43 protein-coding genes, 2 tRNA genes and 2 rRNA genes are annotated in these 43,818 nt (G+C 52.1%); 1 reads left to right on the forward strand and 46 read right to left on the reverse strand.

Annotated features, from left to right (window positions below):
• From EVJ20_RS14435 to metG, 36 genes are all read right to left on the reverse strand, one after another.
• Positions 1–64: ribosomal RNA gene (locus EVJ20_RS14435) — 16S ribosomal RNA — on the reverse strand; the annotation flags it as partial.
• A 321-nt stretch (positions 65–385) separates the two neighbouring features.
• Complete coding sequence (gene lysS, locus EVJ20_RS14440; protein WP_070329362.1) at positions 386–1,876, reverse strand: lysine--tRNA ligase; 1,491 nt, start codon at positions 1,874–1,876, stop codon at positions 386–388.
• 148 nt (positions 1,877–2,024) lie between these two features.
• Entirely contained in the window at positions 2,025–3,020 is a 996-nt protein-coding gene (dusB, locus tag EVJ20_RS14445) for a tRNA dihydrouridine synthase DusB (RefSeq protein ID WP_016509635.1), read from the reverse strand.
• Between the two features lie 22 nt (positions 3,021–3,042).
• Complete coding sequence (folK, locus tag EVJ20_RS14450; protein ID WP_131508721.1) at positions 3,043–3,546, reverse strand: 2-amino-4-hydroxy-6-hydroxymethyldihydropteridine diphosphokinase; 504 nt, start codon at positions 3,544–3,546, stop codon at positions 3,043–3,045.
• Positions 3,543–3,908: a dihydroneopterin aldolase gene (gene folB / locus EVJ20_RS14455; RefSeq protein WP_070329365.1), complete on the reverse strand. Its 366-nt coding sequence runs from the start codon at positions 3,906–3,908 to the stop codon at positions 3,543–3,545. The genes folK and folB overlap by 4 nt, the downstream gene beginning before the upstream one ends.
• Complete coding sequence (gene folP / locus EVJ20_RS14460; RefSeq protein ID WP_071398647.1) at positions 3,901–4,686, reverse strand: dihydropteroate synthase; 786 nt, start codon at positions 4,684–4,686, stop codon at positions 3,901–3,903. The genes folB and folP overlap by 8 nt, the downstream gene beginning before the upstream one ends.
• Positions 4,683–5,516, reverse strand: coding sequence for an aminotransferase class IV (locus EVJ20_RS14465; protein WP_131441706.1), 834 nt, complete (start codon positions 5,514–5,516; stop codon positions 4,683–4,685). Before EVJ20_RS14465 ends, folP begins: the two co-directional genes overlap by 4 nt.
• Entirely contained in the window at positions 5,500–6,084 is a 585-nt protein-coding gene (pabA, locus tag EVJ20_RS14470) for an aminodeoxychorismate/anthranilate synthase component II (RefSeq protein WP_131441707.1), read from the reverse strand. Before pabA ends, EVJ20_RS14465 begins: the two co-directional genes overlap by 17 nt.
• Positions 6,081–7,460 (reverse strand): anthranilate synthase component I family protein, encoded by a 1,380-nt coding sequence (locus EVJ20_RS14475; protein ID WP_236636494.1) that lies wholly within the window; start codon positions 7,458–7,460, stop codon positions 6,081–6,083. Before EVJ20_RS14475 ends, pabA begins: the two co-directional genes overlap by 4 nt.
• Before the next feature lie 94 nt (positions 7,461–7,554).
• Positions 7,555–8,508, reverse strand: coding sequence for a cysteine synthase A (gene cysK, locus EVJ20_RS14480; RefSeq protein WP_131508723.1), 954 nt, complete (start codon positions 8,506–8,508; stop codon positions 7,555–7,557).
• Positions 8,509–8,594: 86 nt separating this feature from the next.
• Positions 8,595–9,521, reverse strand: a complete 927-nt coding sequence (gene hslO / locus EVJ20_RS14485) for an Hsp33 family molecular chaperone HslO (protein ID WP_071398643.1) — start codon at positions 9,519–9,521, stop codon at positions 8,595–8,597.
• Positions 9,522–9,542: 21 nt separating this feature from the next.
• Positions 9,543–10,307: a type III pantothenate kinase gene (locus EVJ20_RS14490; RefSeq protein WP_070329371.1), complete on the reverse strand. Its 765-nt coding sequence runs from the start codon at positions 10,305–10,307 to the stop codon at positions 9,543–9,545.
• Positions 10,308–10,401: 94 nt separating this feature from the next.
• The gene (gene ftsH, locus EVJ20_RS14495) at positions 10,402–12,429 is read right to left on the reverse strand and encodes an ATP-dependent zinc metalloprotease FtsH (protein ID WP_071398642.1); all 2,028 of its coding nucleotides are present in this window, start codon (positions 12,427–12,429) and stop codon (positions 10,402–10,404) included.
• A gap of 106 nt (positions 12,430–12,535) precedes the next feature.
• Positions 12,536–13,081 carry a hypoxanthine phosphoribosyltransferase gene (gene hpt, locus EVJ20_RS14500; RefSeq protein ID WP_016509617.1) on the reverse strand — a complete coding sequence of 182 codons (546 nt, stop codon included), beginning with the start codon at positions 13,079–13,081 and terminating at the stop codon, positions 12,536–12,538.
• Between the two features lie 35 nt (positions 13,082–13,116).
• A complete protein-coding gene (tilS, locus tag EVJ20_RS14505) occupies positions 13,117–14,352 on the reverse strand; it encodes a tRNA lysidine(34) synthetase TilS (RefSeq protein ID WP_236636506.1) in 1,236 nt (411 codons plus the stop codon).
• A gap of 69 nt (positions 14,353–14,421) precedes the next feature.
• Positions 14,422–14,493 (reverse strand) — tRNA-Glu (locus tag EVJ20_RS14510).
• 9 nt (positions 14,494–14,502) lie between these two features.
• A tRNA-Met gene (locus EVJ20_RS14515) sits at positions 14,503–14,579 on the reverse strand.
• A 143-nt stretch (positions 14,580–14,722) separates the two neighbouring features.
• Entirely contained in the window at positions 14,723–17,125 is a 2,403-nt protein-coding gene (locus EVJ20_RS14520; protein ID WP_236636508.1) for a YhgE/Pip family protein, read from the reverse strand.
• A 199-nt stretch (positions 17,126–17,324) separates the two neighbouring features.
• Positions 17,325–17,879: a S1 domain-containing RNA-binding protein gene (locus EVJ20_RS14525; RefSeq protein ID WP_070329375.1), complete on the reverse strand. Its 555-nt coding sequence runs from the start codon at positions 17,877–17,879 to the stop codon at positions 17,325–17,327.
• 75 nt (positions 17,880–17,954) lie between these two features.
• Positions 17,955–18,329: an FtsB family cell division protein gene (locus tag EVJ20_RS14530; protein ID WP_071398636.1), complete on the reverse strand. Its 375-nt coding sequence runs from the start codon at positions 18,327–18,329 to the stop codon at positions 17,955–17,957.
• Between the two features lie 45 nt (positions 18,330–18,374).
• A complete protein-coding gene (locus tag EVJ20_RS14535; RefSeq protein ID WP_070329377.1) occupies positions 18,375–18,647 on the reverse strand; it encodes an RNA-binding S4 domain-containing protein in 273 nt (90 codons plus the stop codon).
• On the reverse strand, positions 18,644–20,059 hold the full coding sequence (gene mazG, locus EVJ20_RS14540; protein WP_131508729.1) for a nucleoside triphosphate pyrophosphohydrolase: 1,416 nt from the start codon (positions 20,057–20,059) through the stop codon (positions 18,644–18,646). Before mazG ends, EVJ20_RS14535 begins: the two co-directional genes overlap by 4 nt.
• Before the next feature lies 1 nt (position 20,060).
• The gene (locus tag EVJ20_RS14545) at positions 20,061–21,608 is read right to left on the reverse strand and encodes a polysaccharide biosynthesis protein (RefSeq protein WP_131508731.1); all 1,548 of its coding nucleotides are present in this window, start codon (positions 21,606–21,608) and stop codon (positions 20,061–20,063) included.
• Positions 21,592–25,119, reverse strand: coding sequence for a transcription-repair coupling factor (gene mfd / locus EVJ20_RS14550; protein ID WP_131466516.1), 3,528 nt, complete (start codon positions 25,117–25,119; stop codon positions 21,592–21,594). The genes EVJ20_RS14545 and mfd overlap by 17 nt, the downstream gene beginning before the upstream one ends.
• Positions 25,120–25,164: 45 nt before the next feature.
• Complete coding sequence (pth, locus tag EVJ20_RS14555; RefSeq protein WP_070329381.1) at positions 25,165–25,722, reverse strand: aminoacyl-tRNA hydrolase; 558 nt, start codon at positions 25,720–25,722, stop codon at positions 25,165–25,167.
• Positions 25,723–25,777: 55 nt separating this feature from the next.
• Positions 25,778–26,734 carry a ribose-phosphate diphosphokinase gene (locus tag EVJ20_RS14560; RefSeq protein WP_016509622.1) on the reverse strand — a complete coding sequence of 319 codons (957 nt, stop codon included), beginning with the start codon at positions 26,732–26,734 and terminating at the stop codon, positions 25,778–25,780.
• 45 nt (positions 26,735–26,779) lie between these two features.
• Positions 26,780–28,135, reverse strand: coding sequence for a bifunctional UDP-N-acetylglucosamine diphosphorylase/glucosamine-1-phosphate N-acetyltransferase GlmU (gene glmU / locus EVJ20_RS14565; RefSeq protein WP_131508733.1), 1,356 nt, complete (start codon positions 28,133–28,135; stop codon positions 26,780–26,782).
• Positions 28,136–28,318: 183 nt separating this feature from the next.
• The gene (spoVG, locus tag EVJ20_RS14570; RefSeq protein WP_070329383.1) at positions 28,319–28,618 is read right to left on the reverse strand and encodes a septation regulator SpoVG; all 300 of its coding nucleotides are present in this window, start codon (positions 28,616–28,618) and stop codon (positions 28,319–28,321) included.
• Between the two features lie 136 nt (positions 28,619–28,754).
• Positions 28,755–29,579 (reverse strand): pur operon repressor, encoded by an 825-nt coding sequence (gene purR / locus EVJ20_RS14575; protein ID WP_071398630.1) that lies wholly within the window; start codon positions 29,577–29,579, stop codon positions 28,755–28,757.
• Between the two features lie 73 nt (positions 29,580–29,652).
• On the reverse strand, positions 29,653–30,516 hold the full coding sequence (gene ispE, locus EVJ20_RS14580; RefSeq protein ID WP_131466514.1) for a 4-(cytidine 5'-diphospho)-2-C-methyl-D-erythritol kinase: 864 nt from the start codon (positions 30,514–30,516) through the stop codon (positions 29,653–29,655).
• Positions 30,517–30,617: 101 nt separating this feature from the next.
• On the reverse strand, positions 30,618–30,854 hold the full coding sequence (locus EVJ20_RS14585) for a Veg family protein (RefSeq protein WP_070329386.1): 237 nt from the start codon (positions 30,852–30,854) through the stop codon (positions 30,618–30,620).
• Positions 30,855–30,937: 83 nt separating this feature from the next.
• On the reverse strand, positions 30,938–31,816 hold the full coding sequence (gene rsmA / locus EVJ20_RS14590) for a 16S rRNA (adenine(1518)-N(6)/adenine(1519)-N(6))-dimethyltransferase RsmA (RefSeq protein WP_131508735.1): 879 nt from the start codon (positions 31,814–31,816) through the stop codon (positions 30,938–30,940).
• Positions 31,813–32,373 carry a ribonuclease M5 gene (rnmV, locus tag EVJ20_RS14595; protein ID WP_016510695.1) on the reverse strand — a complete coding sequence of 187 codons (561 nt, stop codon included), beginning with the start codon at positions 32,371–32,373 and terminating at the stop codon, positions 31,813–31,815. The genes rsmA and rnmV overlap by 4 nt, the downstream gene beginning before the upstream one ends.
• The gene (locus EVJ20_RS14600) at positions 32,366–33,655 is read right to left on the reverse strand and encodes a 3D domain-containing protein (protein ID WP_236633794.1); all 1,290 of its coding nucleotides are present in this window, start codon (positions 33,653–33,655) and stop codon (positions 32,366–32,368) included. The genes rnmV and EVJ20_RS14600 overlap by 8 nt, the downstream gene beginning before the upstream one ends.
• Positions 33,656–33,669: 14 nt before the next feature.
• Positions 33,670–34,437 (reverse strand): TatD family hydrolase, encoded by a 768-nt coding sequence (locus EVJ20_RS14605; protein ID WP_131466510.1) that lies wholly within the window; start codon positions 34,435–34,437, stop codon positions 33,670–33,672.
• Positions 34,438–34,490: 53 nt separating this feature from the next.
• Positions 34,491–36,449 (reverse strand): methionine--tRNA ligase, encoded by a 1,959-nt coding sequence (metG, locus tag EVJ20_RS14610; protein ID WP_131490786.1) that lies wholly within the window; start codon positions 36,447–36,449, stop codon positions 34,491–34,493.
• A 330-nt stretch (positions 36,450–36,779) separates the two neighbouring features.
• Here metG and EVJ20_RS14615 point away from each other — a divergent pair, with 330 nt between their 5' ends.
• Positions 36,780–37,073, forward strand: coding sequence for an AbrB/MazE/SpoVT family DNA-binding domain-containing protein (locus tag EVJ20_RS14615; protein ID WP_070329391.1), 294 nt, complete (start codon positions 36,780–36,782; stop codon positions 37,071–37,073).
• Between the two features lie 16 nt (positions 37,074–37,089).
• On the opposite strand, the gene rsmI is transcribed toward EVJ20_RS14615, so the two are convergent.
• The 10 genes from rsmI to rrf all read right to left on the reverse strand — a co-directional run bounded on the left by rsmI (position 37,090) and on the right by rrf (position 43,799).
• Positions 37,090–37,959 carry a 16S rRNA (cytidine(1402)-2'-O)-methyltransferase gene (gene rsmI, locus EVJ20_RS14620; RefSeq protein ID WP_070329392.1) on the reverse strand — a complete coding sequence of 290 codons (870 nt, stop codon included), beginning with the start codon at positions 37,957–37,959 and terminating at the stop codon, positions 37,090–37,092.
• Positions 37,931–38,209, reverse strand: coding sequence for a GIY-YIG nuclease family protein (locus tag EVJ20_RS14625; protein WP_131441718.1), 279 nt, complete (start codon positions 38,207–38,209; stop codon positions 37,931–37,933). Before EVJ20_RS14625 ends, rsmI begins: the two co-directional genes overlap by 29 nt.
• Complete coding sequence (locus EVJ20_RS14630; protein WP_070329393.1) at positions 38,202–38,936, reverse strand: tRNA1(Val) (adenine(37)-N6)-methyltransferase; 735 nt, start codon at positions 38,934–38,936, stop codon at positions 38,202–38,204. Before EVJ20_RS14630 ends, EVJ20_RS14625 begins: the two co-directional genes overlap by 8 nt.
• 65 nt (positions 38,937–39,001) lie before the next feature.
• Positions 39,002–39,337 (reverse strand): DNA replication initiation control protein YabA, encoded by a 336-nt coding sequence (yabA, locus tag EVJ20_RS14635; protein WP_016510808.1) that lies wholly within the window; start codon positions 39,335–39,337, stop codon positions 39,002–39,004.
• A gap of 23 nt (positions 39,338–39,360) precedes the next feature.
• Positions 39,361–40,191, reverse strand: coding sequence for a PSP1 domain-containing protein (locus EVJ20_RS14640; protein ID WP_070329394.1), 831 nt, complete (start codon positions 40,189–40,191; stop codon positions 39,361–39,363).
• Positions 40,192–40,197: 6 nt separating this feature from the next.
• Positions 40,198–41,208 (reverse strand): DNA polymerase III subunit delta', encoded by a 1,011-nt coding sequence (locus EVJ20_RS14645; protein ID WP_083274160.1) that lies wholly within the window; start codon positions 41,206–41,208, stop codon positions 40,198–40,200.
• Positions 41,208–41,537 (reverse strand): cyclic-di-AMP receptor, encoded by a 330-nt coding sequence (locus tag EVJ20_RS14650; protein ID WP_070329395.1) that lies wholly within the window; start codon positions 41,535–41,537, stop codon positions 41,208–41,210. The genes EVJ20_RS14645 and EVJ20_RS14650 overlap by 1 nt, the downstream gene beginning before the upstream one ends.
• Entirely contained in the window at positions 41,534–42,175 is a 642-nt protein-coding gene (tmk, locus tag EVJ20_RS14655; RefSeq protein ID WP_131466508.1) for a dTMP kinase, read from the reverse strand. Before tmk ends, EVJ20_RS14650 begins: the two co-directional genes overlap by 4 nt.
• Before the next feature lie 2 nt (positions 42,176–42,177).
• Positions 42,178–43,599 carry an aminotransferase class I/II-fold pyridoxal phosphate-dependent enzyme gene (locus EVJ20_RS14660; protein WP_236636516.1) on the reverse strand — a complete coding sequence of 474 codons (1,422 nt, stop codon included), beginning with the start codon at positions 43,597–43,599 and terminating at the stop codon, positions 42,178–42,180.
• An 84-nt stretch (positions 43,600–43,683) separates the two neighbouring features.
• Positions 43,684–43,799 (reverse strand): 5S ribosomal RNA (gene rrf / locus EVJ20_RS14665).
• Between the last annotated feature and the right edge of the window lie 19 nt (positions 43,800–43,818).

Here is a 43,818-nt window from a genome sequence, read left to right on the forward strand (position 1 = left end):
CGACTTGCATGTATTAGGCACGCCGCCAGCGTTCGTCCTGAGCCAGGATCAAACTCTCCAAAGAATTTGATATAGCTCTTGAAAATGACGAAGCTTGCGCTTCAATCAAAACTTGTAAAACTTTTTTTGCCTCATCGTTCAGTTTTCAAAGTTCGTCTGTCGCTCTTAACGACTCTTACAATATTACAAGTCATCGACACAGTTGTCAACCACTTTTTTAATTCTTTTCCGCTGCCATCAGCGGCAACGTTTATTACTTTAACCCATCCTCAAATAGAATGCAATAGTTTCGGCAAAAGTTTTTCCGAAAAAGTTTCCTGCCACGTTATAGCTTGGCTGTAGAAACCAAAAACCTCTCACCGCAATGGTGAGAGGTCGTAACTTGTTACTGTTGGTGACGCATTGTCGGGAAGAGCAATACGTCGCGAATCGATGGTGCGTCTGTGAGCAACATGACAAGACGGTCAATCCCGATTCCGAGACCACCTGTTGGCGGCATCCCGTACTCGAGCGCTTCTAGGAAGTCGTTATCAAGTTCATGGGCCTCATCGTTCCCAGCTTCTTTTTCAAGTAGTTGGGCTTCGAAGCGCTCACGTTGATCGATTGGATCGTTCAACTCTGTGAACGCGTTCGCGTGTTCACGACGAACGATGAACAGCTCGAAGCGATCTGTGAAGCGCGGGTCTTGATCGTTCTTCTTCGCAAGCGGCGACACTTCGACCGGATGTCCCGTGACGAACGTAGGTTGAAGCAACGTCTCTTCGATTTTTTGTTCGAAGAACTCGTTGACGATATGACCGAACGTCATATGGTCTTGGACTTCTACCCCGTGCTCTTTCGCAAGTTCACGTGCCTGTTCATCAGACATCTGCTGCCAGAAGTCGACACCCATCTCTTCTTTAACCAAGTCGACCATATGGGCCCGCTTCCAACCGACACCAAGATGGATCGTATCTTCTCCATACTTCACGTCTGTCGTACCAAGTACTTCTTTAGCAACGTGCGCAACGAGTTCTTCTGTCAAATCCATGATGTCGTTGTAATCAGCGTACGCTTCATAGAGCTCGATCATTGTGAACTCTGGGTTGTGTCGTGTCGAGATACCTTCGTTACGGAAGACACGACCAATCTCATAAACACGCTCAAGGCCACCGACGATGAGGCGCTTCAAGTGAAGCTCGATCGCGATGCGCATATAAAGTTCCATATCGAGGGCGTTATGGTGCGTCAAGAACGGACGGGCAGCTGCTCCGCCTGCAATCGTATGGAGCATCGGTGTCTCAACTTCTAAGTAACCGCGATGGTTCAAGAAGTTACGGATCTCTGAAATGATTCGGCTACGCAAAATGAATGTTTGGCGCGAATCATTGTTCGTGATCAAATCGAGATAACGTTGACGATAACGTTGTTCGACATCTTTTAAGCCATGATATTTGTCTGGAAGCGGACGGAGCGCTTTCGTCAAAAGTTCAAACGTCTCGACGTGAATCGATAACTCGCCAACATTCGTTTTGAACAGCTTACCTTTCACGCCGACAATATCACCGAGGTCAGACGATTTGAACAAATCAAACGCCTCATCCCCTACGTCATTTTTACGGACGTAAATTTGAACCTGTCCCGTGACGTCTTGGATGTGGGCGAAGAAGACCTTCCCTTTTCCACGTTTCGTCATAATCCGTCCCGCGAGCGTGACTTCTACGTCTTGCTCAGCGAGCGCCTCTTTCTCAATCGCTTCATATTGCTCATGTAATTCACCGGCATGGGCTGAGCGTTCGAACCGATGTCCGAACGGGTCGAGCCCTTGCGCGCGCATCTCAGTCATCTTTTCAAATCGAACCTGCATTTGGTCGTTCATTTCCAACTCGTGACTCACTACTCCATTCACTCCTCTATACATATTGGGTTTGGTCCTAACAAAAAGCTGTCGACCTCACGGCCAACAGCACAGCCTAAGCTGTTCGCTCTTTGCGTATCACTTTTTCGCCAAACAAGCTTACCATAAATCACTTTTTTACACTAGTTCACACTTCTTGTGGCGCGTTCTCGATCTGTCCGACGAAATCGTAGAGCACACTCCCGACGGCATCCCGTGATTCCAACTCGAAGACTTGCTTACGGACCGGCCCGTTCCCTTTGAGACCTTTCAAGTACCAGGCCACGTGTTGACGCATTTCACGAACCGCCGCCACCTCGCCTTTCAAGTCGATCAAACGATCGAGATGCAGCATGCAAATGTCAATTTTCTCGCGTGCCTCCGGCTCGGCCGGAAGTTCACCCGTCTCGAGGTACTGCACCGTCTGATAGAGCATCCATGGATTTCCGAGGGCAGCCCGCCCGATCATGACCGCATCGACACCGTAATGGTCGAGGGCATGCTTCGCTTGTTGCGGCGTGGTAATATCACCGTTCCCGATAATCGGGATGCCCGCAATTTTCTTCGCCTCACCAATAAGCTCCCAGTTGGCTGTTCCTTCATACAATTGGGACCGCGTCCGTCCGTGAATCGCGATCGCCGCCGCGCCACCGGATTCGGCCGCTCTGACGTTATCTAGAAGGTAGATGTGCTGACTGTCCCAGCCGGTGCGCATCTTGACGGTCACTGGTTTGTCCACCGCCTTCGATACGGCGTTCACCATCTCATAAACCTTATCCGGATCGAGGAGCCACTTGGCACCCGCTTCACATTTCGTGACTTTCGGGACCGGGCACCCCATGTTGATGTCGATGATATCGGCGTTCGTGTTTTGATCCACGTATTGCGCCGCTTTCACGAGCGTGTCTTTCGAACCGCCAAAAATTTGCAGGCTGAGCGGCTTTTCGCGCTCATCGACGTACAACATGCGCAGCGTTCTCGCGTTTTCAAATAAAATCCCTTTGTCGCTGACCATCTCCGCACAAACGAGTCCGGCACCGAATTCCTTCGCAATCAAACGAAATGCCGGGTTCGTCACTCCGGCCATCGGGGCGAGGACCGCCCGATTTTTTATATCAACGTTACCAATTTTGAACCCTGACATTGCTTCACTTCCTTCAATAGCGTTAAACAGAACCGACTAATGACGTTAACGACTGTAGACGTACGACGTCGCGCCGCTCCGATTCCGGCAAGGCGTCGCATAATTGTCGTACCGTCTTCCCATTCACCTCGAGCGTCGGAGCAATCTCCGCGAGCGGGGCGAGGACAAAAGCACGTTCATGCATTCGCGGATGCGGAACAGTTAAGTGCTTCGATTGTATATATTCGCCGTTATAGAGCAAGATGTCAAGGTCGATCGTACGCGGCCCGTTCTTAAACAGACGCTCTCTTCCAAGACCGCGCTCAACCTGTTGGAGACGAACGAGTGCGTCTTCCGCCCCGAGCGATGTCTCGACTTCGACGACCATGTTATAAAACGATGGTTGATCTATATAGCCGACCGGTGCCGTCTCGTATACGTTCGATTGCTTCGTCACATGAAGACCGGCCGCCTCCATCTCTTGAAGGGCACCGAACAAGTAACGCTCCCGTTCACCGATATTCGAACCAAGCGCCACATACATCATCCGTTACGCCTCCGCGTCATCTCAATCGCGACTGAATCATAATGACCCGGAATCGGCGGGTCCGGTTTGATGACCTTGACCGTCACACTTTGAATCTTGTCACTGTGGGCGAGCACGGCCGTCGTGATCCGTTCACCGAGTGCTTCGAGTAAGTTGACCGCCTCGCCTGTGACGATGTCTTCTGTCAGTTGATAGAGTCCGGCATAGCTGACACCGTCCTCCAAATTGTCGGACTGGCCGGCAGGGGCCAGGTCTAACTCACACATCAAATCAATATTAAATCGCTGACCGAGCCGGTTCTCTTCTTCAAAGACACCGTGGTAACCGTAAAAACGCATCCCGTTCACAAACATTTTATCCAACTTGTCCGCCTCCTAACATCGCATCCATCATCCGTGACGCCCGTTTGTTCTCTAACACATCATGCACCCTTACCCAGGCGCATCCTTTCGCGATTCCGAGACATGTCGTCGCGACCGTCCCTTCGACCCGCTCCTCGGTCGGTAAATCAAGTGTCTGGCCGATGAACGATTTTCGCGATGTCCCGAGCAGAACGGGGAACCCGAGATTCGTGATGACGTCGAGCCGATTCATGAGCTCTAAGTTTTGGTTGTAGTCCTTGGCGAAGCCGATGCCGGGGTCTAACCAAATCTGGTCATCACGAACACCGGCGGCACGGGCGATCGCGATTGATTCTTGTATGTCGCCGACGACTTCTTCGATGAAGTGTCCATAGTTTCGGTTGTCTCGATTATGCATCAAAATGATCGGGACGTTAAACTCTTTGGCCACTTCTGCCATCGATTGATCGTCCCACTTCGACCCCCACACATCATTGATCATGTCAGCGCCTGCTTCAAGTGCCGCTCGCGCAACGATAGGTTTGTACGTATCGATCGAGATCAGGACGTCAAGCTCCTCTTTCAGGCGGCGAATGACTGGGACGACGCGGGCGATCTCTTGATCCGCCGTGACGAACTGTGCGCCCGGCCTTGTCGACTCGCCTCCGACGTCGATCGCATCGGCCCCGTCCTGAACGAGCCGTTTAGCGTGTTCGAGCGCTTGCTCGACTGCGTTATAACGCCCACCGTCTGAAAACGAATCTGGCGTCACGTTTAAAATGCCCATAATTTTTGTCATGCTGTTCCCTCACTTTCAATTGCTCGTCGTAACTCGGACCAACACGCTGTAAATCGAGCCCCCTGCTTGCCTGGATACGTCCGGCCGGCATAAGCGGTGACCGGTGCGATTTGTTGCACCGAGTTCGTGAGCCAAATTTCGGACGCTTGCTCGAGTTCTTTAAACGTCACATCACGCTCGAGCACGTCAAACGTCTCCATCAGCCAGTGCCTGGTCACGCCGGCAAGCGCCCCGGTCTCAAGCGGCGTCGTCCATAGCCGCCCATCCTGTTCTACCCAAAAGATGTTTGAGACGAGTCCCTCGACGACACGTCCCGCCTCGTCCGCGAACAAACCTTCCGCTTCCCGGTCGACCAAGGCACGTTTTCCAAGGATGTTGTTCATATAGTGATGTGACTTCAAACGGAACGCCGCTTCCGGTCGACTTCTCGGAAACGGGAGTGCCTCAAGCCGTTTCTCGGTCGGTTCGAACGTGTCCGGTAACGGTTTGACGAGCAGCGTCACGTTCGGCCGTGAGTAACGCCCGTCGTGCAGACCGAGCGGAGCGACACCGGCGGAGACGTTCAGTCGGATATATACGTTCGGCGCCTCGTTTTGACGCACGACGTCTTGAATCGCCTGTCTGATTTCCTGCTTCGTATAAGGTAGATCGATCCAAAGTGCGTCCATACTTTTCTCAAGCCTGTCCCAATGGAGGTCGAACAAGAACGGGACCCCGTCAAACGTCCGGAACGTCTCGAACAACCCCATCCCGTACAAAAAACCGTGGTCGTGAACCGGCACCGTCACTTCTGAACTGCCGCGCAGTTCGCCGTTATGCCAAAGCCACATGACGATACGCCTCGATAAAATTTTTAATCATGTCTTTCCCATGTTCCGTCAAGATGGCTTCAGGATGAAATTGGACGCCCTCGATCGGCAATTCTTTATGGCGTAGCGCCATGATCTCGCCCGTGCTCGTCTCAGCCGTCACTTCTAAGCAGGACGGCAATGAAGCGCGCTCGACGGCGAGCGAATGGTAACGCGTCACAATCGTCTGCTGTGGGATGTCTTTAAATAACGTCTTACCGTCATGTTCGATCGGTGACGTCTTCCCGTGCATGAGGCGGTCCGCATGGACGACTTTCCCGCCGAACGCCTGACCGATAGCTTGATGACCGAGACACACACCGAAAATCGGGATCTTCCCAGCAAACGTCCGAATCGCGTCGACGCTGATTCCCGCTTCGTTCGGCGTCCGCGGACCTGGCGAGATGACGAGATAACTCGGACCCATCTGTTTAATCTCTTTGATCGTAACGTCGTCATTGCGACGCACGATCAAGTCCTCTCCGAGCTCACCAAAGTATTGAACCAAGTTGTACGTGAATGAGTCGTAGTTATCGATGAGTAAAATCATACCGTCGCCTCCGTCATTTCTTTCGCGGCCCATAGCGCCTTCGCTTTCGACAACGATTCTTCATATTCAGCGACCGGGTCGGAGTCGATGACAATACCTGCCCCGGCCTGGACGTGGGCCATCCCGTCTTTGACGACCATCGTCCGGATCGTGATGTTAAAGACGAGGTCGTCGTCCCAACTGATCCAGCCGAACGAACCCGTGTAAATCCCACGTCGAACCGGTTCAAGTTCCTCGATGATTTCCATCGTCCGAATTTTCGGGGCACCGGTAATCGTTCCGCCCGGGAACATCGCCCCGAGCGCCTCTGACCCGGACACACCGTCTCGCATCGTGCCGCGCACGTTCGAAACGATGTGCTGGACGTGTGAGTACTTCTCGATGACCATCAATTCGTCGACGTGCACCGTCCCATAAGCGGCCACTTTCCCGAGGTCGTTCCGCTCCAAATCAACGAGCATGACGTGCTCGGCCCGCTCTTTCTCGTTATCGAGCAACGTCCGCGCTAGTTCCATATCTTCTGCCTCGTCCCGTCCGCGCGGCCGTGTCCCGGCGATCGGGCGTGTCGAGATCGACGTCCCATGTTTCTCAATCAACAGTTCTGGCGAAGCCGACACCATCGTCAAAAAATCGTCGACGAAGTACCCCATGTACGGTGAAGGATTCATTTGGCGCAACGTGTCATAGACGTGGCGCGGGTCCGCGAGCAGCGCTTCCGATTGGCGGACGCTCAGGTTCACTTGGAACACGTCGCCTTCGACGATGTAGTCTTGAATTTTCTGCACAGCTTCGACGAATTCACCTTGCGATAGAGAACGCGCTCGCTCGAGCGGTGCTTGCGCGACCGGTCTGAACGCGTAATGCGTCTCTGTCTGCCATAAGGCAGCCCAGCGCTCGAGCTTCGCTTCTACTTCTTCATCGGCGGTGACTAGCAAATAGAGGAGCGACGTCGCTTCGTCGAATACCGCCACTTCGTCAAACAACAAGAACGAGACGTCGGGCGTCCCTAGATCATCTTCCGCTTGACGCGGCAAGCGTTCAAGTGTCCGGGCGACATCGTAACTGACATAACCAATCATTCCGCCGAAGAATGGCGGTGCCCCTTCTGGTCTTGCGGCAACGTAACGGGCCCGTACTTGCTCGACGATGTCGAGCGGTTGGCCATAAAACGTCTCGGTCTTATCTGAAATGACGAGCGTTCCAGTCCCGTCTTTCACGTGAAGCGCACCGAACGGCTCGATTCCGGCCATCGTGTAACGTCCAGCCCTCCCGCTCTCGAGCCACGCATAGCACTCGCCCGCTTCCGTCAACGTCATATACGTCTCATACATTCTCTCTTTTGTCGTTCGCATCGTTTTGAACGCTGTCGTTCTCACGTCAAATCCCCCCGTTCCACTCATTCATGCCTCTAATTGTACACAAGAAAAGGCAGTTACCGAAAGAAGATGTCTTCTGGTAACTGCCGTTTGTTTATGCGCGAACGCTGTCTGATTCTTCGTCGAACTGATAGAGCGGCGTGCTAAGGTAGCGTTCTCCGTTTGACGGGATGATCGCGAGCACGTTTTTGCCTTTTCCAAGGCGCTTCGCCGTATCGACCGCGGCCGCGATGGCTGCACCTGACGAGATGCCACCGAGCACACCGTTCGTCCGAGCCGCGAGACGCGCGTATTCGAACGCCTGCTCTGTCGTTATTTGAAGGACACCTTCGTAAATCTCAGTGTCTAAAATCGACGGGATAAAGCCGGCTCCGATGCCTTGAATTTTATGAGGTCCTGGCTTCCCTCCAGATAAGACTGGAGAGTCGACCGGTTCGACAGCTAAAATTTGCACGTCTGGATAGTGGGCTTTCAATACTTTACCCGCTCCTGTGATCGTTCCGCCTGTACCGACACCCGCGATGAACGCATCGACTTGAAGACCTGACGCGTCGAACGCATCAACGATCTCAGGGCCGGTCGTCATTTCATGGACGTTCGGGTTGGCCGCATTATTGAATTGTTGCGGGAGGAAGTAGCCGTTTTTCTCAGCTTCTTCTGTCGCCCGGCGAATCGCTCCGCCCATCCCCTCAGGACCCGGCGTCAAAATCAGCTCGGCACCGTATCCGCGAAGCAAGTTGCGACGTTCCATACTCATCGTTTCCGGCATGACGAGAATTGCCTTATAGCCTTTAGCAGAACTGACCATCGCGAGTCCGATGCCCGTGTTCCCACTCGTCGGCTCAATGATTGTGTCACCCGGCTTTAAGACGCCTTCTTTCTCAGCGGCCTCGATCATCGCTAAAGCGATCCGGTCTTTTACACTCGAACCAGGGTTCATATATTCCAACTTCATGTAAACCGTCGCGTCATCCGGGCCAGTCAGCCCGTTTAACTTCACGATTGGAGTCTTGCCAATTAAGTCTGTCACTGAATCTACGATACGCATTTCATTTCCTCCTTCATAATTCCGACTATTCCGATATTGTAATAATACCCTATCGGATTGAAAATATGCAATTTGGAACGACAGCCTCAGCGTGCTTGCTGTTTCATCACTTCGAGCTGTTCAGCCGAGAAGTGATACTTTTCGCCGCAGAAGTGACAAACTGCTTCAGCGCCGCCATCTTCTTCGATCATTTGACGGATCTCTTCGGTACCGAGTCCGATGATCGCACTCTCCATCCGATCTCGGCTGCACGTACAGTTGAACTGTACCGGTTTGTGATCGAGCACTTCTAAGCTATCTCCGAGGAGCATATGCAGCATCTCTTCCGGTGTCTTCTCTTCTCCGATGAGAACCGACACTGGCGGGAACGTCTTCAATGCGTCTTCTAACGCTTGAATCGTTTGCTCTGAAGCGTCTGGCATCAACTGGACGATAATCCCGCCGGCAGCTAAAATCGATTCATCTTCCGGAAGCACGAGCACGCCTGCTCCGACGACTGAAGGCACTTGTTCCGACGTCGCGAAGTAGTACGTGAAGTCTTCGCTGATCTCACCTGTTTGAATTTCGGACGAACCGCCAACGAAGTCTTTTAGACCGAGGTCTTTGATGACCGAGACCGTTCCTCGGCCAACGACTTCGCCAACTTTCAACTTCGTCAATCCGTGGTCGTTGACGAACGTGCCGCCTTCGACACGAGGGTGTGACACGTATCCGCGAACGTCTCCTGCCGTGTCCGCATCGACGATGATTTTCCCGATTGGTCCATCGCCTTCGACTTTAAGGGTGACGCGCGCGGCTCCTTTTTGCATCGAACCGATCATCGTCCCGATCGTCATCGTCCGACCGAGTGCAGCTGAGGCGACCGGTGTCGTCTGATGGCGAAGTTGCGTTTCGAAAATCGTTTTCGTCGTCCGTACGGCGAACGCCCGGACTTCTCCACCGAACCCGAGGGCACGGACGAGATAGTCGTCTTTCATTTGGTCAAGTAACGCTTGTTGTTCTGGTTGAATCATATTGAGTAACTCCTTTAAAGTTTATTTCTGGTTGCGCTCATAGATGAGGCGAAGTCCATCGAGCGTCAAGAACGAGTCGACGACGTCAATCGTTTCGGCATGTTCACTGATCAAACGGGCCAGCCCACCTGTCGCGATGACGGTCGCTTCCCCGACTTCACGCTTGACGCGACTGACGATGCCATCGACTTGGGCGACATACCCGTAATACGTGCCCGATTGCATCGCTTGGATTGTATTTTTCCCGACGACGGTCGGCGGGGTCGCGAGCTCGATGCGCGGTAATTTCGCGGCCCGTTGATAGAGCGCCTCGACCGAGATCATAATCCCTGGGGAGATGATCCCGCCGTGATAACGACGTTTGTCATCGATGTAGCAATACGTCGTCGCCGTACCGAAATCGACGATGATCAATGGACCGTCGTACTTGGCAATACCTGCGACCGCGTTGACGATGCGGTCCGCCCCGACTTCACGAGGATTGTCGACGTGGATGTCGAGACCTGTTTTCACGCCGGGACCGACGACGATTGGCCGGACGTTGAAGTAGCGCTGTGACATCTGTTCGAGCGGGAAGATGACTGGTGGAACAACCGAAGACAAAATGACGCCGTCGATTTGGTCAAACGAGACGTTCGAGTGGTCAAACAAAGACTTGACGAGCATACCGTACTCATCGGTCGTTTTCGTGCGGTCCGTCGAGATGCGCCAATGATGGACGAGCGTCTCACCGTCGTACATCCCGAGGACAATATTTGTATTCCCAACATCGATCACTAAAATCATGATATGGTTCCTCACTTTGTTGTCAATTACAGTTCGCTCGAATTATAACACGAAAAAAGACGAATGCCTTATTTAGGGCATTCGTCTCTTACACTTACCGTGATTCGTTGTTCGGGCGTTCCGTCGGTGTCGCTTCCGGCTTATCGCCTTCAGGGACAACGTCCGGCTTCGCTTCTTGAACGACTCCAGGCTGATCGATGACTTGCCCGTGCTTGACGGCCGCCTCATCTTTCTTCGCCTCATCGCTTGCATCATCTTTCGATGGTTCAGACGGCTCTTCCGGTTCGTTCGGAAGGAACTCGCGCGTCTTAATCAAGTGACGAATCTGTTTCGAATCGAGCGTCTCGACTTCGAGCAACGTCTTCGCGACGAGCTCGAGATCGTCTTTACGGTCCGTCAAAATCTGTTTCGCTTTCGCGTAACAACGGTTGATGATGTCCCGAATCTCGAGGTCGATATCTTGTGCAATCGCATCCGAGTAGTTTTGTTCCGTTTGGAAATCGCGACCTAAGAAGACTTGTCCTCCATGGTTCGATCCAAGTTGGAGCGGTCCGAGCTTGTCGCTCATCCCGTAATCCATGACCATCTTCCGAGCGATACCAGTCGCGCGTTGGAAGTCATTGCTTGCTCCTGTCGATACTTCACCGAAGATGACGTCTTCCGCCACGCGGCCCCCGAGGAGACCAACGATTTTATCTTCGAGTTCAGGTTTCGTCATGAAGTAACGATCTTCTTTCGGAAGCATGACGACGTATCCGCCAGCGTTTCCACGTGGAACGATTGTCACTTTGTGCACTTCGTCTGCGTTCTCGAGTTCAATCCCGATAATCGTATGACCTGCCTCATGATAGGCGACGATTTGGCGTTCTTTCTCCGAGATGACGCGGCTCTTCTTAGAAGGACCAGCGATGACACGGTCAATCGCTTCCTCGACATCCACGACCGAGACCGCTGAACGGTCAGACCGGGCTGCGACGAGCGCTGCTTCGTTCAACAAGTTTTCAAGGTCAGCACCTGAGAATCCAGGCGTCCGCTGAGCGATCGACTTCAAGTCAACTGTCGAATCGAGCGGTTTGTTGCGGGCATGAACTTTGAGTACTGCTTCACGGCCTTTAACATCCGGACGGTCAACCGTGATTTGACGGTCGAATCGACCTGGACGAAGAAGGGCCGGGTCAAGAATGTCCGGACGGTTCGTCGCGGCAATCATGATGATTCCTTCGTTGTCACTGAATCCATCCATCTCGACGAGAAGTTGGTTGAGCGTTTGCTCACGCTCGTCATGGCCGCCACCAAGACCGGCACCACGCTGGCGTCCGACCGCATCGATCTCATCGATGAAGATGATACACGGTGCGTTCTTTTTCGCATTCTCGAACAAGTCGCGGACACGCGACGCCCCGACACCGACGAACATTTCGACGAAGTCAGAACCTGAGATCGAGAAGAACGGTACACCGGCTTCTCCCGCAGCTGCACGAGCGAGTAACGTCTTACCTGTTCCCGGAGGACCGACGAGCAAGACGCCTTTTGGAATCCGTGCTCCAAGTTTCGAGAACTTGCGAGGGTCTTTCAAGAATTCGACGACTTCGATGAGTTCTTGTTTCTCCTCATCCGCCCCGGCAACATCATCAAACGTTACACGACGTTTTTCTTGGTCGTAGAGTTTCGCCTTCGATTTCCCGAAGTTCATCACACGACCGCCACCGCCGCCGCCTTGGGCTTGGTTGAGCAAGAAGAAGAACAAGATGAAGATGATGATAAACGGTAAGATCGCGAATACGATGCTAAACCAGCTACCACTCGACTCTGACTCTTCGATTTGAATGTCGGTATTCGCACGAAGTTGCGAGAGCACTTCGGCGTATTCGGCCTCGTTAGCCGGGATATTCGTTTCGTAACGCTGGTCTTCGTCTCCTGTAAGGTCACCTGTAATTGAGATGGCTCCCGGGATTTCCTGTACGGTTGCCGTTTCGATCCGATCATCTTCCACATATTCCAAGAACTTCGAATAAGAGAGCGTTTCGCTCTGGCTACTCGGGTTCTGTAAATATTGAAGGAACAAGATCAAGGCCAGGAAAATCACACCGAACACTAAGGTGTTTTTCACTGCACGATTCATTCTCTGCCTCCTATTCCGAGAAACGATGTTCTCGCCCATTCAGTATATGTGTATACTTTGGGGTATTTCTTTTATCTTAACACGTCACATTTTCAAAAGAAAAACGTTAGCCCCCGTAAACACTCGGCTTGAGCACACCGACGTAAGGAAGGTTACGATATTTCTCTTCGTAATCGAGACCGTAGCCGACGACAAACTCGTGCGGAATCACGAAACCGCTGTAGTCTGCCGATAGACCGTTCTTGCGACCCGTCGGTTTATCGAGCAACGTAACGATCTTCACCGACTTGGCTTTCCGATATTTGAGGAGATCGACGAGATAGCCGAGCGTAAGCCCGCTATCAATAATATCTTCTACAATCAAGATGTCTCGTCCTTCTACAGACGTGTTTAAATCTTTCTCGATTTTCACTTCACCAGTTGACGACGTTCCACCGTGATACGTCGATACGTCCATGAAGTCCATCTCTAAATGGATGTCCATTTCTTTGACAAGGTCTGACATGAACGGCATCGCGCCTTTCAATACGCAAACGAGAAGCGGAAACTCTTCTTTATATTCTTCGCTGAGCGTTGTCGCGAGTTCTTTCACCTTTACTTGAATCTCTTCACTTGAAATAAGCACCTTTTCCATATCGTTCATTAATGACATCTTGAAATCCTCCTCTTTCTAATCCGACACAATCATCATTTTACCATTAATCGTGGGCAAATCGCATCTGACTTATCCGGAAAATCCGAAACTCTTACTCCTACTATAGCGACAATCCTCCCTGTCGCGTCAACTACTAAGGGGACAAACGGACGATTTTCACGCCGGATTTTCGCATCGACCAAGATTCGGGCGACTTTTTTCGTCCCGATTGAGAGTTTCATCACATCCCCTGGCCGAACGGAGCGGACGGTCAACGGGAATGTGAGCACCTCGAGGGGGATCCCGTACTTGCCTGTGACGACTTCGAGCGAGACGTCGCGATTGCCGAACGATAGACGGGCCGGGACGCTTAACACCATGTGTTCATCCGGCGCTTGTGACGAATCCGGTCGTTCCTCCGTGACGAGGCTGATCACCCCATCATACTTTTGCAGGCGCGCGCCGCCTTCAAGGTCGTATCGTCCTGTTCCTTTTGGACTACCGAGGAGACGACGGATGGCTTCGCCCATCTCGACACCATATCTAGCCGATAAGAGTCGGCCGAGTACGTATCGTTCGGGTTCGTTCAAACCGGCCACGTCTTCAAGTTTCACATGAAACGTTTTCATATTATAACGGACGTGGCGCACCATCCACTTCCCGACGTCGTCGTAGCGCTTATGCCAGAGCTCACGCTGCCGACGGGCCGCGCTACCGACGTCTTGAACCACGTTCGGCCAAACATCGAGGAGCTGCGGGACGATGTGGTGTCTGATCTTGTTGCGCAAATAATTCGTCTGCTCATTCGTCGCGTCTTCTCGCCAGACGAGTCCGTTCGCTAACGCGTACGCCAAGAGCTGTCGTTTTGTTTCCGTCAGCAACGGACGAACGATTGTCCCTCCGGCGAACGGACGACGTTCCGGGATCCCCGTCACTTCGACGACGTTTCGATGAAGCTGGATGAGTACCGTTTCGAGCTCGTCATCGCCGTGATGAGCCGTCATCAGTTCGGTATACCCGTCTTCACGCATGACCGTTTCAAAAAATGCATACCGCGCCGTCCGATAGACGGCTTGCGATCCCCCGTCCGGAAACGCAAGACGCTTCCCGTGAAACGGCACACCGTACGCTTTCGCCAACTGTCTCACGAACTCGAACTCTTCATCGGACTCAGGCCTAAGTCCATGATGGACGTGGGCGACCCCGACGTCAGCACCGCTTCTCACGACGCGGTCTAACAAGACGATCGAATCCATCCCACCCGATACGGCCACCAGCACTTTCGTCATCGTCGCTCCTCCTTGATATAACAAAAGAAGCCATCTCAAGTTGAGATGGCTTCTTTTCGCTTAGGTAAGTGACCCGTACGGGATTCGAACCCGTGTTACCGCCGTGAAAGGGCGGTGTCTTAACCGCTTGACCAACGGGCCTAAATAAAATGGTAGCGGCGGAGGGAGTCGAACCCACGACCTCACGGGTATGAACCGTACGCTCTAGCCAGCTGAGCTACACCGCCATGTTATTGTGTTGTGTCCTAAGCACATTTTCTATAATAACCAGTAGTCACGTCCGTGTCAATTCTTTTTTAAAACTTTTTTCACAAAAAAACGTGTATAGTGCCATTTCATACACTATACACGATTTTCGGTTGATTGTGCATCACGCTTCCGACGGAGCCGGTCGATATTTTTTCTTCCAAGCGATGCGGAAATATCCCCAGAGCAAGAAGAAGCAACCGACCGACACGAGCGCCAAGTATAGAATCGCCCCTTGTAAATAACTGAGCCCGTCCGCCGACAAAATCTCTTTATAGCCGGCCACCGTATACGTCATTGGAAGTAACGCGTTGAACGGCTGCAAGGCACGTGGAATCAATTCAAGCGGGAACGTCCCGGCCGACGTCGTCAATTGAAGAATCAATAAGACGATGGCAACGAACCGTCCCGGGTTCCCGAGCGTCGTGACGAGCAACTGAACAATCAATAAGAACGTAATACTGACGAGCCAGCTGAAACCGAAGAAGCGAAGCGGTGACTCGACCTCGAGTCCGAGCAACGCGATCATCGCCACGTTTAAGACGAGCGCCTGAACGAAACCGATGACGATTAATACGCCCGATTTCGATAACAACCAAGATAAACTCCGCTTCGGTTTGCCAGCCGGATCATAGAGCGGATAGACGATTGACAACAAGAGCGCCCCGACAAAGAGACCGAGCGACATGAAGTATGGTGCAAATCCTGTCCCGTAGTTCGGTACGTGATGAATCGAGTCGTTCACGATTTGAATCGGCCCCGCCATCATTTCAACGTTCTCATCGCGGATGTCGACGTCAGCCGATTCCGCACCCGAGAGTAAGGCGTCACGAAGTTTTCCGTTACCCGACTCTAGTTCAGTCAGACCTTCCGCCAGGTCCGAACTTCCAGAACCGAGCGCTTGACCCCCTTCGGCCAGACGCGATGCCCCTTCAGCGATGGTACCCGTTCCTTGACCGGCCGTTTTGACCCCGTTGGCGAGTTTCGTACTTCCTTCAGACAAGGCGAGCGTGGCGTCAGCCAATTGATCACTCCCCGACGCCAGTTCTGTCGTCCCGTCATGAAGCGTCGCCACCCCGTCGTTCAATTGAACGCTTGCCGATGCAAGTTCACCCGAACGATCCATCGCGGTTTTGGCACCTTGCTCGATTTGGCTTGACCCCTCGCTCAGCGCCGCGGCCCCGTTGACGAGCTGAGTCTGTCCGTCATTCAACGCAACCAATCCGGCCGCGAGTTCAGTGGCACCGGCTTCTGCTTGTCCCAACCCTTCCCCGAGTGCCGTTTGGCCTTCCGTGACACGAGACGCGCCCTCTGAAAGCGATGTGAATCCTGCTTCCGTTGCCTGCATGCCTGTAGACAGCTCGGCGACGAGCGCTTGCAACATGTCTGGCGTTGCGGGCGTACCGGATTCGGCGAGCGCAGACAACTTGGCGATCAGTTGCTCTTGCTGGCCTAACAACTCCGTTTTCATTTGGTCAATGCCAGCGGTGACACCTACCGTTCCCGCTACAAGTGCTTCGTTTCCGGCACTAGCCGCACTAAGCGCTTCTGCGAGTGTGCTCGAGCCGTTGACGAGTTGGCCGCTTCCGGCCTGTGCGTCCTCGAGTCCGGCTGCGAGTTCATGAATTCCAGCGTCAAGCTGTTGCGTCCCGCTATGCAACTCGCCTAACTTCGAAGAGAACGCGCTCGTTCCGTCGACGAGCTGAGTCGTACCGTCTTTTAGCACGGCGGCCCCGGCGTCGACACGATGGACACCGTCTGACAGCGTGGAACTCCCAGTTTGGATACGCTGGCTCCCGTCGACGAGATCAGCCGCCCCAGACTCAAGCGCACCGAGTCCGTCATCGAGCTTGGCTGCGCCGTCAGCTAGTTCCTGCTGTTTTGAAGCTAGCAGTCGCGAGCCGTCCGCTAGCTTAACGGCCCCTTCTTTAGCGGTCGTTGATCCGTCAGCAAGCTCCGTCGCACCGGTTGCGGCTTCATCTAATCCGTCAGCGACGGTTTTCAATCCGTCCCGCATGGCGTTGACATACTGTTTCGTCACTTCAGTCGACAGTTCGCCTTTCACTTGTTCCATCGCCGAACCTCCGATTTGAGCGGCGAGGAAGTTATACGACTCGTTCGCGATGTATCGAAGTTCCAATTGCTCAGGGTCAGCGGACAGCGCGCTCGTCGCTTTCTCTGAAAAGTCATCCGGGATTTCGATTGCCATGTAAAAGGCGTGATCTTGTAACCCGGCGTCCGCTTCTGCTTTCGACACTTCGACGAATTGGAACGCTTCCGAGGTCGTCAACTTATCGACGAGTTCGTCACCGACAGCGAGTTCCTCCCCTTCAAACGTGGCCCCTTGGTCATCATTGACGATCGCGACGGGCAAATCTTTCATTTGGCCGTAAGGGTCCCAAAATGCCCACAAGAACATGCCCGCATACATGAGCGGCACGAGCGCGACCGCGAGAATCGGAATCCATACCCGCGGATTTTTACCGATGCTCTGCCATTCTGCTTTCCACAACTTCCATCCGTTCATTTGTTTCTCCACCTTTACTTATAAAACATAACTATTTTTCATGTTCCCTATTGTGCTCGCTCCGTCGAAAAATTGCAACCTTTTTTAGTTATTTTTTATAACAAAAAAAGCGCCGACAATTGTCGCGCCATGAAAAAAAGCCACGGACCTGTGTCCGTGGCGTTATCGTTACGAGTAGAAGCTGATGGTTTACGAAGGGTTACCCGCGCTTGGCTCCACGTCCACCGCGTTTTGAATCAGTTTGACGCTTCAACGTTGTAAGGCGTTCGTCGCTATCTTTCAAGAACTTGGTCATCAACGTATCAAACGTTTCTGGCTCACGACGTACTTCACGACGTGCGCCGCCACCGCCACGGGGACCGCCGCCACCGCGTGGGCCACCGCCACCGCGTGGACCTTGACCAGGACCACCTGGACGGGGACCGCCCGGACGTGGGCCACCTTGACCAGGGCCGCCTGAACTAGGGCCTCGTGAGAAGCGTTCGCCGGCTGGACGTTCTGGGCGTTCGCTAACAGGACGATCGACAGTTTTTTTGATAGACAACCCGATTTTGCCATCACTTTCGATGTTCAAGATTTTGACTGTGACTTCTTGACCGACCGTTAGGACTTCATTGATGTCTTTGACATAAGAATCTGCCACTTCACTGATGTGCACCAAACCCGTTTTTCCATTAGGGAGCTCTACGAACGCTCCGAAATGCGTAATCCCTGTAACCTTACCTTGTACCTTGCTTCCTACTTCAATTGACATAAAATAATGTACTCCTTTTTTTGAATGATTCCCTACAATTATACGAGTCGATTCGTCAACGGTCAACGAACCTACTTATTCCTCTGGTGAGAAGTAAAAAATAATCTCGCCATCTTTCGAGAACAACAGCTCGTTGCGTGCAAGATTAGCGATGTATTCTTCGTCTTGTAAACGTTCAACCTGCTCTTTTAGCTCCGCTTGTTCTTCCTTCGTTTCACGAAGCTCGACACGAGCCTCGTCTTGCTTTAGCTCTTGATCCGCTACATATCCGATCTTTGAGAAATAGCTCTGGCCGATGAAGACAATCAACAACAAAAAGACAAGTGAGGCCACGGCTAGGCGGCGTCGAAGATGGATACGTCGCCGGCTCTGTTCTTTTTCCAGCTGTTCTCTCCGTTCGTCGAGAGCCCGAATCCGCTGTTTGCGTTCCATCGGGTTACGTCCATTCATCGAATCACCTTCCTCTTGACCTATTATGTTCAGTATACCTTTTTTTTATGCTTCCGTACCACTGTTCACCTTTTCTTCTTTGATCAACCGGTACATTTCCTTCGCATCCTCTTTCCGGGCATGCTCGGCAATCGAATCGATAATGACCGTCACCAGCTTATTCCCGAATCGGATTTGGAGCTCATCACCGGCCTTGACGTCCGTACTGGCCTTGGCGACTTGGCCATTCAAGCGGATACGGCCTTGATCGGCCACTTCCTTCGCTAACGTCCGTCGTTTGATCAAGCGCGACACTTTCAAAAATTTATCTAGTCTCATAATCCCTTCTCCTTCGCTTCATCCCAAAGCCGATCCATTTGTTCGAGCGTCATGTCGCTGAGCGATCCGTTCGCTTCGATATATTCAAATCGTCTCTTGAATTTTTGATTGGTCCGTTCAAGTGCTTGTTCCGCGTTCAACCCGAAATAACGGGCTACGTTGACGACTGAGAACAGTACGTCCCCTAGTTCTTGTTCGTCTTCGGGACGGTCTCGCCACTCTTGTAACTCTTCTTCGAGCTTCTCGAACGCTCCGGTTACGTCATCCCACTCGAACCCGACTTGAGCCGCTTTCTTTTGGAGTTGCTCGGCACGCATTAACCCCGGTTGGGTCACGAGCACACCATCGAGCTGCGAATGTTTGTTTTCCCCTTTTTCGTCTTGCTTAATCGCATTCCAGTTCGAAACCACGTCGTCGGCGTCTGCGACCGTCACGTCACCGAAGACGTGCGGATGGCGACGGACCATTTTCGTACTGATCGCGCCGATCACGTCACGAATGTTAAAGTACCCTTCGTCGGCCCCGATTTGCGCATGAAGCATGACTTGGAGCAATACGTCTCCGAGTTCTTCGATCATCGCATCATCGTCCTCTTCGTCGATCGCCTCGATCAACTCATACGACTCTTCGAGTAAATATTTCCGCAGTGATGCGTGCGTCTGTTTTCGGTCCCATGGGCAGCCGTTCGGACCGCGGAGTGTCGCGATGATATCTGTCAACGTCGCAAACTCCCGCGCGAGGTGCGTCTCGTCAGTGAGTGGCGGGACATAGAGCGTCGTCAAATTGTCGACTTCAGCGACCCGGTCCATCTCGTAGAGCGGAACTTCGGAAATTCGCTCTCGTTTTGTTCCGGCCGCCGTGACGAGCTTGACAAGATGTTCGTCCGGATAACGTTCCATCAATTGTACTTTCACATCCCCGGCCACAAACCCGTCGTACACTTGACCGATTAACACGTGCTGCGTGACTTGGAGCCGTTCAACGTCGAGTGCGGTCGCATCGAGCAGTTGAAACCCATTGATCGGATCAATCTGGAGCGCCTGAAACATGGCGTCCAAAAAGCTCTGTCCGCCGAGGAACGTCACGTCCGCCCCTTGTTCGACGAGCAGTTCGACCGTCCGCTCGGCGACGAACGGATGGCCCGGGACCGCATATGTGATCGCTAGTTCGTCGCTCTTGTCGAGCAACGTCTCAACGATTTGTTTATAGACGGCCTCAAACGTATCGTTTGATTCGTAAATGTGGTCAAACGATTCAAAATGAACCCCTTCCGCCTCGAGCTCTTTGACGACCGGATGTTCTTTCGTGCGCAACCAGACGAGCGGTTGCTGTTTCAAATGACGATATACCCCGAGCGGAAGTTGCTCGAGTTCGCCGGAGCCGAGTCCGACGACGGTAATTCCATAACTCATATTAGGTCTCCTTTTTATCAATCAAATTGATGAGTCGATTTCCAAACGGAATCATCTCCCATTCTTCGATCGTCAGCACCTGTTCCCTGACCGCTCGCCAGACGTACAAAGCGCCGCCGCACACCACCATCAAACCGAGCCAACCGAGTGCGTTGACGCGGTTATATAGTGACTCAGACGCTAACGCGTTCAAACCGAGCAAGACGATGCCCATAGGTAGGACGGTCTTTAAGAGCAGTCCGTAATGGTGCAACCGAAACGTACCGAGCGGGATGTTCTGGTCGAGCCGATTAAAATTAAAGGCCGCCATCGCTAAAAATGCGAGCGATGTACCGACTGCCGCCCCGTCAATCCCATAACGCGGAACGAGCAGCAAATTGATCGCAAACTTTACAATCATGGCAAACAGCATACCAAAGGCGGCCGTCCGCTCTTTGTCGATCGCTTGAAGGCACGTCATACTCGCGACTGCGAGCGAGGCCGCGAACGTACTCGTCGATAACAATACAAGCGCTCTTGTACCGTCAGCATTTTCAAACAACGCTACGTTCAAAGGCCACATGACGCCCATCAGTCCGATCGTTGCAGCCGCAGCGACCGTGGTCGTCACTCGAATCATCGAACTGAGGCCCGTTGCCGTCGCCGTGAGTCGCCCGGCCCGGTAATGGCGGACTAAGTTCGGCACGTTCGCCATCCCGAGTGCCGTCGTGAAGAGAATCGCAAACTGCACGAGCGGATAGCCACGGTCGAACACGCCTTTACTCACTTTGGCCGAATAATCGCCGCCCATCAAATTGACGATCGTGAATGAATCGACGAGTTGCATCCAAAGAATACCGAGCGACGCAAATCCGACCGCAAGCCCGCTCGTCAAGAGAACACGCAGTACGGCGCGCAGTGTTGCGGCACGAACCGCGACGATTCGGAACCCTTTCGCCCAAATCGACAAGACGACGACGGCAACACTTCCGCCGACTAACGTCGCCGCATAAGCATAGCGACTGAGTTCATATGCGTCACGTCCAAAGCGGACACCGACGAGCAGTGAGACGAGCAACACCGCGACCCGAATCAAGTTTTCAAGCACCTGCGACAGCGCGCTCGGTCGCAAGTCATCGATTGACTGAAACGACCCGCGCAGCACCGCAAGCGCAGGCATCAACAAGTAGCTGAGACTGATGACCCGGAGCGTCGTCGCCAGTTCGGGGTCACCGAGCAAGCGCGCGATGACAGGCGCAAGCGCGAACATCGCGACCACGAGGCCGACAGCGAGGCCGAGGAGCGCATAAAAACTGCCCCACAGAACTTCTAACTTCTGTCTTGGACCTTGTGCCCCGACCCCGATTTTGGCAATCACGACCGGCATCGCGTAAATCCCGAGCGAGGCGACGATCGCCGCAAACGGATATACCGTCTGGTAAGCGTATAACCCAAAATCACCGGCAATGTTCTGATACGGGACCCGATAGGCAAAACTAATAAATTTTGAAATGTATCCTGCGAGCGCAAATAAGACAACGCCTGTCGCGAACTTACTTGGCGTCCGCATGGACCACCAACCGCTTCACGAGTTCCTCAAGGACCGTGTCGGCATCATTCAACAGCTCGACAACTGGCATACGTCCGCTGAGTGACAGTTTGAGCGCCCCGTTGTCTTGCCCGACTCCGAGTTTTCGTCCGAGCGGCATCGTCCATTCCATGAACGACGGTACATCGAGTGCCGTCGTCGATTCCATCGATAGCACGATATCGATCCGCTCTGGTGACTGTTTGATCCGTGTCACTTTCGCCAGCTCCCCGTAAATGCGCAGACGCGTCAGTTGGATGAGCAACGCGACCGGTTCCGGGAATTCTCCGAACCGTTCGATCAGCTCGTCTTGAAGCGCGAACAATGCTTCTGGTGTATCGACATATTTGAAACGCTTATACATCTCGATCTTCAGTTCACTGTCCGACAAGTAATCGTCCGGAATGTAGGCATCCGCTTGGAACGTGACTTCCGGTTTGAAGACGACTTGTTTCGCTTGACCGCGCATGCGGTCTTTCCGCTCTTCGATTGCTTCTGACAGCATCTGTGAATACAGATCGAACCCGACCGAGTCGATGAACCCGGATTGTTGGGCACCGAGCAGGTTGCCGGCCCCGCGAATCGATAAGTCACGCATCGCGATCTTAAACCCGCTACCGAGCTCGGTGAACTCTTTGATCGCTTGGAGGCGGCTCTCCGCAACTTCGGTCAATCGCTTGTCTTTCCGATACGTGAAGTACGCATACGCGATCCGGTTCGATCGGCCGACACGTCCTCGAAGCTGATACAGCTGCGACAGCCCCATCTTATCGGCGTCGTGCACGATGAGCGTGTTCACGTTCGGGATGTCGATGCCGGTCTCGATAATCGTCGTCGAGACGAGGACGTCGGCTTCTCCTTCAAGAAAACTGATGAGCTGACTTTCAAGCTCGGTCTCGGTCATCCGGCCGTGCGCCGTCGCGATACGGGCATCCGGCAACAGCGCCCGAATCTCTTCGGCTTTCCGCTCGATCCCTTCGACTCGGTTATATAAGAAGAACGCTTGGCCGCCACGGGCGAGTTCGCGCTCGAGCGCTTCTCGCAACACGATGCCGTCGTATTCCATGACGTACGTCTGAACCGGATAACGGTTCTCCGGCGGTGTCTCGAGGACAGATAAATCACGGATTCCGATCATCGACATATGAAGCGTCCGCGGAATCGGTGTCGCCGTCAGCGTCAAGACGTCGATGTTCGTCTTCAGCTGTTTCAGGCGCTCTTTATGCTTGACCCCGAACCGCTGTTCTTCATCGATGATGACGAGGCCGAGATCGGCGAACGTCACGTCTTTCGACAGCACGCGGTGCGTCCCGACGACGACGTCGATCGTTCCCTCTTTCAGTCCTTTTTTCGTCGCCGCCAGCTCACTCTTCGAGCGGAAACGGCTCATGACCGAGACGTTGATCGGGAATTCACTGAACCGTTCGAGCATCGTCTCATAATGTTGCTGCGCGAGCACCGTTGTCGGCACGAGGAACGCGACTTGTTTGCCCGCGAGCACCGACTTGAACGCCGCCCGGATCGCGACTTCGGTCTTGCCATATCCGACGTCGCCGCAAAGCAGGCGATCCATCGGGCGTGACCGTTCCATATCCGCCTTGATTTCGGCAATCGATCGAACTTGGTCTTCCGTCTCGGCGTACGGGAAGGTCGATTCGAACTGGCTCATCTCGTCATCGTCCGCCGGGAAGGCGAAGCCGACCGATGCCTCTCGGGCCGCATAAAGTTTGATCAACTCGTCGGCAATGTCTTCGACCGACTTGGCGACTTTTGATTTGACCTTCTTCCATTCCGTCCCACCGAGTTTATAAATCTTCGGCTCTTTCCCTTCGGCCCCGACGTACTTTTGGACGAGGTCGATTTGATCGACCGGCACGTAAAGCGCGTCATCCCCGGCGTACACGAGATGGAGGTAATCTTGATGGATCCCACCGACTTCGATCGTTTTGATCCCTAAGTATTTCCCGATCCCGTGATGGATATGAACGACATGATCATTCGGCTTCAGCTCTTGATAACTCTTGATCCGTTCGGCGTTCGTCAAATTCTTCGTCTGCCGTTTCCGTTTCGTGACCCGCTTGAACAGTTCCGTTTCCGAGACGACGACGAGGCGGCTCGTCGATAACTCAAATCCGCCTTCGACCTGTCCGATCATGACGTGGACATGGCGTGGCAACAGCTCCCCGTCAACATTCGTGAACGTAGACGGGATCCCGTAGTCTTCAAGGAGCGCCACGACTTTGTCTGCCCGCATTTGATCCCCGGCGAGGAAAACGATCCGGTGATCACTTTGTTGCCACCGCTCGACTTCTTGCTTCAACAAGTGCATCTGTCCGTGGAAGGCAGGGAGCGGGCGGCAACTGAGATGGACCGTATTCGTCTCCGGGATCCCCGAACGCCGTGATGGCAGCAGCGAGAACGCGACTTGTTTCAAGCTTCGGAACACTTTGTGCATCGGCACGGCGAGCGTATAGTTGCTGACCGACTCCCCGCGTTCGATCAGTGACGAGAACCATTCGGCCTCTTCACGGTCTTGCACGTCCGCCGCGTCCTCGATGCGGGCCACTTCGTCCAACATGAGGACCGAATCAGCACCCACATAGTCAAGCAGCGTCGACGTATAAAGTAGCGGCGTGTACTTCCCGAGCTTCTCCGGTACATCACCGCGCCCGAACTGCTCGATGTCGCGGGCGATACCTGATTCAAGCGCTTGTCGAATCGTCTCGGTTTCAATCAGCTCGAGCGTCCGGTCGTATTGCCGTTCGAGCGCTTGCCCGGCTTTTTTCAACTGTTCGACCGATGCGACGAACTCGGTCGCCGGCGTGATGACCGCTTCCGAAACGACACCTAACGACCGTTGCGTCTCCGCATCGAACGTGAAGACGGAATCGACTTCCGTGTCGAACAAATCAATTCGATACGGTCTCGCTTCCGTGAGCGGATAGACGTCAAGAATGCTGCCGCGGACCGAAAACTCACCCGGTGCCGTCACCGTGGCCGTCCGCTCGTAACCAAGTTCAATCAGTGTTGAGGCAAACGGCTTTAAATCAAGTTCTTGCCCTGGTTTGATCGTCCGATGACTCGACAGCCAATCGGTCGGACTCGGTACGAAACGACGCAAGCCACCGAGCGGGACGACAAGGACGCCTCCCTCTTCGGTCAGGAGACGTGTTCTGGCTTCGATTCGCGCGGCGAGGAGCTCGGGACTGGATGTGAGCGACAGTTCACCGGCGAGCGTCTCGTCAATCGGATAGAGCAACGTCTTGCTCGGTCCGACAAGCGGCTCAAGCTGGTCGAACATCTTTTGGGCTTGGTACATGTTATGGGTGACGACAACGAGACGGCGTGTCGACTGTTTCGCCAAACCGGCCAAAACGAGCGCTTTGGCACTTGTCGTCAATCCCGTGACGAGTTGACGGTCGACTTTAGGCAACCGGTCTCGAATCACGTTCGTCTCCGGCAGTGTCACCATAAATCTCTCTAAAGCGTTCATTTGTTTTCCTCCACCTTATACGACAAAAAAGGGTGCTGTGACCCTTTAGTTATATCGATTCATGAGCGCGACCCAGTCCGTGTCCACAAAATCTGTTGCGGCGGCCACGGCTTGGTCGAGCGTATCGTTCAATTCGGACATATCTTCTTTTCGATAACTCATCAGTACCCAATCAACAACTTTGATCGGGTGCGGCGGACGTCCAACGCCAAGCTTAAGCCGTTTAAAATCCATCGTCCCGAGGTGCTGAATCAATGACTTGATGCCATTATGTCCACCGGCACTCCCTTTCGGACGCAGGCGGAGTTTGCCTGGGACCATGTCTAAATCATCATAGATGACGAGTAAATCGTCGATATCGATTTTATAGTAATCGAGAATCGGACGGACCGCTTCACCTGATAGATTCATGTACGTGAGCGGTTTGACGAGGACGACCCGCTCTCCATTGATTCTTCCCGTTCCAATGACTGCTTTAAACTTGGCTTCGTCAAGCGTGATCCCGTGCTTGTCCGCTAACCGATCAATTGCTAAAAACCCGATATTATGACGGGTCATTCCATATTTCTTACCCGGATTCCCGAGACCGACGATACATTTCATCATGTTCCTCCTGAACAAAAAAGCCCAAAGGCGAACGCCTTCGGGCCTCGTTTTTTTAATCGAACAGCGTGCTCACCGATTTGTGCTCGTGGACACGCATGATCGCTTCCCCAAGCAAACGGGCAACCGACATCTGCTTGATTTTGCTCGAGTACTCGCGACCAGTCAAATCGATCGTGTTAAGGACGACGAGTTCTTTGATTGACGAGTTGTCGATTCGCTCCATTGCCGGACCAGACAGAACCGGGTGGGTACATGAAGCGTATACTTCTTTTGCTCCCGCTTGGACAATTGCGTCTGCTGCGAGTGTGATCGTACCGGCCGTGTCGATGATATCATCGATCAAGATGGCTGTTTTGCCTTCAACGCTGCCAACGATGTTCATGACTTCGGCCACGTTCGCTTCCGGGCGTCGTTTGTCGATGATGGCGATTGGTGCTTTCAAACGTTCTGCGAGCTTCCGCGCGCGCGTGACACCGCCGTGATCTGGTGAGACGACGACGATATCTTTTGCTTTGAACTCATCTGTCTCGAAATACGTCGAGATGAGCGGGACACCTAACAATTGGTCTACTGGAATATTGAAGAAACCTTGGATTTGAGCGGCGTGCAAGTCCATTGTGATGACGCGTGTCGCTCCGGCTACCGTAAGCAGATCGGCAACGAGTTTCGCTGTGATCGGCTCACGCGACCGTGCTTTACGGTCTTGGCGTGCGTAACCATAGTATGGGATGACGACGTTGATCGTGCGAACCGAGGCCCGTTTCAGCGCATCGATCATCACGAGCAATTCCATGAGCGTTTCATTCACTGGTGAGCTCGTCGATTGGATGATGTACACATCGTCGCCTCGGACGCTCTCCTCGATATTGATGTAAAGTTCTCCGTCGCTAAACCGCTTCACTTGGCAGTCGCTGAGTGGGACACCGATTTCTTTGGCAATTTCTTCAGCTAACGGGCGGTTCGAGTTTAAGCTAAATAGGCGAATTTCACGTTCATATACAGTAGACATGTTTAGGATTCTCCTCCATCGTTTTCCATAGTAATAGGCAGCAACTTAGCGTTTCGTGTAACCTTCTTTGTTCGTTTGACGCTCGCGCGCAATCGCGAGAGCTTCTTCAGGGACATCGTTTGTAATCGTTGAACCGGCAGCGACGATCGCACCTTTCCCGACTGTTACCGGGGCAATCAAGTTGACGTTACATCCGACAAACGCGTCTGCTTCAACGACCGTCTCAAACTTATTCTTACCATCATAGTTGACCGTGATCGATCCACATCCGAGATTGACACGTTCACCGATCGAGGCATCTCCGATATAGCTGAGATGCGATGCTTTCGCACCGTCCCCGAACGTTGATTTTTTGATTTCCACGAAATTGCCGACGCGCGTATTGGCGCCAAGGACTGCTTGTTGACGAAGGTGGGCGAACGGCCCAACTTGCGCATGACTTCCGACACGGCTATCACTGAGTACCGATTGACGAACGGTTGCACCGTCTTCAATCACACTGTTGCGGATGTCCGAGTTCGGTCCGATCACGCACTCCGAACCGATGACCGTCTTGCCAAGAATGACTGTCCCTGGGTAGATGATCGTATCTGATCCGATGACGGCGTCCGGCGAAATGTATGTCGAGGCCGGGTCCATGAAGGTCACACCTTCACGCATAAGGCGTTCGTTCGTCCGCTTGCGCATGAGTATTTCAGCCTGCGCGAGAGCGACGCGATCGTTGACACCGATCGTCTCACCGAACGTCGGCGCGGTATGGGCCGCGACAACTTCGCCTGCTTCTTTCGCAATCGCGATGACGTCTGGCAAGTAATACTCACCTTGAACGTTATCGTTACCGACTTGTTTGAGGGCATCAAACAATAATTCGTTGTCAAACACGTAAGTTCCCGTATTGATTTCAAGAATCGCTTGCTCTGCAGCAGAGGCGTCTTTATGTTCGACGACTTTCGTCACGTTACCGTCTTCTCCACGGATGACACGACCATAACCGGTCGCATCGTCAGCGATCGCCGTCAGTACCGTTACTTTCGCTTGCTGCGCCTCATGATGGGCAAGGAGCGCCTCCAACGTTTCCGCTGTGAGAAGTGGTGTGTCACCACAGACGACAAGCGTCGCACCTGATTTACCAGCGAGCTCAGCTTCTGCCATTTGAACCGCATGGCCCGTTCCAAGTTGCTGTTCTTGGACCGCGTACTCGACGCGCGAGCCTAGCGTCTCTTGTACCGCTTCAGCCCCGTGACCGACGATGACGATTTGACGACTGACTCCGATTTTGTCGAGTTGGTCGACGACATGTTCGACCATCGGTTTTCCGAGGACCGGATGAAGCACTTTATAGAGCTTAGACTTCATACGCGTCCCTTTACCTGCTGCCAAAATGACTGCAAAACGATCCATTCTTGATTCGCCCCTATCTTAATCGACTGTTTTTATTCAATCGTTCGGTTTTTTCTATATTTAAATCCTGAATACACCGTTTCTACTATATCGAAACCGTGACGCGGTTTCAACCGTTGTAACCATTCGTAACTAATCAAACGCAAAAAGGCAGCGGAAGGGTCCCCATCCGCTGTCGAGTCATTATTCGTTTATACCGTTGTATGATTCCTGTGCTTCGTAAGTGGAAACATCGACCGTGCCGTAGGCTTCGAGCACAGCCGCCTCGACTTTTTGGCGCATATCTCCATTGATCGGGTGAGCGATGTCTCGGAAAATGCCTTCCGGCGTTCGTTTACTCGGCATCGCGACGAAGAGCCCGGTGCTTCCTTCGATGATTCGAAGGTCATGCACGACAAACTCTTGGTCAAGCGTGATTGAAGCGAGCGCCTTCATCCTACCTTCCGTCGTCACTTTGCGAATTTTTACGTCTGTGATCTGCATGTTTCGCATCCCCTTTTCTTCGTTGTCTATGCCATGGTGTACTTTCACTAAAAGGTTAAAGTGATTCAAGCGAACCGATTGACTCCGTATGACTGATATACCCTCTCATCATAAAACGAAATCAAATTTTTGCCAATCACTTTAAGAACTGTTCGACGTTACCGCGTGAAATTGTGACGAGTCCTTCATCTGCATCAACGTTCGTCAACTTCATCAAGCTGACGTACTCACTTACCATTTTCTTCTCGGCACCTTCGGCTTCCATCAAGACACCGACACCCGCGAGGTTTGCCTCGAACTCATTCAACAGGCTCATCATCCCACGGATCGTCCCGCCTGCTTTCATAAAGTCATCGATGAGCAAGACGTTTGCGCCTCGTGGCAAGCTTCGACGGGCGAGCGCCATCGTACGGATCGCTTTTGACGAGCCGGAAACGTAATTGATACTGACGGTCGACCCTTCCGTAACACGGCTGTCGGACCGGACGATGACGAACGGAACACCTAATTGCTCAGCGACCGCGTAGGCGAGCGGGATCCCTTTTGTCGCAATCGTCATGACGACGTCGACTTTACGGTCCGCAAACACCGAGGCGAAGATTTGTCCCATCGGTTTCACTTGACGCGGATTACCAAGCACGTCGGTTAAGTATAAATAGCCTCCCGGAAGCAGACGCTCCGGTTTCGACAGTTGATCGCACAAGCTATCGATCATCGATAGCGACTTGTCTTTGCTCCACCCTGGAATGAACATGACTCCCCCGGCCGCACCTGGCACGGTAATCAATTTCCCGGTACCGTCGTGGGCGAGCATTTCACTGACGATGACTAAATCTTCACTGATCGATGATTTAGCAGACTGATAGCGGCTCGAAAACATCGATAACGAGACGAGCTGATGTGGATGGTCAAGCATATAACGGGTCATATCGACGAGACGACCACTTCTACGAATTTTCATACGGATTCCCCTTCACTTTGTCAATAATAGACGAATGTTCTAAACAGAATATATCACTTTCATTCGTCTTTGTTCAATGTTTTTTGCCGAGAATCCGAACGACGAACACTTCCGGACAAAATCCTTTCAGTCCGTTATAGACGCGGTGCGCTTTTTGCTCGTGCTCGATGAGCGCGAATACGGTCGGGCCGCTGCCGCTCATCAACACGCCATCAGCACCACAATGCAGCATCGTCTCTTTGATTTGACGGACTTCGGGATGCAGTTCAAGCGTGACACCTTCAAGCGCGTTACCGAGGTTCGCACAAATTCCGTCAAAGTCCCGTTCACGAATCGCTTTAACCATCGCCGCAGTGTCTGGATGGACGATTTTCTCCATCTGAACGGCTCGATACACGTCAGCCGTCGATACACCGAGCTTCGGCTTCGCCAACACGACATAGCACGGCGGCGGTGACGGAATCGTCTCTAATATCTCACCGCGACCCCGGGCGATCGCGGTTCCACCCATCACACAAAACGAGACGTCTGAACCGACCGCGGCTCCAAGCTCTGCTAACTCCTCGAGCGTTAAACCGAGCTCGAACAGTTCGTTCATTCCCCGAAGCGTCGCCGCCGCATCACTCGATCCTCCGGCGAGCCCTGCTGCGACCGGGATTTGTTTATCGAGGACGATTTCGACTCCTTCTGTGATGTCGAACCGCTTCCGCAACAAATCGGCCGCGCGATAAGCCAAGTTCCGATGATCGCTCGGGACATAGGCGTGCTCAGACTGGATTCGAATCTCATCCGTATCGAGTACGGTCAATTCGAGCCGGTCGGACAAGTCCACTGTCGTCATCACCATTTCTACTTCATGATAGCCGTCCGTCCGCTTCCCGAGGACGTCTAGTGTCAAATTGATTTTTGCCGGCGCTTTCACACTGATCGTACGCATATCGTTCACCCTTCCCAATGTATCTCCTGTTCGCCATTGTACCGTAAACGGACGCACAAAAAAAGAAGCAGCTGCCAATGCATCCGCCCCTCATTTATCGATCAATTACTGAATTCAATTTTAACTGTATCCGTTAGGACATCAGCGTAGCTATAAGAGACACGTTCCACGTTGTGATGCTCTTCATCCAACTTGACAACGAACACCGCGGGATACGTCTCAACGAGCGTTCCAAACCGAGTAACGACTTTCTTACGACCGCCGTTTGCTTTCAACGTCAATCGTTCTCCAACATGTGATTCGAGTTTTTGTCTGATTTCTTGCAACGTCTTTGGCATACGCTTCACCTCACTGTTACAAGTATAGCATATTCTAAAACGGAAATAAAGAGTAAATATTATAGCGACTCGCTATCCAGTCGTCAACTATTTTTAAGTGGTAAAATTGTGTCTGCTAAGCGTGCAAACTCTTGAAGCGAAAGCGTTTCGCCTCGCCGTTTCGGGTCGATTCCCGCTGCATTCAAGAGACGTTCAAGGTCTACTTTTTTATCTTTGCCGAGATGATTCGTCAAGTTGTTCAAAATCGTTTTTCGACGTTGCGCGAAACTAGCGCGGGCGATTTCAAAGAAAAAGGCTTCGTCTTCGACATCGACAGCCGGGCGCGGACGCATCTTGAGCGTGATCACGGCCGAGTCGACGTTTGGAGCCGGCATGAACACGCTTTTCGGTACGATAAAGCTTACACTCGCTTCCGCATAATACTGGATCGCGATTGATAACGAACCGTACGCTTTCGTGCCAGGTTTCGCCCCGATGCGCTCAGCCACTTCTTTTTGAATCATCATGACGAGCGAACGGAACTTGATCCGGCTCTCGAGCAAACGCATGATAATCGGCGTCGTCACATAATATGGCAAGTTGGCGACGACCGCGATATCGTCAATCCCTTCACTCAAGAACTCACGTTCCACGATGCTGCGAATGTCGAGCTCAAGCGCGTCCCCATGAATGACGTGAACGTTCGGGTAAGGCGCCATCGTGTCTTCAAGGATCGGTAGAAGGCGTTGATCGATTTCAAGCGCGACCACTTTTTGCGCCCGCTTGGCCGATTGTTCCGTCAACGAGCCGATTCCCGGACCGATTTCGAGCACACCGCTCGCTTCATCTAGTTCTGCGGCGTCGACGATTTTATTTAATATATTCAAGTCGATTAAAAAGTTTTGTCCGAGCGACTTTTTGAATGAGAAGCCGTGACGTTGTAAAATCGCTTTCGTGCGATGAATCGTTGCAATATCTTTCAATGATTTTCCTCCTCTAACTGAGCGAGTGCCCGCTCCCATTCCTCGATGGTCACGCGCAACGCTTCGACTCGTTTCACAAATTGTTTGGCGTTCGGTTCCCCGATGCGGAGCAAGACGCCAAGACGCTTGCGACGAGTTGCGGCATCCGCTCCACCGATCAAATCGGCCTCGAGCACCATTTGTCGCGTGACGAGTGGCTCGTCCGTCTCAACTCGTGTTTCATAAACCGCCTCGAGCACACGACGGATTGTCGCAGGTGTCGCGTGTTCGACGCCGATTTTCCCTCGTTTGTCTTTCGCCTCGGCCCGAGGGAGGTAGGCGTGTTTACAGCCCTTCACTTGCTCTTCGACGATGGCCCGGATCCGGTCGCCCGGATAGTCCGGATCGGTCAAGATGATGACACCGCGTGTCTCCTGGGCACGTTTGATCCGTTCGATCGTCTGTTTTGACACGGCCGACCCGTTCGTTTCAATCGTGTCGACGTCGTACACTTCTTGAAGCCGGGTTGTATCATCGCGTCCTTCGACGACGATCACTTCTTGTATTTTCTCACGCATTGTCAGTTCCTTCTTTCTCTTCTTGCTTCGGGATCACCCAAATCGTCAGTGGCTTACGACCAAACGTGACCGCTTCCTCTTTCGTATCCATCATGATATCGATAATATTGCCTTTAATCGCGCTGCCTGTATCGAGAGCGATCGCCATGCCAAACCCTTCGATATAGACGCGGGTTCCGAGCGGGATGACGGCCGGGTCGACCGCAATGATCCGCATTCCTTCATAAAGGATCGTATCCGTCACGTCATAGCCGCTGCGCGTCAGTACTCTGCCGTCATACGTCACGGTGTCTTCTGCATTGTTCGTATAGGCGGTGGCCTCGACGAGGAGTTGTTTGGCTGATGTGAAGTCGAGGACATCGTCGGCCCGAGGCGTTTCCTCGATTTTGATTTCCGCTTCCTCGCGGAATGGACTTGTCGAGTCAACGGTCTCAGTCGGCGCTTCGGCTGCTTCAAACTCGGCTTCGCGCTCGGTTGCGACTTTCGTACCGACCTTAATGATTTGCGGTCGCACTGTCTGCACCATTTCGACGTCTGTCTCGGTCCGATTTGTAATTGTACCATTTTCAACTGTCAGTGCATACCGCGTCCGCTCTAGACCAGGGACGCCGACTTGTGACACTTCGGTCGTCCCGGCTGCAAGTGTCGCATCCTCTTCTTCAATGATCTCGAACGGGATTAAGCGGTTCTCATATTGAACGACGTCTCGGCTCATGTTGACGGTGATCGTCATCCCATCACGCACTTCGGCCGTGAGCGCCGGAACGACCGTATCTTTATCTGAAATCTCAATTCGGGCTTCTCGTAACGCCTCTTCCACGGTCGATGCCATCGTATAAACTTTTGTCGCATCATCTCCTATGATCAAATCAAGCGCCACGACCGGCTGATAGCGAATCGTCATGCCTGACGTGATCGGTGTTCTGACCGACGGATAGACATCATCACCTTCTCGCACGCTCACACCGTATCGGAGCAGGACATCACCAACGGTCCGCTCACGGGTATCGATCGTCTCCATTTGACCGTAACCGATCTGGAGCGACACCGTTTGGGCCCGTTCGATATGAATGACACGCTCCGGCGGGATGTCCGCACTGAGCGCCGGCGTCACATAGTCAGCCTCATCGATCGTGATCCCGGCCTCGGCGAGCACTTCGATGACCGAATCAGCCTGTGTATCGTGCTCAATCTTGACTCCGTTATCGATAATCGTAATCTTCTCCGGCTGCATCATCATGTAGGCGAAGACGGCAACGACAATGACGCCTACACTCAACACAAAACGTCTAATCATCATGGAAGTCGGAACAGCCGTTTCGCATTGGCGGTCGTAGCCTCGGCGAGTGCTTCGTAAGGCATGCCGCGGAGCGCTGCAATCTCTTCAGCGACGTAAGTGACGTATGCCGGCTCATTTCGTTTACCGCGGAACGGTGTCGGCGTCAAATAGGGACAATCCGTCTCGACAAGAAGACGGTCGAGCGGTACTTGCTGCGCCACTTGCTTCGGCACTTTGGCGTTTTTGAACGTCACCGGTCCGCCGAGCGAGATATAAAAATTCAGCTTTAAACAGCGTTCGAGCAATTCGACAGACATGCTGTAACTATGAAACACGCCGCCGACAACTTCCGCGTGCTCTTCTTCTAGCAGATCGAGCACGTCCGCCGTCGCTTCGCGGTTGTGGATGACGATCGGCATGTTCGTCCGCTTCGCGATTGCGATTTGCTGACGGAACACACGCTGCTGTACATCTTTCGGTGACTTGTCCCAATGATAATCAAGGCCGATTTCCCCGAGTGCCATCACTTTAGGATGTGCCATAAGCGCTTCAATTCGGGCGAGTTCAGCTTCGGTGCAGTCAATCGCGTCGACCGGATGCCAGCCAACGATGGCGTAGACGTCCTCATACGCCTCAGCCAACTCAATGGCACGGTCAATCGTAGGTGTATCGAATCCGACGACGAGCATCGGCGAGACGCCGGCAGTGCGAGCACGCTCGATTGTCGCCTCGACATCTTCATTGAACTGCTCAGCGTTAATATGGGTGTGCGTATCAATCAACATGATGCATCCTCCTTATTTAGACAAAGAGAGGGAGACCGAAGTCTCCCTCAAAATTATTTGACGATGGCCCCGTTCGGCATATTCTCTGAGACGGTGGCGAGTTCTAGCTTACCATCTTTATCGGCTGCTAAAATCATTCCTTGAGACAGTTCACCGCGGAGTTTGACCGGTTTCAAGTTGGCGACGACGATCACTTTTTTACCGACTAAGTCTTCCGGCGCATACCATTCGGCGATGCCCGAGACGATTTGTCGCGTTTCGCCGCCAAGGTCGACTTGAAGCTTCAATAGTTTTTTCGCTTTCTTGATCTTATCTGCTTCGACGATTTGCCCGACCCGAAACTCAACTTGGTCGAACACATCGATCGTGATTTCTGGACGGACGTCCTCATCTTCAGTTTCAGTCGGCGTTGCTTCCGCTTCGATGCGCGCTTGCGAAGCTTGACGCATCATCTCTTGAATCGCATCGACTTCTTCTTTCACGTCTCGACGTGGGAAAATCGGCGTTCCGTCCGTCACGACCGCTCCATCAAAGGCAGCGAACGTATCGAGCGCTTCCCATGACATGTCTTCGTCAACGAGTCCGAGCTGACGGAACATTTCTTTCGGCGCCCGTGTCATGAACGGTTGAATCATGATCGCGACATGGCGGAGTACGCCCGCGAGGTGCGTCATCACAGATGCAAGCTCATCACGCTTCGACTCATCTTTTACGAGCACCCATGGTTGTGTCTCATCGATATATTTATTGGCTCGGCTGACGAGTTGCCAAATGCTTGCGAGGGCGACCGAGAATTCCATATGCTCCATCGCTTCTTCTGTCTTGTTCGTCGTTTCGTTTACCATACGGAGAAGTTCCGCATCGAACGCCGTCACATTCCCCGCATAAGCCGGTACGTTGCCATCGAAATACTTCTTGATCATGGCAACGGTCCGGTTGAGAAGATTCCCGAGGTCGTTCGCGAGATCAAAGTTCAAGCGATCGACGAACGCTTCCGGTGTGAACGTGCCGTCTGCACCGAATGGGACTTCACGGAGCAAGTAGTAGCGAAGCGAATCAAGACCGTAGCGGTCGATGAGTGGAATCGGATCGACGACGTTCCCTTTTGACTTCGACATCTTACCGTCTTTCATGAGCAACCAGCCGTGCGCGAACACTTGCTTCGGTAGCGGTAGGTCAAGCGCCATGAGCAGCGCCGGCCAAATGATCGTATGGAAACGAACGATTTCTTTCCCGACCAAGTGTACGTCTGCCGGCCAGTAACGATTGAACAATTCATCGTTATCTGTCCCGTAGCCGAGCGCGGAGATATAGTTCGTGAGCGCGTCGACCCAGACGTATACGACGTGTTTCGGATTCGACGGGACTTGTACACCCCAGTCGAACGTCGTCCGCGAGACTGCCAAATCCTGCAGCCCCGGCTTCAAGAAGTTGTTGATCATTTCAGTTTTACGCGATTCCGGTAAAATGAAATCCGGATGTGACTCGAAGTACTCGATCAACCGGTCCGCATACTTGCTGAGGCGGAAGAAATAGCACTCTTCGCGCACGAGTTCCACCGGATGGCCGCTGTCAGGACTTTTTCCATCAACAAGTTGTGATTCTGTATAGTACGTCTCGTCCGGGATTGAGTACCACCCTTCGTACTCACCGAGGTAAATATCATCATTTTTGAGCAGTGTCTCAAATACGTGCTCGACGACCGCTTTATGACGGGCGTCAGTTGTCCGGATGTAATCGTCATATGAGATCTCAAGCTTGTCCCAAAGCACACGGATGTCTTTGACGACTTCATCGACAAACGCTTGTGGCGTCACGCCAGCTTCTTGGGCCTTTTCTTGAATCTTCTGTCCATGCTCGTCGGTTCCAGTTAAGTAACGGACGTCAAATCCTTTTAAACGCTTATAGCGAGCAATCGCATCGCCGGCCACCGTCGTATAGGCATGACCAATGTGTAGTTTCGCACTCGGATAGTAAATCGGAGTCGTGATATAAAAAGTTGGCTTCGCCATAGTATGTTCTCCATCCTTTCGACATTTGCAATTTCCATTATACACGGTTCGACAAAAGAATTTCCAAACCAATTGTTTGGAATTAATTTGATACTAGCTTATAAAAAATGTTCCAAAAAAACCCTTTCTTTGTTTCAGGTGCAAACTTTCGGGGAATTTTATGGATATATGATTCCCTTATCGTCATTTTTCGAAAAATGCGCATTTCCAATAGTAAGCAGTTGACTGCAATTGGAAAGTTTAGTATGCTTTTTGCTGAAGCCACATTGTCGAATTTTGACGATTCATGTCACCATGAGATTTCGACATCATTGGAGGAGGAAACACAAAATGAAATCTACAGGTATCGTACGGAAAGTTGACGAGCTCGGCCGCGTCGTTATTCCAATTGAATTGCGCCGGACACTCGGTATCGCTGAAAAAGACGCACTCGAAATTTACGTCGACAACGAACAAATCATCTTAAAAAAATACAAACCGAACATGACATGCCAAGTGACAGGCGAAGTATCTGACGACAACTTCAAGTTGGCTGACGGAAAACTCATCCTTTCACCTGAAGGCGCACAGCGCGTTCTCGTCGAGTTGAAAAACATGCTCGAGAACTACTACAGCGAAGAGTAAGCAAGGGAATCCTTGCTTACTCTTTTTTGTCGACTTGATGATACGCATCGTAGACTTCGCTTCGTGCCAAGCCACGCTCTTTCGCGACTTGCTTAATGGCCGCGTTCGGTTTGAGTCCGTCTTCGATGTACCGGTCGACATGCTCTAAAGGCGACAGCGCTTCCCACCAGTCGCTCGTCGGTGCCGACTCTGTAGAGCCGCTCACCATGACGACGAATTCGCCACGCACCTCGCCCTCGCACCATGCGAGCGCCTCTTCAACCGTGCCTCTTAAAAACTCTTCGAACGTTTTCGTCAACTCTCGACCGAGCACGATTTCGCGATTACCGAGTACGTCCTTCACCCCGGTCAACATTTCTTTCAACCGATGCGGTGCCTCATAAAAGATGAGTGTTCCCGGTTCATATTGAAGGGAAGCCAACACTTCGGTCCGCTCTTTCTTTTTACGAGGTAAAAACCCGTAGTATAAGAACCGTTCTGTCGCGAGGCCAGATGCGACGAGTGCCGTGAGTGCCGCGTTCGCACCCGGCAAGACGACGACTGGCAGCTTCGCCTCGATCGCGAGTCGGACGAGGTCACTCCCCGGATCTGAAATACCAGGCATGCCCGCATCCGATACGACGGCGACGGACTTACCGTTTTGAATGTCTTCAATTAAACGGGGTCCGCTAACTTGCTTATTGTGCTCATGATAGCTGACCAATTTCGTCTCGATCTCGAAATGACGACATAGTTTCATCGTTTGCCGTGTGTCTTCGGCCGCAATCAAATCGACTTCACGCATGATGCGGACGGCACGGTACGTCATGTCCTCTAAGTTGCCGATCGGTGTCGGTACGACATAAAGCGTCGGCCCCTCAGTTTGATAACTTTTCTGTGAATTCATTGGTCGTCCCCTCCATCAGCTGCTGTTTTTGAGCGCGGGTCAATTGTTTGATCGACCATTCATACCGCATCGCTTCCTGTTTCGTCTCGAACGACTTGACGTATCGAAGACTGACCGGGAGACGCGCCCTCGTATATTTCGCACCTTTACCGGCGTTGTGCACAGTGACCCGTTTTTTGATATCAGTCGTGTAACCGGTGTAGTAGGTTTGATCACTGCATTCGAGAATATACGCATAATAGTTACGCATCGAGGATGTCTCGCATCGTTTTCGTATACGTATCATCTTCCTCATAAACGATAAACGGAGGTAAGATCGTGAGTCCTGGTTTTCCATCTTTAGACCCCTCTATAAGTAATGTGTTCGCATCTCGTCCTGCCTTCGGGTAGACGAGCTGCATCCGCTTCGGCTCAATGCGGTATGCCCGCATGAGCGTGACGATATCGAGCAGCCGTTCGGGCCGATGGACGAACGCGACTTTCCCGCCTGGCTTCACAAGCTGACTTGCCGAACGAATGCAATCTTCAAGCGTACAGAGTACTTCGTGACGAGCAATCGTATGGTGCTCATTTTGATTGCGAAGCGACGTCTCATTGGCCAGGAAGTAAGGTGGGTTACACGTCACAACATCATAACGGGCATGGCCGAGACTGGAGGCGGCCGTTTTCACATCTCCTTCGATGATGTGAAGCCGCTCTTCGAGACCGTTCACCTCAATGCTGCGATTCGCCATGTCGACGAGCCGGGGTTGAATCTCGACGCCCGTCACCGTCCCTTTCGTCCGATAAGATAAAAAGAGCGGGATTGCGCCGGTGCCAGCGCATAAATCGACCAACTTTCCTTGTTGAATCGGTACCCAAACGAATTCGGCGAGTAGCACCGCATCCAATGAGAATGAAAAGACATCATCACTTTGGATGATTTTACCGGGGCGTCCAAGCAAATCGTCAAGGCGCTCCCCTTGTTTTACAGTCACGCTGTTTCCCTCCTATATAACAACAGAGGCGACGGACAGAGATTTCCTCCGTCTATCGCCCCCGATTAATGCTTATTTAACATCGACATACAGAAGAGGCAATCGCCATCTTTTCTGACTTGTCCGTAGTGCAAGTTGCAAATATGGAACCCTTCCTGATAGAGCGCCGCCAAGTTGTTCTGTCCTTTTCCGGACAAAGCGATTTGCGGATCGCCATCAGGGGTTTCGACTTCTGCAAGCTGCTCAACCTTTTCACGCAGGTGATGGTTCTCGAGATACATATGTTGGTTTTCTTCAAGCAAATAGGCGAGTTGTTCTTTGAGCACGCTTAAATGCTCCGTCAACACGTACATCTGTTGCTCGATGGCATCGACCCGCATCATAACTTCTTTTTTATCCATTCTCTCCACTGCTCAGCACCCCATCACTGTTTCAACGGTTTTCGTTTGACCGCACCGACTTCGACGAGTTCATCGATCGTATACGTCACAACACGAGTCCGGTCATTCAATTCGACTTGAATCAACTGATCCAAGATGTTGAGACCGACGACACGTCCGTCACCTTCTGGAATTTTGATTCGCTTCCCGACGTCTGGCAAGTCTCGTTTCAATTCTTCATACGTATCGTTCTCATATTTGAGACAACACATGAGACGACCGCATACACCGGAGATCTTGTTAGGGTTCAAGGAAAGGTTTTGATCCTTGGCCATCTTGATGGACACCGGTTCGAACTCGCCTAAGAACGAGGAACAACACAGCACTCGACCACAAGGACCGATTCCACTGAGTAGCTTCGCTTCATCCCGCACCCCGATTTGTCGGAGTTCGATCCGTGTCCGGAACACGCTCGCTAAGTCTTTAACAAGCTCGCGAAAATCAACGCGCCCCTCAGCCGTGAAATAAAAAATAACTTTATTACGATCAAATGTATACTCAACATCTACTAATTTCATCTCAAGTCGATGTTCGCGAATTTTTTCTTCACAGACGGCGTGAGCGTCAACAGCTGCCAATCGGTTGTCTTGAACGATTTCGGCATCTTTTTGATCGGCGACACGAAGGATCGTTTTCAACGGCAAGACGACTTCGTCTTCACCTAGTTGTTTACCAACTTGGACGATTTCACCGTATTCGATTCCTCGCACCGTCTCGACGATGACATGGTCTCCACGTTCAAGCGTTGCTTCGCCTGGTGAAAAGTAATAGATTTTTCCCGCTTCTTTAAAACGGACTCCAACTACTTCAAGCACGCTCTCCTATCCCTTCTGCAAATCGAACGTTAACCGTTCGAACGTTAATTGAGGATTGACGTTTGCCTCGAGCCGTCGAATCGCTTCATGAACGAATTCGATGGCATGGACGATTTTGTGTACCGGACGATCATTCACGAAAGCCGTATATAACGACTGCTCTTTCGTGAACAGTTCCGGGACATAATCGGTTCGAACTTTGAAGTGGAGAGCTTCCTCCAACCAACTTTCGAACAGTTCGAGGCCGACTCGGAGTTCATTGCGCCCTTTGAAGTGACCGAGCCACTTCTCTTGGGCGAACAAAAGCAACTCTTGCGGCCGTTTTGTCAATACTTCAACTAATTGTACCACTAGCCCGTACGCCTGTACAAACCAGTCGTTGTGAAGTGCCTCGCGCGCATCGTCCCATTTCGGATAAACGGTCAGGGCAAGACGTGCCAAATCGTTCGTGCATTGCATCTCTTCTGCCAGTTTTTCAGCAAGGCGGACCCGGTCAATGGGGCGAAATACTAAGTGTTGAGCCCGGGAACGAATCGTCGGGAGAAGCAGTTGAGGTTGCGTCGTCACCAAAATGGCGAGTTTGCCGACACCGGGTTCCTCAAAAAACTTTAATAAACTGTTCGCTGCTTGCGTCGTCATCTTATGCGCTTGGTGGATCACATAGACTTGACGATCGCCCTCGGCTCCCCGTAACGACAGGTCGCTCAATAGCTGCTGGATTTGTTCTTTTTTGATACTGGCCCCGTCCGGTTCAACTTCCATGTAGTCGACGATATTGCCAGAATCCATCCGTTTGCAGTTTCGGCAAACGCCACAAGGTTCAGCCCCGCTAGGCATCTCACAAAAAAGTGCCTTGGCAAATAATTGGGCCGTTTCAATCAGATAAGGTTCATAGTCACCCGAAAAAATGTAGGCGTGCCCGATTTTTTGAGCGGCAATCGAATTCTCAATCACTTTTGCTACGACTTTCTGTGATTCAGTCAACTCTTGGAATCGCATATGTGTGACCATTCCCATTAAAACTGATGAAATCCTTCAATCGGCAAGACGAAAATAGTCGCTCCGCCAACTTGGACTTCAACAGGATACGGAATGTATGAATCGGCATGTCCACCCATAGGCGAGATCGGCGTAATCATTTGATCGCGGCTTGAGCAGTTCGATTTGATCAAACCTAGCAAATCGTCAAGGCGTTCTTTCGGTACACCAATCATGAACGTCGTATTACCTTCCTTCAAAAAGCCTCCGGTCGTAGCCAATTTCGTCGCTCGAAAATCCTCTTCAATTAAAGCGTCTGACAAACGCGCGCTGTCTTTATCGTGTACGATTGCGATTACCATTTTCATAATTCGTTCACTCCTCTTTCGTGTAGTCGTTCTATCGTGATATCGAACACTTCATCTTGGATGAGTTCAATCGTCTGGCTTGCGTCGATTCGGACCATTCGGCCAGGATTTTGTTGAAGTAACGTCAAGAAACCTTCATAGACGCGTTGATGAAACGCCTCGTTCCGACTCTCGATTCGATCTAACTGCCCGCGTTCTTTCATGCGATGACTCGACTGCTCTGGACTTAAGTCGAATAAGAAAGTCAAATCGGGTGTGACTCCAGCTGTCGCCCACTTATTGAGCGACACAACTTGCTCTAAGTCATACTGAAGACCATACCCTTGGTACGCGATGGATGCATCGACAAACCGGTCACAAACAACGATGGCACCCCGGTCGATGGCCGGACGAATCACCTGATCCACGTTTTGTGCACGAGACGCTGCATACAGCATCATTTCGGTGCGTGGTGTCATTTCGTCATGCTCTGGAGACAATAACACTTCCCGGATGCTATTCCCGACTTTTGTTCCTCCTGGCTCTCGTGTCATAACAACCTCATACCCTTTTTTAGTCAAGGCGTTAGCCAGCAATTGCAACTGCGTCGTCTTTCCAGACCCGTCTGGACCTTCGACAGTGATGAACATACCTTTCACGTTTAAAACTCCTCTACGATAACATCAATTTGTTTTATCATAACATGTCTGTTCGCCTGGAGGTTCCGTCCCAACGAAATCCACTCTTTTAACACACGAATTTTCTCATCCGTCACGGTCTCACCTTTTAAAATCCAAGGGATCCCTGGCGGATAAGGGATAATCGTCTCAGCTGCAACGCGTCCGATCGCTTCATCGAACGGAAGGCGCACGACGTGTGTATCTTCTTTTATAAGATGAAGGCGCGAAACAGGCTCCGTCATCGGAAACGGATAAATTGTTTCATCCTCGTCAATGAGCGGGACATGCTGAGAAGCATTTTTAATCAGCTTCACCCAATGATGGATCTCTTGCGTTTTTAATTCCCGGAACGGCAGACAGAATAACACATGGTCCGCGGCCGCAAGCTCAATATCAATTCCAATCGAAGATAGATGTCTACTAAAAATCAAACCGTTCTTCGGATAAGTCAGTACCGTCATTTTTGTGAAATCGTCGCCCACTTTTATCGTGAAACCGGCACGTCTCATTTCCATAATAAAAGCTAAATGACTCGTTTGAATCAGTGACCAATCTCGGTCACTCAAATTTTCGAGATAAGCTCGAGCGTGATCAAGAGATGCCATAATCAAGTAAGACGGGCTAGACGTTTGGAAGGAAGAAAGCGCATGAAACAAACGCGATTCATTAATATCTTCCTTATAGTGAATCCAGGCCCCCATCGTGAATGCCGGGAGTGTCTTATGGGCGGACTGGACGACAGCGCTCGCACCTTCAAAAATCGCTGAGCGGTTTGGAAGATTCGGATGAATCAAGTGTGCCCCATGCGCCTCGTCTACAAGTAAGGGAATCGTTAACGTCTGCAGAAAACGACTGATTGCCCGTACATCTGCCATATCCCCATAGTAAGTCGGGGACGTAAGCAGTAACGCTTTTCCTCCGGGATATTGCGTAACTGCCGCTTCGACAGTACGAAGGGAAACGACCGTCGGCAGACCGCTACCCCGTTCTAGTTCAGGAGTTAATAAAATCGGCTCTAAGCCCAACCATTCAATTGCGTTCCAAACTGATTTATGTGAGTTTCGCTGGACGTATACCCGCTCACCTCGTTTGACTGTCGCAGCTAACATGCTCCAGTTGCCAACGGTCGATCCGTTGACTAACCACTTACTCTTACTTTGATACAGGGTCCCAAGAGCCTCTTCACCTTGCTGGATAATCCCTTCAGCGTGATGAAGGTCATCCAGATGTGCAAGTTCGGTTAAATCATACGGCATGATTTTATTAAATGCTGTCGGGAGGCTATCATCTGTCACGGTCCCGTTATGATGACCTGGCACATGAAACGACACACGTCCTTCCCGAACGTGCTGTTCAAGCATTTCCATAAACGTGAATGGATTATTTTTAGGCTTTCGAGTCATGTGAAAATCCTCCTTATCCGACACCGTACGCATAAATTATACAAAAAGAGACGACCAAGCATGTGCTTGGTCGTCCTTCATATGGCCTGGCAACGTCCTATCCTCACAGGGGGAGACCCCCAACTACTTTCGGCGCTGAAGCGCTTAACTTCCGTGTTCGGCATGGGAACGGGTGTGGCCGCTTCGCTATCGCCACCAGACAAGGGAATTGTTCCCTGA

Origin of the sequence: Exiguobacterium sp. SH0S1 (genome assembly GCF_004337165.1) — a bacterium.
GTDB lineage: Bacteria > Bacillota > Bacilli > Exiguobacteriales > Exiguobacteriaceae > Exiguobacterium > Exiguobacterium aurantiacum_A.

Coding starts and splice junctions, on each gene's coding strand:
- dusB (WP_016509635.1), bottom strand. CDS start 3,020: ATGTCAGGGTTCAAAATTGGTAACGTTGATATAAAAAATCGGGCGGTC.
- folK (WP_131508721.1), bottom strand. CDS start 3,546: ATGATGTATGTGGCGCTTGGTTCGAATATCGGTGAACGGGAGCGTTAC.
- folP (WP_071398647.1), bottom strand. CDS start 4,686: ATGACAAAAATTATGGGCATTTTAAACGTGACGCCAGATTCGTTTTCA.
- EVJ20_RS14465 (WP_131441706.1), bottom strand. CDS start 5,516: ATGTGGCTTTGGCATAACGGCGAACTGCGCGGCAGTTCAGAAGTGACG.
- pabA (WP_131441707.1), bottom strand. CDS start 6,084: ATGATTTTACTCATCGATAACTACGACTCATTCACGTACAACTTGGTT.
- cysK (WP_131508723.1), bottom strand. CDS start 8,508: ATGCGTATCGTAGATTCAGTGACAGACTTAATTGGCAAGACTCCAATC.
- hslO (WP_071398643.1), bottom strand. CDS start 9,521: ATGATTCAACCAGAACAACAAGCGTTACTTGACCAAATGAAAGACGAC.
- EVJ20_RS14490 (WP_070329371.1), bottom strand. CDS start 10,307: ATGATTTTAGTGATCGATGTTGGGAATACAAATATTGTCCTCGGGATG.
- ftsH (WP_071398642.1), bottom strand. CDS start 12,429: ATGAATCGTGCAGTGAAAAACACCTTAGTGTTCGGTGTGATTTTCCTG.
- hpt (WP_016509617.1), bottom strand. CDS start 13,081: ATGTCATTAATGAACGATATGGAAAAGGTGCTTATTTCAAGTGAAGAG.
- tilS (WP_236636506.1), bottom strand. CDS start 14,352: ATGACGAAAGTGCTGGTGGCCGTATCGGGTGGGATGGATTCGATCGTC.
- EVJ20_RS14520 (WP_236636508.1), bottom strand. CDS start 17,125: ATGAACGGATGGAAGTTGTGGAAAGCAGAATGGCAGAGCATCGGTAAA.
- EVJ20_RS14525 (WP_070329375.1), bottom strand. CDS start 17,879: ATGTCAATTGAAGTAGGAAGCAAGGTACAAGGTAAGGTTACAGGGATT.
- EVJ20_RS14530 (WP_071398636.1), bottom strand. CDS start 18,329: ATGAATGGACGTAACCCGATGGAACGCAAACAGCGGATTCGGGCTCTC.
- EVJ20_RS14535 (WP_070329377.1), bottom strand. CDS start 18,647: ATGAGACTAGATAAATTTTTGAAAGTGTCGCGCTTGATCAAACGACGG.
- mazG (WP_131508729.1), bottom strand. CDS start 20,059: ATGAGTTATGGAATTACCGTCGTCGGACTCGGCTCCGGCGAACTCGAG.
- EVJ20_RS14545 (WP_131508731.1), bottom strand. CDS start 21,608: ATGCGGACGCCAAGTAAGTTCGCGACAGGCGTTGTCTTATTTGCGCTC.
- mfd (WP_131466516.1), bottom strand. CDS start 25,119: ATGAACGCTTTAGAGAGATTTATGGTGACACTGCCGGAGACGAACGTG.
- pth (WP_070329381.1), bottom strand. CDS start 25,722: ATGAAATGTATCGTCGGTCTCGGGAATCCGGGTAAGAAATATGGAATG.
- EVJ20_RS14560 (WP_016509622.1), bottom strand. CDS start 26,734: ATGTCTACTGTATATGAACGTGAAATTCGCCTATTTAGCTTAAACTCG.
- glmU (WP_131508733.1), bottom strand. CDS start 28,135: ATGGATCGTTTTGCAGTCATTTTGGCAGCAGGTAAAGGGACGCGTATG.
- spoVG (WP_070329383.1), bottom strand. CDS start 28,618: ATGCAGATCACAGACGTAAAAATTCGCAAAGTGACGACGGAAGGTAGG.
- purR (WP_071398630.1), bottom strand. CDS start 29,579: ATGAAAATTCGTAGAAGTGGTCGTCTCGTCGATATGACCCGTTATATG.
- ispE (WP_131466514.1), bottom strand. CDS start 30,516: ATGCGTACGATCAGTGTGAAAGCGCCGGCAAAAATCAATTTGACACTA.
- EVJ20_RS14585 (WP_070329386.1), bottom strand. CDS start 30,854: ATGCCAAAGACGTTGCAAGAAATCAGACAAAAACTCGAATCACATGTT.
- rnmV (WP_016510695.1), bottom strand. CDS start 32,373: ATGCGTGAGAAAATACAAGAAGTGATCGTCGTCGAAGGACGCGATGAT.
- EVJ20_RS14605 (WP_131466510.1), bottom strand. CDS start 34,437: ATGTTGATTGATACGCACACCCATATTAACGCTGAGCAGTTCAATGAA.
- metG (WP_131490786.1), bottom strand. CDS start 36,449: ATGGCGAAGCCAACTTTTTATATCACGACTCCGATTTACTATCCGAGT.
- EVJ20_RS14615 (WP_070329391.1), top strand. CDS start 36,780: ATGAAATCTACAGGTATCGTACGGAAAGTTGACGAGCTCGGCCGCGTC.
- rsmI (WP_070329392.1), bottom strand. CDS start 37,959: ATGAATTCACAGAAAAGTTATCAAACTGAGGGGCCGACGCTTTATGTC.
- EVJ20_RS14625 (WP_131441718.1), bottom strand. CDS start 38,209: ATGCGTAACTATTATGCGTATATTCTCGAATGCAGTGATCAAACCTAC.
- yabA (WP_016510808.1), bottom strand. CDS start 39,337: ATGGATAAAAAAGAAGTTATGATGCGGGTCGATGCCATCGAGCAACAG.
- EVJ20_RS14645 (WP_083274160.1), bottom strand. CDS start 41,208: ATGGGAATGGTCACACATATGCGATTCCAAGAGTTGACTGAATCACAG.
- EVJ20_RS14650 (WP_070329395.1), bottom strand. CDS start 41,537: ATGAAAATGGTAATCGCAATCGTACACGATAAAGACAGCGCGCGTTTG.
- EVJ20_RS14660 (WP_236636516.1), bottom strand. CDS start 43,599: ATGACTCGAAAGCCTAAAAATAATCCATTCACGTTTATGGAAATGCTT.